We start from the raw sequence: 57671 nt of genomic DNA on the forward strand, positions 1-57671 counted from the left end.
GGGATGGCGGGGCACTGTGGGTTTGCGGGGACGCCGTAAACCCGTCCATGGGGGCTTGGTCGCCGCATCCATGCGGCTCACACCCCGCAAACCCACAGTGCCCCGCCTTCGACAGGTTCACGCGGCTGTTGGCAACGGCGACTGCTGGAACGCGCGGCTTTTGGTAGGTGTCGACCTTGGTCGACACACCTGTCAGATATCGAACGAATTCGTCCGTGTCGACCAAGGTCGGCACCCACCAGAGCAGAATGTCCTTCCGACAGATCGCAGGTAACTGTCGAAGGCGGGGTGGGTCCGGTTGAGGGGGCGTGAGCGCCATGGATGGCGCGACCGAGGCTACAGGGACGTATTCACGCCGTCCCCCTCAACCGGACCCACCCCGCCAACCCACGGAATGCCCGCTTTTGACGTTGACGTTGACGTCAGCGGGTGCAGGGCTGCAAGCCCTGCCAGTACCCCCACACCCGGCCGGGCTGGCAGAATAGGCGTCTCTGCCGTTATCCGAAGCCGCCGATGCGCCTCTCCCAGTTCCACCTGCACACCACCAAGGAAACCCCCAGCGACGCCGAGCTGACCAGCCACCGGCTGATGCTGCGGGCAGGCATGATCCGCAAGCTGGCATCGGGCCTGTACACCTGGTCGCCGCTGGGCCTGCGCGTGCTGCGCAAGGTCGAACGCATCGTGCGTGAGGAAATGGACCGCGCCGGTGCCGTGGAATTCCAGATTCCCACCATCCAGCCGAAGGAACTGTGGGAGCAGACCGGCCGCTGGGAAAAATTCGGCCCGCAGCTGCTGAAGATCAAGGACCGCAAGGAACAGACCTTCTGCTACAGCCCCACCGCCGAAGAAGCCGCCTGCGATTTCGCCCGCAGCGAGCTGTCCAGCTACAAGCAGCTGCCGGTCAACTTCTACCAGATCCAGACCAAGTTCCGCGACGAGATCCGTCCGCGTTTCGGCGTGATGCGCGCACGCGAGTTCCTGATGAAGGACGCCTATTCGTTCCACCTGCACGATGACTGCCTGGTGCGCGAATACGAGAACATGAAGGCCGCCTACAGCCGCATCTTCACCCGCCTGGGCCTGGATTTCCGCATGGTGCAGGCCGATTCGGGCGCCATCGGTGGCGATGCCTCGCAGGAATTCCACGTCATCGCCGATTCGGGCGAAGACGCGCTGGTGTTCTCCACCGGTTCGGATTATGCGGCCAACATGGAAGCGGCCGTGGCCGCTGAACCGGCACCGCGCGCAGCCGCAGCCGAAGCCATGCGCAAGGTGGAAACGCCCACGCAGAAGACCTGCGAGGACGTCGCTGCCCTGCTCGGCATCGACCTGACCCGCACCGTGAAGTCGGTGGCGCTGATGACCGAAGGCGGCTTCGTGCTGGCCCTGGTGCGCGGCGACCACGACGTCAATGAAATCAAGCTGGGCAAGGTCACCGGCCTGGAAGACCAGCGCTTCGCCAGCGAGGCGGAGATTGCCGAGTACCTGGGCAGCGTGCCGGGCTTCCTCGGCCCGGTCGCTCCGGCCAAGGGCATCCGCGTGGTGGCGGACCGCGAAGTGGCCGCCATGGCCGACTTCGTCGTCGGCGCCAACGAAGCCGGTTTCCACCTGGCCGGCGTCAACTGGGGCCGCGACCTGGCCGAGCCGGAAGTGGCCGACCTGCGCAACGTGCAGGCCGGTGACCGGGCGGTGGATGGCGGTGAGCTGAAGATCGCCCGCGGCATCGAAGTCGGCCATGTGTTCCAGCTCGGCCGCAAATACGCTGAAGCCCTGGACGCGACCGTGCTGGATGAGAACGGCAAGGCGGCGGTGATGGCGATGGGCTGCTACGGCATCGGTATTTCCCGTGTGGTCGCTGCCGCGATCGAACAGAACCACGATGACGCCGGCATCATCTGGCCCGACGCGATGGCGCCGTGGCAGGTGGTGGTGTGCGTGATCAACCCGAAGGGTGACGCCGGCGTGGCCGATGCTGCGGCCGGCCTGCTGCAGGAACTGCGCGATGCCGGCCTGGATGCGGCGCTGGACGACCGCGGCCTGCGCCCGGGTGCGATGTTTGCCGACATGGAACTGATCGGCGTCCCGCACCGCGTGGTGGTCAGCGAACGCGGCCTGGCCGCTGGCACGTTCGAATACCGTTCTCGCCGTGCCAGCGAGGCCGAGAGCCTGGACAGGACCACCCTGCTGCAGCGCCTGCAGGGCTGATCGAAAAGACCGGGGTCCTCCCCGGTCTTTTTTTTGTCTGTTTTGTGCGCGCCAGCAAAATGCCGGCAGACATAATCCGGTCAAAATGGGCGCCGTGGCGCCGCCCGGCCGCCATGTCGCGACTGCCGATGTTTGTGCTGGGATTAATTCGTCATTATTCTGTCCCGCGACGCCACGGACCGGCTCGTCCCTGTCCCTTAATTAGTTTCCGGAGTAATCGTAGATGAGCATCGACCTGACCGGCCTGTCGGCACGTGAGCTGGGCGCCCTGATCCGCACCGCCAAGAAGCAGCAGACCATCGTCGCCAAGCGCCGCCCGATCACCAAGGTACGTGCGCAGCTGAGCAAGCTGGCCAAGGCCGAGGGTTACACCATCGAAGAGCTGTTCGGTGATGCCCCGGCCGCCCCGCGCGCGCGCAAGGCGGCCAAGGCCACCAAGGCACCGGCCAAGACCGCCGGCCGCAAGCTCGGCAAGGTTGCCCCGAAGTACCGTAATCCGGCCAACCCGAAGGAAACCTGGACCGGCCGTGGCAAGCAGCCGCGCTGGATGGCCGAACTGACCGCCAAGGGCGGCAAGAAGCCGGAAGATTTCCTGATCAAGAAGGCGTGAGGCCGAAAATCAGGGTGGAATGAAGAACGCCGGCGCAAGCCGGCGTTTTTTTGTCTGGCGTGTCGACCAACGGTCCACACCTGCCGATGGCATCACAGGGTTTTTCGCGCCGGCATCAGCAGGTTGCCGAACAGCAGGCCGGCCACCAGCGCCATCACCACATTGAGCACGGTGAGGAATACGCTCTGCCCCGCGCCCACGTCCTGCTGCTGCACCAGGGTCAGCACCCCGCGCAGGCTGGTGCTGCCGGGCACCATCATGATGATGCCGGGCAGGCGGATGATCGCACCTGGGCGCCCGACCAGGCGACCAAACAGGTTGCCAGCAGCTGTCAGCAGCATCGCGGACAGGAAAATACCCGCCGGTGCGCCCCACGCATGGCCACCGAATTTGGAGATCGCATACCCGGCCACCGACGCCGCCATCACCCATGGATAATCACGGCGGTTGGCCTTGAACAGCATGGCGAAGGCGAATGCCGCGGTCAGCAGCGAACCCCATTCCACCCATGGACCCTGCGGCCGCGCAGCGCGGATCACCGGCTCCAAGCCCAGCACGTCGGCCAGGGTCACCGCGATCATCGCGCCGACGCTGAGTTTCATGATGGTGGTCAGTGCACCAGCGAAGCGCGCGGTGCCCGATACCCAGTGCTGGCTGGCCAGTTCATTGACCGCATTGGTGAGTGACATGCCGGGCAGCAGCACCACCAGCGAGGCAATGATGACGGTGTTGAGGTTGAGCGCACCGACGAAGGCGGCCACCAGGGTGGCGACCAGGCCGGCCAGCAGCGCGGCCAGTGCCTCGGCGGCCTCGCGGGTCGCCGGGCGGCGGTCGGTGACCATGCCGAGCAGGCCGATCATCAGACCGATGACGCCTGCGGTGGCGATGTCCAGCCACGGCAGCTTCCACATGCCAGCCACGCCGGCCGCGCCCAGGCTGAAGGACAGGATGGTGCGCAGCTTGCCGCGCCGGCCGGGATCCTTGTCCAGCTGGCGCAGCGCCGTATGCCCCTGGGCGATGCTCATGCGGCCGTTGGACACTTCCTCGGCGATGCGGTCGGCCACGCTCAGCTTGTGCAGGTCGTTCTCACCCGGCGCCAGCCGGATCACCCGGGTGATGTCGCTGGAACCGATGGCCTGCGCCGGATCGCTGAAGCTGAGAATGATGCCGGTGGGGTTCGACCACGGTTCACAATCGAGGTCGAGCTGGCGCGCCAGTGCCACGACGGCCGTTTCCAGGCGCTGGGCGGTGGTGCCGTAGCTGTGCAGGCGCCCGGCGATCTCGGAAACGAAGGCCACGCGCTGTGCGTAGGTGGCCTGGGGCGTGGGGATCGTGTGAGCGTCTGCAGACATGCGCCGTAGTATTACCTACGCGGGCCCCGGCAGGAGAAATTCATCCCGGTTCGACGCGGTGCGCGGGGCGAAACGGTTATGCTGCGACCCGAATGGCCCCGATGACCCCGAACCATGCCCCCCGGCTTGAACAGGACGCCCACGATCCCGGGCTGATCCACCTGTCCGGACACTGGACCTTGAAGACCGCGCTGGACGCGGCCGACGTCCTGCGTGCCGTTCCCGACACGTTGACCGGCATCGATGCCACCGGCATCGAGCAGCTCGACTCGGCCGGCGTGCTGCAGGTGCTGCGCGTGGCCCATCGCGCCGACCTCGGCGAACAGGCACTGCAGTTCCGCCCGGACCACCAGGCGCTGGTGTGCACGATTGAGGAAGTGGCCGACGACCGCCCCAAGCCCAAGCGCGATTTCGGCGTACTGGCCGCGCTGGAGCGCCTCGGCGTCAGCGTCCATGCCACCGGCCACAACATCAAGGCGCTGTGCAGCTTCCTCGGCGAAAACCTGGTCAAGGCCGCGCGACTGGTGAAGGAGCCGCGGCGCTTCCGCCTGACCGCCACCGTGCACCAGATGGAACAGGTGGGGCTGGACGCGGTGCCGCTGGTGGCGCTGCTGTCCTACCTGGTCGGCGCGGTGATCGCCTTCCTCGGCTCGACCATCCTGCGCGACTTCGGCGCGGAGATCTATGTGGTCGAACTGGTCAACATCGCCTTCCTGCGCGAGTTCGCCGTGCTGCTCACCGCCATCGTGCTGGCCGGCCGCACCGCCAGTGCGTTCACCGCGCAGATTGGCGCGATGAAGGCGCGCGAGGAAATCGATGCGATGCGCACGCTCGGCCTGGACCCGGTCGACCTGCTGGTGCTGCCGCGCCTGCTGGCCCTGCTGGTGACCCTGCCGCTGCTGACCTTCATCGCGATGATCGCTGGCCTGGCCGGCGGCATCACCGTGGGCGCGTTCGACCTGGACATCCCGCCGCAGATGTACATCGCACGCATGCACGAAACCATGGAAGTGCGGCACATGCTGGTGGGCCTGTCCAAGGCGCCGGTGTTCGCGCTGGTGATCGGCCTGATCGGCTGCCTGGAGGGCCTGAAGGTGGAAGGCACGGCGCAGTCGGTGGGTGAGCGCACGACCTCCAGCGTGGTGCAGACCATCTCGCTGGTCATCATCATCGACGCCTTCGCGGCGTTGTGGTTCATGCACATGGACTGGTGACATGAACGCACACGACACCCCCACCGACACCACCATGCAGGACGACCAGGGCCACGACCTGGCCATCCGCGTACGCGGGCTGGTCAACCGCTTCGGCAGCCAGACCGTGCACGAAGGCCTGGACCTGGACGTGCGCCGCGGCGAGATCCTCGGCGTGGTCGGCGGTTCGGGCACCGGCAAATCGGTGCTGATGCGCTCGATCCTCGGCCTGCGCGTGCCCGACGAAGGGCAGATCGAGGTACTCGGCCGCGATGCACGCGCCGACGATGCCGAAAGCCGCCTGCACATCGAGCGCAATACCGGCGTGCTGTTCCAGGATGGCGCGCTGTTCTCCTCGCTGAGCGTGGGCGAGAACGTGCAGGTGCCGCTGAAGGAACACCACCGCGAGCTGCCCGAGCGTTGGCACTACGAACTGGCCCTGCTGAAGGTGAAGCTGGCCGGCCTGCCCGCCGATGCGATCAACAAGCTGCCCTCGCAGCTGTCCGGCGGCATGCGCAAGCGCGCCGGCCTGGCCCGCGCGCTGGCGCTGGACCCGCCGCTGCTGTTCCTGGACGAACCCACCGCCGGCCTGGACCCGATCGGCGCGGCCGCCTTCGACCGCCTCATCAAGACCCTGCAGGAAGCGCTGGGGCTGACCGTGTTCCTGATCACCCATGACCTGGACACGCTGTACGCGATCTGCGACCGGGTGGCGGTGATCGCCGACCGCAGGATCGTTGCCAACGCGCCACTGCCCGAACTTGAGCAACTGGACCATCCGTGGATCCAGGAGTATTTCCACGGACCCCGTGCGCGTGCCGCACGTGGCGAACAGATCAAGAGTGCCTGAGCCATGGAAACCAAAGCCAACTACGTGCTGATCGGCGCGTTCACCCTGATCACCGGCCTGGCCCTGCTGGCCTTCGGCCTGTGGGCGGCCAAGTACTCCTCCGACCGCACCTGGCAGGAATACCGCGTGGTGTTCCGCGAGGCGGTCACCGGCCTGTCGGTGGGCAGCCCGGTGCAGTACAACGGCATCGCGGTGGGCTCGATCACCGAACTGAACCTGGTGCCCGATGACCCGCGCCAGGTGGTGGCACGCATCCGCCTGAACTCCAACACGCCGGTCAAGACCGATACCCGCGCCAAGCTGGCCATCACCAGCCTGACCGGCCCGTCGATCATCCAGCTCAGCGGCGGTACGCCGCAGGCGCCGACGCTGACCACGGTCAACAAGGATCCGGCGCCGATCATCCCGACCACGCCGTCGGCGCTGCAGAACATCACCGACGTGGCCAACCGCATCGTCGAGCGCATGGACCAGATCCTCAGCGACCGCAACGTGGCCTCGATCAACGCCACCCTGGCCAACCTGGAAACCATCAGCGGCGGCCTGGCCGACCGTGACCAGGGCACCCAGGCGCTGCTGCTGAGCGCGCGCGATGCCGCGCGCAGCCTGGACACCACGCTGAAGACCACCAACGGCACCATCGAGCGCCTGGACAAGAACCTGGTGCAGCAGCTGCCCGGCATCATCGACAAGCTCGACGCCACCCTGGGCAAGCTGGATTCGGCCGCCGGCAATGCCGATTCGATCCTCGGCGAGAACCGCGCGGCCATCAACAGCTTCGCCAACGATGGCCTGGGCCAGCTGGGCCCGACGCTGAACGAACTGCGCGGCCTGATCCGCGACCTGCGCCGGGTCAGCGACCGCCTCGAGAACAACCCCGCGCGCTACCTGCTGGGCCGCGACGCACCGAAGGAGTTCGAACCCAAATGAGCCCGATGACCCTTCCGCGCCTGCTGCTGGCCGCCTCGGCCGTCGCCCTCCTGGGTGGCTGCTCGATCCTTGGCAGCGGCGACAAGAGCCCGGTCACCCTGTATTCGCCCGCCGTGCAGGTGAAGGTCGACCCGGCCTGGCCGCAGGCCGACTGGCAGCTGGTCGTCTCCAAGCCCAGCGCCGCGCGCATGGTCGACAGCCCGCGCATCAACGTGCGGCCGACGCCTTCGGAGCTGGAGATCTACAAGGGCGCCAGCTGGGCGCAGCCGGCCACCGACATCATCGAGGACACCCTGCTGCGCGGCTTCGAGGATTCCGGCCGCCTGCGTGGCGTGGCCCGCACCGCCGCCGGCATCCGTGCCGATTACAAGCTGGCCACCGATGTGCGCCGCTTCGAGTCCGACTACCAGGGCCAGGCCACGCCGACCGTGGTGATTGAAGTGAATGCCAAGCTGATCCACACCACCGACCAGCGCGTGGTGGCCGACCGCACCTTCCGCCAGGCGCAGCCGGTGGGCAGCACCGACGTGCCCGCCGTGGCCGCCGCCTTCGAACGCGGCCTGCAGCAGCTGGCGCAGGACGTGGTGGGCTGGACGCTGGTGAACGGGCAGAACGACGCGGCGACGCCGAAGCGTTGAATTGCAGTCGCTGCACTCGCCGGGCATGGCCCGGCGAAACACCGTCAGCGGGATTGAATCCAGCGGAACGTCAGGTTGATGCGCTCGCCCTGCACCGCCGCCATCTTCGGCAGGGCGTGCTGGTAGAAGTGCTGGGTGCTGCCGCCCATCAGCAGCAGATCACCATGGCCGAGCAGGAATTCGGCCTTGCGCGCGTGATCATCACGGCGCCGCAGCAGGAACCGGCGCGCCGTACCCAGACTGAGCGAGGCGATGAGTGGTGACGGCCCCAGCTCCGGTTCGTCATCGCTGTGCCAGCCCATGTAATCGCCGCCGTTGCGGTAGCGGTTGACCAGCACGCTGTTGAACGCGCCGATGCCCTGCGCCTGCAGGCGCTCGCGCAGCGCCTGCAGTTGCGGCGGCCACGACTGCGGCACGAACTCCGCACCGGAATAGCGGTAGCGTGCCTGCGGGTCGCCGATCCAGCAGCTCAACCGCGGCGAATCCACCCAGCGGCCGAACATGCGGATGCGGTGCACCTCCCACGGCAATTCCGCCTGCAGCGCGCGCAGCAGCGCATCGGCAGTATCCGCAGGCAACCAGCCCGGCAGGTGCTGGACATCGGCATCAGGCAGATCGTGGGGGAACAGCATCGTGGTCGTCCTCATGCGCGGGGCGGCACAGGCGCCCCGCGCACGGTCACTCAGGCACGCCGGAACGGTACGCCGGTCTTTTCCTTCAGCTCGTCATCGCCCACGCCGGGCGCCGCTTCCACCAGCACCAGGCCGTCGTCGCTGACATCGAATACGGCCAGGTCGGTGATGATGCGGTCGACCACACCCACGCCGGTCAGCGGCAGCGAGCATTCGCCCAGGATCTTGTGTTCACCGTTCTTTGCGGTGTGCTCCATCAGCACCACCACGCGCTGCACGCCGGCCACCAGGTCCATCGCCCCGCCCATGCCCTTGACCATCTTGCCGGGCACCATCCAGTTGGCCAGATCGCCCTTGTCGGTCACCTGCATCGCGCCGAGGATGGCCAGGTTGACGTGGCCGCCGCGGATCATCGCGAAGCTGTCATGGCTGCCGAAATAGCTGGCACCGGCACGCGCGGTGACGGTCTGCTTGCCGGCGTTGATCAGGTCGGCGTCCACTTCGGCGTCGGTCGGGAACGGGCCGATGCCGAGCAGGCCGTTCTCGGACTGCAGCCACACATCCACGCCTTCGGGAATGTGGTTGGCCACCAGGGTCGGCAGGCCGATGCCGAGGTTCACGTAGGCGCCATCGGTCAGTTCGCGGGCGGCACGTGCCGCCATCTCGTCACGGGTCCACGCCATGTCAGTTGCCCTCCGCGCGGATGGTGCGCTGTTCGATGCGTTTTTCGGGGTGCGCGTTGTGCACGATGCGGTGCACGTAGATGCCCGGCAGGTGCACCTGGTCCGGGTCGATGGCGCCCACCGGCACCACCTCTTCCACTTCCACGATGCAGACCTTGCCGGCCATCGCGCAGGCCGGGTTGAAATTGCGCGCGGTCTTGCGGAACACCAGGTTGCCGGCTTCGTCGGCCTTCCAGGCCTTGACCAGGGCGACGTCGGCGCGCAGCGCCGTTTCCATCACGTAGTGCTTGCCATCGAACTCCCGGGTTTCCTTGCCCTCGGCCACCACCGTGCCGTAGCCGGTGGCGGTGAAGAACGCCGGGATGCCCGCACCACCAGCACGCAGGCGCTCGGCCAGGGTGCCCTGCGGGTTGAACTCCAGTTCCAGCTCACCGGCCAGGAACTGCCGTTCGAATTCCTTGTTCTCGCCCACGTAGGACGAAATCATCTTCTTGATCTGCCGCGTTTCCAGCAGCTGGCCCAGGCCGAAGCCATCGACGCCGGCATTGTTGGAGATCACGGTCAGGCCCTTGGCGCCGCTGTCGCGCAGCGCGGCGATCAGCGCCTCGGGAATGCCGCACAGCCCGAAGCCACCCACGGCCAGGGTCTGGCCATCGGCAACGACGCCCTGCAGGGCCTCCGCCGCCGAAGCGAAGCGCTTGCTGCGCTTGCCGCTGGAAGTTGCGTGTTCCATCTCTACAGCCCTACAGGGGAAGAATCAGCGCATTCTAGCCGGAGGGGCGGCAAGGGCCTGGATGCGCCGCAGCATTGACCGGCCCTTGCGGGTGTTCTGGCTAGAATGGAGGATTGCCTCCTGCATGGCGCTGGTTCTGGTAGTGATGTCCCTGCCCTACGATGACGAACACCTGGCCCGCTGGTTCGATGAGGGCACGCTGGCCCGCAGCGAGCGATGCCTTGGCGGTGTGCGCAATCTGCAGCGCCAGGGTGACCTGCTCGTTGCCGACGTGCAGGGTACGGCCCGTCACCCCTACAGCGTGGAAATCGATCTGGCGGCCAGCACCCGTACGCCGCACAGCCGGTTGCAGGGCCGATGCTCCTGTCCGGTAGGCCAGCAGTGCAAGCATGCCGCGGCCGCGCTGGTGACCTACCTGCTCGATGGCGCTGACCAACGTGGCACGGGGATCCCGCAGAACGAGGACGGGCTCGAGGACGGGCACGGCATCGCACCCGAGCTGGCCGGCCCGCCGCGCCCGGAGCTGCTCGCCGAACTGTCGCGGTGGCAGAACAAGCGCAGCCAGCCGGCCAGGTCACGCAGGAATGGAGTCATCTTCGATCTCTCCACCGCCACCCACCGGCCGTACGTGATCATGCACAAGGTCGAGTACCGTCCCGATGGCAGCGTCAGCGTCGGCAAGTGGATGGAGATCACCGCCGATATGCTGCTCAATCCTCCCGGCTACCTCACCCCGTCCGATATTTCGGTGATCGCCCAGCTGTGGGCAGAACGCCACGCGACGACCCAAGGGTCGCGCATCGACATCAACGCCACCCTGCAGCTCATCGTTGAAAGCGGTCACGGCTGGGTCTCGGGCCAGGGTCATGAACGCGTGCCCGCCCGTACCGGCGCGGCACGTCGCGGCACGCTGTCCTGGCGCACCCGCGAAGTGGACGGTACGCCGTTGTCGTTCCCGTCGCTGCAGGTGGAAGGCGATGCCGAAGGCCTGGTCATGGGCAGCGCCGCCGGTTACCTGGATCCCATCACCGGCGAGGTCGGCCCGCTGCTGCTGGATGTCAGTACGGCCGATGCCGATGTCTTCCTGACCCTGCCCCACCTGCGCCCCAGCGAGGCCCCGGTGGTGGCGCAGATGCTGCAGCAGATGGACCCTGCGCTGCCGCGACCGGACACGCCCGATGGGCTGGCCACGCTGCAGATCAGCGCCATGACCCCGGTGCTGCGCCTGCACAGCTTCGAAGTACGTCCGGCCTGGCTCAATCGCCGCGCGCCCTCGCAATGGGCCGATGTCGCCACCGTCGCCTTCGAGTACGACGAATACGTGCGCTTCCTGGACAATCCCAGCGTGTTCGTCCATGACAGCAACGGCGAGCTGGCCCTGCTCCCGCGCGACCCGGCCGAGGAAGCGCGGCGCGAACGCGAGCTGCACGCTTTCCATCTTCATCGCGACACGACGCCGCAGGCCGCGCTGCTCGACGCGGGGCCACAGTTCATTCTGCGCAGCCGCGACTGGACCCGCCTGCTGCTGCAGGATGTGCCGCAGCTGCAGGCGCTCGGCTGGAAGGTGGAGGTCGATGACGATTTCCGCCACCGCATCACCGTGGTCGAGGACATCGACCTGGACATCCAGCCCAGCACGTCGGAAGAAGGCTGGTTCGATCTGGCCCTGGACATCCAGGTCGATGGCCGCACCGTGCCGCTGGCCCCGCTGCTGCACAAGGTGCTGCAGACCGATCCGCGCTGGCTGCGCGGGCAGATCGATGCCATCGGTGACGATGAGAACGTCATGCTGTCGGCCAGCAACAGTACCCATCTGGCCATCAGGGCTGCGCGCCTGAAGCCGGTCATCACGCTGCTGGCCGATCTGTTCAGCGAGCGCGATGCATCGCTGCGGGTGTCAGCGCGTGACCGCGGCCGCCTGCGCGCACTGCAGGACGATGCGCGCCTGCAGTTCAAGGGCAGGCAGGACACCCGCGCGCTGGTGCAGCGGCTGATCCAGACCCCGGCACTGGCCGAGGTGGCCCCGCCTGCAGGCCTGGATGCGACCCTGCGCCCGTACCAGCGCGAAGGCCTGGCGTGGCTGCAGTATCTGCGGCAGCAGGATCTGGGCGGCGTGCTGGCCGACGACATGGGCCTGGGCAAGACCCTGCAGACCCTGGCGCACATCCTGCTGGAAAAGGAATCCGGTCGGCTGCAGCAGCCGGCACTGGTGGTGGTGCCTACCTCGCTGCTGCACAACTGGCAGAGCGAAGCCGCCCGCTTCACTCCGGGCCTGCGCGTGCTGGTGCTGCATGGCAACCAGCGTGCAACCGACTTCGCGCGGATCGGTGAACACGATCTGGTGCTGACCACCTACCCGCTGGTGTGGCGCGACGAGGAAGCGCTGCAGGCCCACGGCTACCACCTGCTGATCCTTGATGAAGCGCAGCAGGTGAAAAATGCGAAGTCCAAGGCCGCCATCACCCTGCGCACGCTGCGCGCACGGCATCGCCTGTGCCTGACCGGTACGCCCTTGGAAAACCACCTGGGTGAACTGTGGACCCAGTTCGACTTCCTGCTGCCGGGTCTGCTGGGCAGCGAAAAACAGTTCAACCAGCATTGGCGCCAGCCGATCGAACGCGGCAGCGACCCACAGCGCGCGCACCTTCTCGCCCAGCGCCTGCGCCCCTTCATGCTGCGCCGGCGCAAGGACCAGGTGGCCGCTGAGCTGCCGCCCAAGACCGAGATCACCCGTACCGTGGTCCTGGAAGGTGCCCAGCGCGACCTGTACGAAACCGTGCGCGCATCGATGGAAGCAAAGGTGCGCGAGGCGGTCGCCAGCCAGGGGCTGGGGCGCAGCCACATCGTCGTGCTCGATGCCCTGCTGAAGCTGCGCCAGGTCTGCTGCGACCCGCGCCTGCTGCCCGGCGAAACCGCGAAACGTGGCGCCTCTTCGGCCAAGCTGGACCTGCTGCGCGACATGCTGCCGGACATGGTGGAAGAAGGCCGGCGCATCCTGCTGTTCTCGCAGTTCACCAGCATGCTGGCGCTGATCGCGCAGGCGCTGGACGAGCTGGGCCTGGCCTATGTGCAGCTGAGCGGCGACACCCAGGACCGGGCCTCGCCGGTGCAGCGCTTCATGCAGGGCGAAGTGCCGATCTTCCTGATCAGCCTGAAGGCCGGCGGCGTCGGCCTGAACCTGACTGCGGCCGACACGGTCATCCATTTCGATCCGTGGTGGAACCCGGCGGCGGAACGGCAGGCGACCGACCGCGCGCACCGCATCGGCCAGCAGCAGCCGGTGTTCGTGTACCGGCTGATCGCCGCCGGCAGCATCGAAGAGCGCATCAGCGAGCTGCAGCAGCGCAAGGCGGCGCTGGCCGAAACCATTCTGGAAGGGACGGGTGCGAGCGGCCCGCGCTTCAATGACGAGGACCTGGAAGCACTGCTGGCGCCGCTGCCCGGGGTGGCACCGAAAGCCAGGCGCGGGCGACCAGCCAGGTAGATCCATGCGGTGCGTAGATGCGGTTCCGCTCCGGCGAAGATTCATCCACGCATGGCGTGGATCTACTGTCATTCCACGCCGTGCGTGGACGCGTTTCCGTTCCGGAGAGGATTCATCCACGCGTGGCGTGGGTGCGCCATGCCCCAGGTAGATCCATGCGGTGCGTGGATGCGGTTCAATTCCGGCAATGGTTCATCCACGCATGACGTGGATCCACGGTCACCTGGCCAGCTCGGCCATCACCCGTTTCAGGCCGTCCTGCCACGCGGGCAGCGCAATGCCGAAATCCTGCTGCAGCTTGTGGTTGTCCAGCACCGACCACGCCGGGCGTCTGGCCGGAGTGGGATAGTCGGAACTGGCAATGGCGTCCACCACCGGCACCTTGGCCAGGACGCCCATCGCCAGCGCCTCGGCGAAAACAGCCTCGGCAAACCCATGCCAGCTGGTCTGGCCCCTGGCGGTCAGATGCCAGGTGCCCGACAGCTGCCCCGGGTGCTGCAGCGCCTGCGCGGTGACATCGGCGATCAGTGCGGCCGGAGTCGGCGTGCCGATCTGGTCGGCCACCACCCGCAGCTGCTCGCGCTCGGCCCCGACCCGCAGCATCGTGCGCAGGAAGTTGGCGCCATGCGAGGCATACACCCACGCCGTGCGGAAGATCAGGTGGCGGCCACCGGCAGCGCGCACGGCCTCTTCGCCATCGCGCTTGCTGGTGCCGTATACGCCCAGCGGCGCGGTCGCTTCGTCTTCGCGGTAGGGCGTGCTGCCCCGGCCATCGAACACGTAATCGGTGGAGTAATGCACGAACGGCACGCCATGGGCCGCGCACCAGCGCGCGATCACCCCCGGCGCCTGCGCATTGGCAGCGAAAGCGGCCTCCACGTCCTGCTCGGCACGGTCGACAGCGGTGTAGGCGGCCGCATTGACCACCACCGACGGCTGCACGCGGTCCAGCAGCGCCGGCAGGCTGTCGGGCTGGTTGAAATCGGCAACCTCGCAGGCGCTGCCGTCGGGCAGCTGGCCACTGCGCGTGGTCGCCACCACCGGCCCCAGCGGGGCCAGTGCGCGCCGCAGCTCCTGGCCGACCTGGCCATTGCCGCCGAACACCAGCACGGTCACGGCACGTAGACCGGCAGGCGGTCGTCGGCAACGTCCTTCAGGAAAGGTGCCTTCTCATCCTTGGCCGACAGGACCGGCGCGCTCACCGGCCAGTCCACCGCAATGTCGGCATCATTCCAGCGGATACCCGCATCCGCCTCCGCCACGTACACGTCGGTGCACAGATAGTGGAACAGCGCCGTTTCAGAAAGCACGGCAAACCCGTGGGCGAAGCCTTCGGGGATCCAGAACTGCTTCCTGTTTTCCGCGCTCAGTATCACCGCTTCCCACTGCCCGAACGTCGGCGAGCCACGGCGGATATCCACCGCCACGTCATACACCTCCCCTTCCAGCACGCTCACCAGTTTGCCCTGCGGGCGAGGCCACTGGTAATGCAGCCCCCGCAGCACGCCCCGCGAGGAGGAGGACACGTTGCTCTGTACGAACTGGCCGGGTAATCCCTGCTCTGCAAAGCGTCCGGCATTCCACGTCTCGAAGAAGAAGCCACGATCATCACCGAACACACGAGGTTCAATGACCGCACAGCCGGGAAGACGCGTCTGGATCACTTTCACGGAACAACGCCCCTCAGCGAGAGCTTCTGCAGATACTGGCCGTAGGCGTTCTTGATGAGCGGTGCGGCCAGTGCCTGCAGCTGCGCGGCATCGATCCAGCCCTGGCCAAACGCGATTTCTTCCGGGCAGCACACCTGCAGGCCCTGACGGGTCTGGATGGTCTCGATGAAGTTCGACGCTTCCAGCAGCGACTGGTGAGTACCCGTATCGAGCCAGGCGTAGCCACGGCCCAGCGCTTCCAGATGCAGGTTGCCCTCGGCCAGATAGCGCTTGTTGAGATCGGTGATCTCCAGCTCGCCACGCGGCGACGGCTTCAGTTCGGCGGCGTAATCGCTGGCGTTGCCGTCGTAGAAGTACAGGCCGGTGACCGCATAGTTCGAGCGCGGCTTCTCCGGCTTTTCCACCAGGTCGATCACCTTGCCGCTCTTGTCGAATTCGGCGACGCCGTAGCGCTCGGGGTCGTTCACCCAGTAGCCGAACACGGTGGAACCCTCCACGCGGCTGTCGGCACGCTTGAGCACGTCGGTCAGGCCGTGGCCGTGGAAGATGTTGTCACCCAGCACCAGGCAACTGGGCTTGCCGGCCACGAAGTCGCGGCCGATGAGATAGGCCTGCGCCAGCCCGTCCGGGCTGGGCTGCACGGCATACTGGATGTCCATGCCCCACTGCGAGCCATCGCCCAGCAGCTGCTGGAACAGTGTCTGCTCATGCGGGGTGTTGATGATCAGCACTTCACGGATGCCCGCCAGCATCAGCACGCTCAGCGGGTAATAGATCATCGGCTTGTCGTACACCGGCAGCAGCTGCTTGCTGACGCCCTTGGTGATCGGGTACAGGCGCGTGCCGGAGCCGCCAGCCAGGATGATGCCTTTGCGTTGCGTCATGTTCTCTCCGGGGTTCAGGCGGCGGTGCCGATGCGCTGCAGGCGGTAGCTGCCGTCAAGCACGCCGTTGACCCATGCCTGGTTGTCCAGGTACCAGTCGACGGTCAAGGCGATGCCCTGTTCGAAGGTGTAGGCCGGTTCCCAGCCGAGGTCATTCTTCAGCTTGGACGCATCGATCGCATAGCGGCGGTCATGGCCGGGGCGGTCGGTGACATGGGTGATCTGGCTGCTGCGAGGCTGGCCATCGTCGCGCGGGCGGCGTGCGTCGAGCAGCGCGCAGATCGCGTGCACGACTTCAATGTTCTGCTTTTCCGAATTGCCGCCGACGTTGTAGGTCTCGCCGACCTGGCCCTTGGCCAGCACGGTGCGGATCGCTTCGCAGTGGTCGGCCACGAACAGCCAGTCGCGCACCTGCCTGCCATCGCCGTACACCGGCAGCGGCTCACCGGCCAGGGCCTTGGCGATCACCAGCGGAATGAGCTTCTCGGGGAAGTGGTAAGGGCCGTAGTTGTTGGAGCAGTTGGTGGTCAGCACCGGCAGCCCGTAGGTGTGGTGGAACGCACGCACCAGATGGTCCGACGCGGCTTTGGACGCCGAGTACGGCGAATTGGGCGCATACGGGGTGGTTTCGCTGAACTTGCCGGTCTCGCCCAGGGTGCCGTATACCTCATCGGTGGACACGTGCAGGAAGCGGAACGCCGCGCCCTGTTCGGCCGGCAGCGCCTTCCAGTAATCACGTACCGCTTCCAGAAGGCCCAGGGTGCCGACCACGTTGGTCTGGATGAAAGCGCCGGGGCCATCGATGGAACGGTCCACATGGCTTTCGGCGGCGAAGTTGAGCACCGCATCGGGCTGGTGTTCGGCCAGCAGGCGTGCCACCAGGGCGCGATCGCCGATGTCGCCCTGGACGAACACATGGTCCGGGTTGCCTTCCAGGCTGGACAGGGTCTTCTGGTTGCCGGCGTAGGTCAGCGCGTCGAGATTGACGACCTTGATGCCGCGGGCGACCGCTTCGAGAACGAAGTTACCGCCAATGAATCCGGCGCCGCCGGTGACAAGCCATGTGGCCACTACCTGTTCTCCTGTTGTCAGATCATGCGTGCCACGCCCCTGCCGGGTCTCGACACAGCGCGACAGCATACAACCCCGCTGCCTTCACCACTGCCTGCGCAGGGTGAACGAGCACACCCCGGCAGGGTTTTTCTGCGGCAACGCAGCATAACCATACGCATTCGCATGGTCACCCCAAGCCAGCTAGAATCAGGGTCCCACCCCCGAACCGGTTGCTGTGCCAGGACCGGATGATCTCCAGCCAATGTGAGCCGGCCGGCGGCCGGCACTACAAGGATCGAGTACCAGATGAAAATCCTCGTCGCGTACAAGCGCGTGGTGGACTACAACGTCCGCATTCAGGTCAAGCCGGACGGTTCCGGCGTGGTCACCGACGGCGTCAAGCTGTCGCCCAATCCCTTCGATGAAATCGCCCTGGAAGAAGCCCTGCGCCTGCGCGACAAGGGCATCGCCACCGAAGTCGTGGTCGCCACCATTGCCCCGGCCGACGCCCAGGCGCACCTGCGCAATGGCCTGGCCATGGGTGCAAACCGTGCCATTCATGTCGTCACCGACCAGGCCATCCAGCCGCTGACCGCTGCCCGCACCCTGCTCAAGCTGGTCGAGAAGGAACAGCCGGACCTGGTGATCCTCGGCAAGCAGGCCATCGACGATGACGCCAACCAGACCGGCCAGATGCTGGCCACGCTGTGGGGCCGCCCGCAGGCGACCTTCGCCAGCAAGCTGGACATTGCCGACGGCAAGGCCACGGTCACCCGCGAAGTCGACGCCGGCCTGGAAACGCTGGAAGTGGACCTGCCGGCCGTGGTCACCACCGACCTGCGCCTGAACGAACCGCGCTTCATCAAGCTGCCGGACATCATGAAGGCCAAGGCCAAGCCGCTGGAAACCCTGCAGCTGGCCGACCTCGGCGTTGAAGCCGCCGATACCTTCAAGACCACCCAGTACGCCGCGCCGTCCAAGCGCAGCAAGGGTGTGATGGTCAAGGACGCGGCCGAACTGGTTGCCGCACTCAAGCAGAAGGGGCTGCTGTAATGAGCAAGATTCTCGTCATCGCCGAGCACCACGACGGCAAGCTCAATGCCGCCACCGCCAAGACCGTCAGCGCCGCCGCCGCCATCAGCGGTGCCAGCATCGACGTGCTGGTGCTGGCCGCCGACCCGGCCGCCGTCGCGGCTGAAGCCGCGAAGATCGCCGGCGTCGCCAAGGTCCTGACCGTGGCCAACGCGGCCAACGCGCAGGCCATCGCCCAGGTGCTGGCCCCGCAGATCGCGCAGTTGGCCAAGGGCTACAGCCACGTCTTCGGCCCGTCCACCACGTTCGGCAAGGACCTCATGCCCTGCGTGGCCGCCCTGCTGGGCGTCAACCAGGTGTCCGACCTGATGGCCGTGGAAGGCAGCCATACCTTCAAGCGCCCGATCTACGCGGGCAACGCGATCATCACCGTGGAAGCACCGGCCGACCAGGTCGTGGTCGCCACCGTGCGTGCCGCATCGTGGCCGGAAGCCGCCCAGGGTGGCAGCGCCACCGTTGAAGCGGCCAGCGTCGATGCCGCCCTGCCTGCGCACACCCGCTTCGTCGGCCTGGCCGCCGGTGCCAGCGACCGCCCGGACCTGCAGAGCGCCAAGCGCGTGGTCTCCGGTGGCCGTGGCGTCGGCTCGGAAGAGAACTTCAAGGTCATCTTCCAGCTGGCCGACAAGCTCGGTGCCGCCGTCGGTGCCTCGCGTGCCGCGGTCGACGCCGGCTATGTGCCCAGCGACCTGCAGGTCGGCCAGACCGGCAAGATCATCGCGCCGGAACTGTACGTGGCCGTCGGCATCAGCGGTGCCATCCAGCACCTGACCGGTATCAAGGATGCCGGCACGATTGTCGCGATCAACAAGGATGGCGATGCGCCGATCTTCGAGATCGCCGACATCGGCCTGGTCGGGGATCTGTTCACGATCCTGCCGGAGCTGGAACAGGCGCTTTGATTCCTGCCTTCTGCCGCCCCATTCCTCCCTGCAGGCTGACGCCGTGATCATCCGCGATGAGACGAGCATGAACGAGACGAACACAGCAGGACCCGAAGTGTCCGTGGTCGTTCCCGTCTACGGTTGCGCGGGCTGTCTGGAGGACCTCTCTGACCGGGTAGGCGCAAGCCTGGCCGGTCAGGGGCTCAGCTACGAGTTGATCCTGGTTGACGACAACAGCCCGGACAATGCCTGGGCGCGTATCCGCGAATTGAGTGCGGTCTCACCGTTCATTCGCGGACTACGCCTTTCCCGCAATTTTGGCCAGCATGCAGCGATCAGCGCGGGGCTGTCCCGCGCACGGGGTGCCCGGATCGTGGTGATGGACTGTGATCTGCAGGACGTCCCCGAGGAGATTCCCGCGCTGCTGGACGGCCTCAAGGGTGATTGCGAAATCGTCCTGGGACAACGCGTGGAGCGCCAGGACAGCTGGCTCAAGCGTACTGGCTCTTTGCTGTTCTACCGGACGTTGGGCTGGCTGACCGAGACACGGTATGACGCTTCTACCGCCAACTTCGGTGCCTACAGCCGGAAAGTGGTCGATGCGATGAACGCAATGCCGGAAATGGATAGATTCCTGCCACTGATGGCACGCTGGACCGGATTCCGCACCATCGCCATACCCGTATCGCACGGGCGACGAACCGAAGGACGCAGCGGCTACAGCCTTCGAAAGCTGATCCAGATGGCCACCCGGATCGTTCTTTCATTCTCGGACAAGCCGCTGCGGCTGGTCATGTCCACCGCCCTGGCGCTTGCGGCTGTCGGCCTCGGCGTGGCGCTGTACGCCATCCTCCGTTATGTGGCCGGCGACATCCAGGTTGCTGGATTCACCAGCATCCTTGCATCCGTATGGCTGGTCGGAAGCTTCATCATGGCCAGCCTTGGCGTAGTCGGTCTCTATCTGGGCCGCATTCATTACGAAACCAAGCAGCGACCGGCCTACATCGTCTGGCAGGACACCTGGAAGGACGCACCTTGAGCATGGAACCGCTCCTTCAACCGGCGCCACTGGACTCTGCTCGATTCGGCATCCAGGTCGCACGGGCACGCCATGCGGCGGACGGCGACGCAGATGCCCTGATCCAGCAGATCCGCCAATCTTCGGCCGATCTCATCATCCTGCGTACCGATGCAGGCGACTCGCGGCTGGTGACCGCCCTGCAGCAACAGGGCGAGTTCGTGATCCATGCCGACACGCTTGTCTATCATGGCATGTCGCTGCATGAGGGAGCCGGGTGTGCATCACCCGATGTCCGCTGTGCCACGGCAACCGACAGCGCCGTCATTGCAGCCATCGCCGCTGCGAGTTTCCAGGGCTATCGGTCGCACTACTCCGCAAATCCCCTGCTGTCACAGGATCTGGTGCACAAGGGCTACATAGAATGGTCTCAAAGCAGGCTGGATGAATCGAATGATCTCTCGTCCACCTGGGTCGTATGCGACGGTGAGAGAGTGGCAGGCTTCGCGACGTGCGACCAGTTGGGAAGCACCGTCGATATCGTGCTCAACGCTGTTGATCCCACCTTCGAGCGCCGCGGCCATTACGGCCGCCTGCTGAATCATCTGATCCACCATTATTCCGCCCGCTCGTTTGACCGGCTGATCGTGTCCACCCAGATCTGGAACTATGGCGTTCAACGGCAGTGGGCCAAAGCGGGATTGCGACTCCATGCTGCGATGGACACCTACCACCTGGACCGCAGGCTGAAGCGCCAGGCCGGCCCCGCCGCAAGCTGACCCCACACGACATCTTCGAACCATTGCAATGGCCTACGTCTTCATCGCATTCACCATCCTTCTGACTGCCTATGGTCAGCTGGTCCTCAAGTGGCAGGTCGGGCTGCACAGCCACCTGCTGGCGAGCCCGATCCAGCCCATCAATCTCATACACCTGCTGCTCAAGCCGTGGGTGATCTCCGCGTTCGTCGCCGCGTTCGGCGCATCGCTCTGCTGGATGGCCGCACTCAGCCGCCTGCCGCTGAGCCGTGCCTATCCCTTCATGGCCATCAATTTCTTCATCGTCGCGCTGTTTGCGACTGTACTGTTCCGCGAGCAGCTGGACGCGTACAAGATTGCCGGCACGCTCATCATCATGGCTGGCGTGGTTGTACTATCGCGCTCGGTTGCCTGATCCCTACCTAACGACTGCCTGCGAGCCCACCCATGATCCCATTCAACAAACCCTTCATGACGGGCAGCGAGCTTGAGTACATCGCGCGTGCACACGCCAATGGTCATCTCAGCGGCGATGGTCCGTTCACCAAGCAGTGCCATGCGTGGCTCAATCAGCGTACCGGCGCCAGTGCGTCGCTCCTGACGCATTCGTGCACGTCTGCCCTGGAAATGGCAGCGCTGCTGCTGGACCTGGAACAGGGCGACGAAGTGATCATGCCTTCGTACACCTTCGTATCCACCGCAAATGCCTTCGTGCTGCGCGGCGCGGTTCCGGTTTTTGTCGATGTTCGTGCCGATACCCTCAACATCGACGAACGCCTGCTCGAGGCCGCCATCACGCCTCGCACCAAGGCCATCTGCGTCGTGCATTACGCGGGGGTCTCCTGCGAAATGGACGAGATACTGGCCATCGCCAATCGCCATGGCCTGGCCGTTGTCGAAGACGCGGCGCAGGGGATCATGTCGACCTACAAGGGCCGTCCGCTCGGTACCATCGGTGACCTCGGCGCGCTGAGCTTCCACGAAACCAAGAACATCATTTCTGGAGAGGGCGGAGCGCTGCTCTGCCGCGACAGGGAGCATGCCGAACGCGCCGAGATCATCCGCGAGAAGGGCACCAACCGCAGCCGCTTCTTCCGCGGCCAGGTCGACAAGTACACCTGGGTGGATGTGGGCTCTTCATTCCTCCCGGGTGAGATCACCGCGGCGTTCCTTTCGGCACAGATGGACGCTGCCGAAGCCATCACTGCACGCCGTCTTGCCATCTGGGATCGTTACCACGCCTGGGCCGAGGCACACGAGCGTGCTGGCAAGGTGCAGCGGCCGACCATCCCGGCGCACTGCACCCACAACGCGCACATGTACTACCTGCTGCTCCCGTCGCTGGATGTCCGTACCCGCTTCATTGCGGAGATGAAGCAGCGCGGTGTCCAGACCGTGTTCCATTACATCCCCCTGCACTCCTCGCCGGCGGGCCTGGAACATGGACGCACCGGCTCGGACATGACGGTCACCGACGATATCAGTGCCCGCCTGGTCCGCCTGCCCCTGTGGGTGGGCGTGGAAGAACAGATGGACGCGCTGCTGTCGCATGCGGACGCCGCGCTGGACGCAGCCCTGGCCTGAACCGAGGCCTGCCGCGGCAGCAGCGGCGGGCCGGGACGCCCCATAGCTGAATGGCCCAGGTACCCCGGGATTGGCGTGCTGACGTGGCCTTGCGGGGCGTATCGCTATAATCGGAAGTCAACCCGTGTAAGGACTGCATTGATGACGCTTCCGTGTTTCAAGGCCTATGACATCCGCGGCCGCGTTCCGGATGAACTGGATGAACGCCTTGCCCGCCGCATCGGCGCTGGCACTGCGTCGCTGCTGGGTCCGGGACCGGTGGTGGTGGGACACGACATCCGCCTGAGCAGCCCCGCCCTGCTGCAGGCGGCCATCGAGGGCCTGACCGCGAGTGGCCGCGATGTGATCGACATCGGCATGTGCGGCACCGAAGAAGTGTATTTCCAGACGTTCCACCGCAAGGCGGCCGGCGGCATCATGGTCACCGCCAGCCACAACCCGATGGACTACAACGGGATGAAGCTGGTGCGCGAGGAATCCAAGCCGATCAGCGGTGATACCGGCCTGTTCGACATCCGCGATTTCGCCGCCTCCGATGCGCCCCTGGGCGACGGCCAGGGCACGGTCAGCCAGGATGCCGACAAGTCGGCCTACATCCAGCACCTGCTGGGCTATGTGGACGTGGCCAACCTGAAGCCGGTGAAGATCGTCACCAACCCGGGCAACGGCGGCGCAGGCCTGGTCATCGACGCACTGGCCCCGCATCTGCCGTTTGAATTCATCCGCATCCAGCATGAACCGGACGGCAGTTTCCCCAACGGCATTCCCAACCCGCTGCTGCCGGAAAACCGTGCGGCAACGCGTGATGCCGTGCGCACCCATGGCGCCGATTTCGGCATCGCCTGGGACGGTGACTTCGACCGCTGCTTCTTCTTCGATGCCGAAGGCAATTTCATCGAAGGCTATTACCTGGTCGGCCTGCTGGCCACGGCACTGCTGGCCCGCCAGCCGGGCGGCAAGATCATCCACGACCCGCGCCTGACCTGGAACACCGTGGAAATGGTCGAACAGGCCGGCGGCGTGCCGATCATGAGCAAGACCGGCCATGCCTTCATCAAGGAACGTATGCGCGCCGAAGACGCGATCTACGGCGGTGAGATGAGCGCGCATCACTACTTCCGCGAATTCGCCTACTGCGATTCCGGCATGATTCCGTGGCTGCTGATCGCGCAGCTGGTGTCCAGCACCGGCAAGTCCCTGGGTGACCTGGTGGCCGACCGCATGAAGGCTTTCCCGTGCAGCGGTGAAATCAACTTCCGCGTGGATGACGCCAAGGCCACCGTCGCGCGGGTGCTGGCGCACTTCGATGCGCAGCAGCCGACCCTGGACCACACCGATGGCGTCAGTGCCGACTTTGCCGACTGGCGCTTCAACCTGCGCAGCTCCAATACCGAACCGCTGCTGCGGCTCAACATCGAAACCCGCGGCAATGAAGCACTGCTGCAGGACCGCATCCGCGAGCTGACCGCCCTGATTGGCGGCACGCCAGCCAATCACTGACAAGGACCCTTTCGTATGACCCCCATCGTTCCCGTCATTCTGTCCGGCGGCTCGGGCACCCGGTTGTGGCCGCTGTCGCGTGAGGCCTACCCGAAGCAGTTCCTGCCGCTGGTCGGCGATGACACGATGCTGCAGGCGACCTGGAAGCGCGTCGCCTCCATTGCCGGCGCCGCGCCCATCGTGGTCGCCAACCAGGAGCATCGCTTCATGGCCGCCGAGCAGCTGCGCGAGTGCAAGGTGCTGCCGCAGGCGCTGATCCTCGAGCCGGTGGGCCGCAACACCGCCCCGGCCATCGCCATCGCCGCACTGCAGGCCCTGGCCAGCGGCGATGATGCCCTGCTGCTGGTGCTGCCTTCCGACCATGTGGTGCGCAATGAAGCGGCCTTCCATGCAGCGGTCAAGCAGGCGGCCATCGCCGCCGAGGGCGGCAAGCTGGTCACCTTCGGCATCGTGCCCACCGCACCGGAAACCGGCTACGGCTACATCAAGGCCGCTGCCGGCGAAGGCGTGCGCGCCGTCGATCGCTTCGTCGAGAAGCCCGACCTGGCCACCGCCGAGCAGTACGTGGCGTCGGGCGAATACTTCTGGAACAGCGGCATGTTCCTGTTCAAGGCCTCGCGTTACCTGAAGGAACTGGAGACGCTGCAGCCGGCGATCCTCGCCGCATGCCGCCAGGCCCTGGACAAGGCAGCGCGCGACAACGACTTCATCCGTCTGGATGCCGAGGCGTTCGCCGCCAGCCCGAACGATTCGATCGACTATGCGGTGATGGAAAAGACCGCAGACGCCGCCGTCGTGCCGCTCGATGCGGAATGGAACGATGTGGGTTCCTGGTCCGCGCTGTGGGAAGTGTCCGACAAGGATGCCGATGGCAACGCCTGCCACGGCGACGTGATCGCATTGGACTGCAAGGACAGCTACGCCTACGGCAACCGCCTGATCGCGATGGTCGGCCTGCAGGACGTGGTGGTCGTGGAAACCGATGACGCGGTGTTCGTGGGCCACAAGGACCGCGTGCAGGACGTGAAGGAAATCGTCGGCCAGATCAAGCGTGACGGCCGCAGCGAAGCCGCCGCCCATCGCAAGGTCTACCGCCCGTGGGGCGCGTATGACTCCATCGACAATGGTGCCCGTTTCCAGGTCAAGCGCATCACCGTCAAGCCGGGCGCGACCCTCAGCCTGCAGATGCACCACCACCGCGCCGAGCACTGGATCGTGGTGAGCGGTACGGCGGAAGTGACCCGCGGCGACGAGGTGATCCTGCTGTCGGAAAACCAGAGCACCTACATCCCGCTGGGCGTGACCCATCGCCTGAAGAACCCGGGCAAGCTGCCGCTGGAACTGATCGAAGTGCAGTCGGGCAGCTACCTGGGCGAGGACGATATCGTGCGGTTCGAGGACAGCTACGGCCGGGCCTGACGGCTCCCCGACGCCGGCTGCCGTCCCTGACAGACCCCGCTTCGGCGGGGTTTGTCGTCTCTGCAGCCCGGCCGATGCCCGCATGCTGCGGCCACACTTGCATCGGCGAAGGCATCTACAGGATCATCGGCGTTCAGGATGATTTTCCGGCCCTCCGTCCCCCTGTTCAGCCAGAGGCTTGCCATGGCCCAAAAGACCACCGGACTTCATGCAATTCTCTCGGCCCCGTGGGCCTATGACCTGCTGCAGAACATCCTGGGGGCACAGAAGGCACGCAAGCGCCTGCTCAATGACCATGCCCGGCCCAGCCCGACCGCGACAATCCTGGACATCGGCTGCGGCACAGGGGAGATCGTCCCCCATCTACCCAAGGGCGCCGGCTATCACGGCTTCGACCTTTCCCCGTTGTACATCGAATCTGCCACCCGGCGCTTCGGTGACCGCGCCACCTTCCACTGCATGGACATTGCCGACTACCAACCCCAGGAGGGTGAGCCGCTGGCCGACGTCGTGCTGGCCGTCGGCATCCTGCATCACCTGGACGACGATATCGTAGTCAAGCTGATGCAATCGGCGCGCAGCAAGCTCAAGCCCGGAGGTCATCTCGTCACCATGGACGGCACCCTGGTGGAAGGGCAATCCGCGCTGGCGCGCAATCTGATCCTGCGTGATCGCGGGCAGAACATACGCACCCCGGATGGGTACCTTGGCCTGGCGCAGCAGGCTTTTCAGGACGTCAAAGTTACCATCCGCCACGACATGATCCATGTTCCCTATACGCATTGCGTCATGGAGTGTCGCGCCTGAGGGCGCTGGCCGGACAGTCGCGCAAGCAAAGCGGTAGATGAATCCGGATGCCGGGGAGCGCGGCAACGGAGCAGGCAAGGCGCTCACCTTTCGTTCCAGATGATGCCCGGGTCCAATGGGATCCGGTACAGAACCCACGTGGATCCTCCGTCGGCTTCGACCTGTGAGCAGAGCACCGATGAACGGAACTTCGGTAACGTCTGTGCGTGTACCTGGCCGCTGGCTGCGGCCCTTGATCGATCTGCCGGGCCATGAACGCACCCGCATCGCACTTGCGCTGGTACTGCTGGGTATCAACGTGGCGCTGCTGCTTGCCTACCTGTTCATCAGCTACAAGGGGTGCTTCCACTCCGACTCGGCGGTCAAGAATCTGCTCGCCCAGGAGATGCGCGATTCGGCCAGCTTCTTCCCGCCTGACTGGAACTATGTCAACAAGGATCTGATGGTGCTGTTCGGCCAGCTGGGCATCGTTCCCCTGCTGCCCTTCTTCGACAACGGCTACACGCTCTACGCCGTGGCCAGCAGCGTCACTGCGCTCCTGATCCTGGCCAGTACGTTCTGGTTCACCGGGCTGCTCGAGGCCCCGCCGTGGCAACGGATCCTGGCCGTTGCGTTGCTGGCCGGCGGCATCTCCGGAGGTATCGCCGAAGATGTGTTCGGCCAGGCCGCCTACGGTGCGGTGTTGATGTTCACCTGCCTGCTCACCGTCCTTGCCTGGAAGGTCCTCAGCACGCAGGGACCCCGACGGCTGCTGTGGTGCACCCTGCTGCTGGCGCTTGCAATCCTTGTCACCTGGAGCAACCCGCAGCGCGCGGCAGCCTCCTATCTGCTGCCACTGTTCTGCGGGCTGACCGGCTATGCCTGCGGGCAGGAATGGAAGCAGCGACTGCGCGGCGCTGCTGCCGTCCTGGCACCTGTGCTGGGTGGCTTTGCGCTGGGCATGGTGCTGAGTGCACGGACCCTGTCGCAGGTGAACAACACGGTGGGGGCCGGTGCCGCACGTTGGCTCAGCTTCGATGGCATGGCGGCCAACGTAGTGCATACCGGCCACGCCATGATCGGCCTGCTGGGAGGTCTTCCCGCCCATGGGGGCAGCGTCATCAGCATCGCAGGCCTGTACGCTGCGGTCCGTCTGCTGGCGGCACTGCTGCTGCTGTTGATGGTCGGGCAGAGGATCGTGGCCATGTGCGTCGGCCCCAGCCTGCGCACGCGCTTTGTCGGGGCGGGGTTGGCCGGGCTTTCGCTGTGCTTCCTGTTCCTGCAGGCCACGACAACCATTCCCGACATCAATGACCCGGTCAGCGCAGCCCGCTACCTCACTCCGATGCTCGTGCTCGGGGTGCTGGCCCTGGCCTGCACGCCGTTGGACCCATCCACGCCGCTGCGTTCGTTGCTGGTGCTGGGCCTCAGCCTGCTGCTCGCCACCAGCAGCCTGGTCATCTTCAATCCGGGCTCGCTGATCAACCCCGGCTGGCGCAATCCCCAGCGCGATGCAGTGGTTGCCAAGCTGAATGCCCAGGGACTGGCCTACGGTTACGCCAATTACTGGAATGCCGGGTCGCTGACCGTGCTCAGTGGCGGCAAGACCAGAATTCGTCCCATCATGATCGCCGGTGGCCTGCCCTTGCCGATGCGCCACCTCTCCTCCGACCGTTGGTATGAGCCGGAGGCCTGGCAGGGCGAGACCTTCCTGCTGCTCAACGCCACCGACAGCGCCGCAATCGACTGGGGTGCCCTGGGCAGGCATGTCGGCGCGCCGGTCCGCGAGGCGCAGTTTGGCGACCTGCATCTGTATGTGTTCAAGGAAAATCTGTCACACGCGCTCCCCAACTGGAGCAACGCGCTGACATCACCGATGCGCCTGTCCGCAGGGCCGGACAGCGCGAAGACCATCGGACGCTGGGTCCCTGCCGATGGCGCATTGCACAGCGGCGTTGGCGAATCCGGCTACCTGCAGTACGGCCCCTACCGGCCGTTGCGCCGCGGCAACTACCAGGTGACCTACGATATTCACGGCAGCGCCGCATCGCCCGGCCAGGTGGTTGCGGTGGTGGATGTGGCGGTGGCCGGTGGCACCGGCATTCTCGCCTCGGCAGACGTGCACGCGGGTGCGCCGGGGAACCCGACGCTTCAGTTCAGCCTGGACCACCCGGTCACGGATCTGGAACTGAGAGTGCTGGCCACGGGCAACGGCGAGCTGGCGTACAAGGGCCTTACGCTCTCAGCCCAGCGCGGGTGCGTGCACTGCGGAAGCGCCGCCCCCCGGAACGATCCACGGGGGGCTGGCGAAGCGGGCGTCAATGAGCCGCCGACAGCGTCACGCCCTGATAGGTGACCTCACCGGCACCGGTTGCGGCCACACGCATTTCCAGCGTGGCCACAGGCTTGTCCAGGCGGAACTCGATGATGTGCTGGGCACTGCCATCGCCGCGCACCTCCTTCGAGCCCAGGACCTGCGTGCCACCGGCGGCGACGACATCCACCAGGGCCACCACCTGCTGCGGCGCATCGGCCCGGCCGACGACATCGAAGGTGACACGGTACGTGCCACGGCCCAGCAACGTGTAAGGCCCGAACTGAAGGTAGCCGGTCTCGCCAGGGAAGGTTTTCAGCGACTGTGTCGAACCGACCCAGCGCCCGACGGTTTTCGATCCATCGGGGGCGGCATCGATCCGCAGCGGCTTGCGCAGCACCGCGCTCCACCCCGGAACATCCAGGGCGAGATTCTGCTTGAACACGATCACCCGCTTGTCACCGATGCGTGCCTCCCGGACCGGTTGCCCGGCGTAACGCGTGAGCGAGCCCCAGTTGAGCGAAGCCGCTTCCTGGTCGGTGAGCAGCAGGAAGGTTTCACCCTGCCAGGCCTCCGGCTCGTACCAGTGATCGGAGGAGAGGTGACGCATCGGCACCGGCAGGCCATCAAAGACCTCGACCTGGCGGATCTTGACGTCGCCGCCGCTCAGCACGGTGAGTGCGCCGGCGTTCCAGTAGGTGGCATACCCGTACTTCAGCCCCATCGCCTTCAATTCGGCGACCAGCGCATCACGCTGCGGATTCTGCCAGCCAGGATGGATCATCGATCCTGGATTGAAGCGCACCACGCTGTTGCTGGCCAGCAGCAGACTCAGGCCCACCATCAGCACGGCCCCCAGACGGGAGGCGTGCTGGAGCGGGGCACAGATCACCAGAAGCAGCGCCAGCGTGGTCGCCGGTGCCAGATACCGCGCAACGCTCACCGGATCGTTCATGTCCGCCACGGTGGTTGTGACGTGCAGGAACAGGAAGCAGGCCGCAAGGCCCGCCACCATGCCGCCCACGAAGCGCGCCTGTGCGCTGGCACTGCGGCAGAACGCGAGGACCGTGCGGCCCATCAACACCAGCAGGATGAGGGCAGCCAGCAGGCGCATCGCCGCGTAGATTCCCTGCGCGCTGATGACAGTGCCGCCTGCGGCCGGCAGACCGCCGAGCAGAGCGACAAGGCCATGGGCGGTGTGCACCAGGTTGCCGGCCATCGCATTGAAATCCAGCCAGTGTGCAGCACCTACCCCTGCATTGTTGTTGACCTGGGTCAACGTCCACACGCTCAAGCCGGCACCGATCACGAACCCAAGCACGGTAGCCACCACGACCGGCACGGATGCATGCGCGCGCGACCTCCACTCGCCTCCCCACCAGTACGCGGCAAGACCACAATAGAGGGGCAGCAGGTAGGTAGCCGCCGCACGCTGCGGATTGCTCCACGTGCACAGCAGGACCAGCACGAACAACAGCGCCCACCACACCGGACGTCGCCGCGGGACGGCCGCCATCGACTTCCACGTCAGCACCGCAAGCAGGCAGCTGAGGGTCAGCAGGATGCCGTAGGCCGCCTGGCCGAAGATGTCTTCCTCGATGCTCGCCGAAACTCCGCCGGCCAGCACGGCAAGTGCCAGCACGCGCTGCCAGGTGCTCCCACCCAGCAGACCACTGAACCACCACACACTGCCAAGTATCACGGCCGCCACGGCTACGCCGGCCAGCGCATAGAGCGTGTAACTGCCTTCCTGGAAGAACTGCAGCGGCCATACACCGAGCTGGGCGAACAGGATCATCAGATCCTTGTTGACGTAGTTCCAACCCGCCGGGAAGAACCGCCCCGTTTCGTGCATTTCCTGTGCAAGCAGCACCCGGACAGCCGAATCGGAGTGGAAAAAGCCCTTGTAGCTGACGAACAGGAACATGGCCAGCAGGACCAGATTCACGGCCAGCAGCGCCGCCGCGAGCAGGGTGCGGCGGCGCTCGTCGGCAAACAGCTGACCTGCCCGGACGAGCGCATCCAGCCACCCGGCCGGCCCCCCTGCGGTCAGCTTCAAGGCAGATCGGCTCACGGGGTGCTTCCGTACATCCAGGAGAGGGTGGTGGCGAAGTCGAAGGCCGGCATTCCGCCCACCCGGGCCAACACCTTGTCATTGGCCCCACGCAGCGATTTGACCTCGTTGCCACGCACGAAGGCCGGATTCACCCGGACCTCGATCGCATGGCCGGAAAGATCGGCGAGCTTGGCAATCACCTGCTGCAGTGACCACTCGACGCCGGAACAGATGTTGTACACCTCTCCGGCCGCGGGGGCGGCAAGCAGCCTTGCGTACAGCTCGGCGACAAGCCGCACATCGTAGAAATCACGCGAGACATCGATGTTGCCCAGTTCGATCACCGCATCACGGCGCTTGAAATGCGCGACGATCTTGGGGATCAGGAACCGTTCGGACTGACCGACCCCGGTGTAGTTGAACGGCCGGACCACGGTGATCGGCAACTGCTCTTTCCACAGGGATGCCATCGCCTCCATGGCCATCTTGCTGACGGCATAGTCGTTCTGCGGCGACAACGGCGCGTCCTCGCCGATGATCCCGCCCACGTTGCCATACACGTTGGCACTGCTGGCCAGCAGGACATGCGCCGGTCGTGTCGGCAACGCAGCCAGTGCCTCAAGCAGGTTGCGCGTACCGAGGATGTTGACGCGGTAGATCTCGTCGGCATCACCGTGGGCGACAAACGAGATCGCCGCCAGGTGGATGACGTACTCCGGCTGCAGCCTCTGAACGGCAGTACCCAGCCCTGCGCGATCGAGCAGGTCGACTGCGGCGTTGCCCGCAGCGCCGGTGCCTGCCGCCAGGGTCACCACCTCGCACCCGGCAGCCTGCAGGCGCTCGATCACATAGCGCCCGGTGAATCCGGACGCCCCCGTGACCAGGACCCGCTTGCCGGCGATCTCAGAAGGAGAAACCACGTTCGTTCCTCTTCAGATCGGCCTCGACCATCATCTGGCAAAGCTGTTCCAGCGAGGTCTGCGGCTTCCAGCCCAGCACGCGCGCGGCCTTTTCCGGGTTGCCGATCAGCAGATCGACTTCGGCCGGGCGGTGGAACTTGGCATTGATGCGCATCACGGTCTTGCCGGTCGCGGTATCGATGGCAACCTCATCGATATCCTTGCCCTTGAACTCCACGTCGATGCCGGCACCCTTGAATGCCATGCTGACGAAATCGCGCACGGTTTCGGTGCGGTTGGTGGCGAGCACGAAGGTATCGGGTTCGTCGGCCTGCAGCATGCGCCACATGCCTTCCACGTATTCCTTGGCGAAGCCCCAGTCACGCTTGGCGTCGAGATTGCCCAGTTCCAGCACATCCAGCTGGCCCAGCTTGATCTTGGCCACCGAGTCGGTGATCTTGCGGGTCACGAACTCACGGCCGCGCAGCGGGCTTTCGTGGTTGAACAGGATGCCGCTGGAACCAAAGATGTCGTAGCTCTCACGGTAGTTCACCGTGATCCAGTGTGCGTAAAGCTTGGCCACGCCGTACGGGCTGCGCGGGTAGAACGGGGTGTCTTCCACCTGCGGGACGGCCTGCACCTTGCCGAACATTTCCGAGGTCGACGCCTGATAGAAGCGGATCTTCGGGTTGACCAGGCGGATCGCCTCCAGCAGATTCAGCGCCCCCACGCCGGTGATCTGCGCGGTGGTGGTCGGCTGGTCGAAGCTGACGCCGACGAAGCTCTGCGCGGCCAAGTTGTAGATCTCATCCGGCTGGATCTTCTGCACCATCGCCAGCGAGGTGCCCAGATCGGTCAGGTCGTACTCGACCAGATGGAGGCGGGGGTGGTTGAGCACGCCCACTTCTTCCAGGCGCCAGAAATTGACCGAGCTGGTGCGACGGTAGGTGCCGTAGACCTCATAGCCCTTCTCAAGGAGCAGTTCGGTCAGATAAGCGCCGTCCTGCCCCGTGATACCCGTGATGATTGCCTTCTTCATGATCTGTCTTCTTCTTCAATGATTGATTCGGTTACGGCAGGTCTGTGCGTGCTGCACGCACTGCCCTGAACGGGAGCGAAGGTGTGTGCACGCACGGGGCGTTGATGACGCATGCCACCTGCTCAGAGTCGAGCGATCCAAGCAAGGTGCTTCAGCCAGGTATTGTGCCATGTGTCTTCACATTGCCACTCGACACCGCCATCACAGCATGCGGCTCTGCAGTACTGTCTCGCCGGCGGTGTGGCTGCCGCCCTCCTTCCTGGCCCAGTCATCCCAGAGCATCTCACGCACCCCTCGCCAGTGCAGCCGCTGGCGGGCCAGGGCATCGACTTCCCGGGCACCCGGCAGGGTCAGCATCAGGTCGCCGGGTGCAGCATCCACAGGCTCATCTGCCAGTAGATCCTCGGGACAGTCCAGCAACGCCAGCGTCGCCTTGCGGGCGTAACGATACACGCCATCCCCCGCGCAGCTCACAGGCTCGATCCTCCATCCCTGCGGAGGCGCAAGCAACAGCGCGCGCAGCTGCTGCAGCGCGGCTTCGTTGCCGGCTGCCCCAAGCGCATCCAGGTCCACCAGCGCCTGCGGCGCTGACTGCCCGGTCGGGAAGCTCCATGCCATGGCCTGGCCAAGCGCGGCTTCGTCAACCATCGCCCCCCCCTGCGCCAGATAGCGCCCCAGGGCCGGAACCAGTGCCTGCGACGACACCTCGGCGCGCGCCTGGAAGGCTTCAATGGCCTGGTAGTACGCTTCCGCGCAGCGACGTGGCAGATGCGTTTCCAATACGAATGCCCTGCCATCGGCCGCCAGCCGCTGTCGCAGCGACGCATCGCGGTAGAGCGCTGCCAGGGCTTCCTGCAGTGCGGCATCGTCGAACGCATCTGGCAGCTTGAGCACGGCATGGTCGGGCAGATCCGCCATGGAGCCGTTGGCGTTGACCACCGTGGCCAGCCCATGGTTCATCGCGTCCAGCACCGCTGCGGAAGTCTCTCCCCGCGAGAACGTCCGCAACTGCACCGCCACATCGCCCGCCAGCAGATAGCTCCGGAAATCCTCGCGCTCGGCGAAACCGGTGATGCGGATACGCTTACCCGCCGGACTGGCGTTGATGCGGCGCTGAAGATCCTGACCGTAGTCATTGGGATCTGCCTGGCCGACAAACACCAGATGGCAGCGTTCGTCCTTGGCCAAGGGCGAGGCCAACCACGCATCGACCAGGCGCGCGTTCTGCTTGGACGGGGCCATGAATCCAAAACTACAGACCACAAAGGCATCATCGGGCAGGCCCAGGGCCTGGCGTGCGATGCGTCGCTCGCCCGCACCGGGCACCGCCGGCGCGCGCATGAGCGGAACCTCACGCCAGCTGCTTGTATCCATGCCCGGGTAGTACTGCCGGGCCATCCGCCGGGACACCGCCGAATGCACGATCACGCCCTGGGCGGCCGACAGGACCGTGTAGTTGCACGGATGATCCTGCATGAGCTGCTCGTGCTGCCTCTGCACCTTGGCCGGCAGGGCGGCATAGCCATGCGAGCGGTACAACGCATCGGTCCAGGTGCCGGCCATCCCCAGCGCCAGTTCGCGGTAGGCGAACAGGCCGCTGAGGAAGAAATCGTGCAGCACGACCACACCGGGGATGCGATCGATCAGCTCGACCATGTGGGCGTGGTACATCGAATTGCCGAGGTGGTAGATGACCCGGTCATAGCCCGCACCGTGGGCCTGGAACCATGCCAGATCGCGGACCCGCGCCGTTCCCTCCACCGCAAGGTCGTCGATGCCGGGCTGGGCGAGGATGACATCGACCTCGTAGAAGCGCGCCAGCTCAGGCACCAGCTCCGCGCTGTAGTCAGCGATGCCGCTGCGTTCGGGCGGCATCGGCGAAACATACGCCAGGCGCGGCCGCACGGCGGCAGGCGGGCGATCGCAGCATGCCTCCATGGCCTGGATCGCCGTGATGGCGCTGGCATCCCAGGAGAACTTCAGTGCCTGCACCGGCGCATGCGCCAGCAGACGCTGGCGGAACGCCTCGTCGGTCAGACCCTGCGCCATTTTTTCCATGATGGCCCGGTCGTCATAAGGATCGAACAGGGCCTCCTCCAGGCCAATGACCTCCGGCAGGCTGGAGGTCGCCGCCCCGATCACGGGCGCACCACACTGCATCGCCTCCAGGGCGGGCAGGCCGAAGCCTTCATGCCAGGAAGGGAACACGAACAGGCGCGCCATGTTGTAGAGCGCCACCAGGTCTTCTTCCGGCACAAAGCCGGTGAGCACCACCTCATCCTCGCGCAGCCCACAGTCACGCATGAGCGTCGTCAACAGGCGTCGCGGCTCGTCATGCACTGAACAGACCACGGCCAGCTGATGGGCCGAGCGCACGCTCTTTGGCAGCAGCGCATACGCGCGGATCAAGCCTTCAATGTTCTTGCGATGGTCGATGCCGCCGGTATACATCACGAACGGGCGGGACAGCGAATACCTGTCGCGGATGGCGGCTGCATCGAAAGCGTCCGGGCTCAGGCGCTGGAAACCGTCATCGATGGCCGAGGAGATGTTGACCACACGCTCGCCATCAAATCCAAGGTGGTCCACGGCCTCCTGTGCAGCCGAGGCAGAAATGCCCAGCAGCAGATCGGCTCGCCGCATGTGCGCGATCTTGCCGTGGTACCAGCGCGCCATCACCGGATTGTCCAGGTAGCGCTTGCGGTAGATGAGCGGGATCAGATCGAACAGTGTCACCGCCGTCCGCATGGGGACCGTGCCCACGCCGATGCTGGTGATCGCAGGCTCTCCCAACCCTTCAAACAGGCTGGACACGTGCACGATGTCCGGCTTCAACGTCTGCAGGAAGGCTTCGCGCAGACGATCATCAATCCCATCGTCGCCGGTCAGTCCGCCTGTGCGCACCGGCCACCAGACATGGATGTGATCGGCCGGAAGCGTGTCACCGAACGCCTGGATGATCGGCGCGATGCTGTCCTCGAAACGGCCGTTCAGCACGACGTGTACGTCATGACGCCCCGCGTTGCGCACCATCGCCAGCGCCAGTGCCAGCGAATAGCGGCCGATGCCGCGGAAGCGGCTGCCCGACTGAGCCCCTTGAAGGTCGATTACGATACGCACTTAGGTTCTCGCTCCTGCCATTGCGTGGCGTACTCTCAGCAGCCCTTGTTTCGCCTGTGCCGAAGCATCGGCCGGCAGCGGTTCATCGAGCCGTTGCCGGAGCGCTGTGGAATCCACCGCGACGAAGGCCTGCGGAGCGGCCATGACCGCGACCGGCCTGCCCAGGGCCGCACCGTGCCAGGCACGCACGCGTGCGTCCAGCGCCGGCATCGAAGCCAGGACATTGCCTGCCGTGCGCCGCAGCCGGGGCGATCTGGATGCCCGGCGCAGCACGCCAAACACCACCCGCTTCACGGCCGGCTTCAGTGCATGCACACCGCGGCGCGCCAGCTTGACCGGCGCCCTGACGATGAGCCGCAGCACCCGCGACATCACCCGCATCGGTGCCGTAACAACCCAGGAAGTGCTGTTGTGGATGATCGTGAGTTCGCTGTGCAGCTTGGTCACCTGGGACAGCGCCAGGTCCCGCTCCTCGGCGATCTCCGAAATCGCTGCCGCCACGACCTCGTTTTCCCGGGCCTTGGCCTGCATGAGTTCTTCCTGCAGCCGGGTAGCATGGGCAACCGCCCAGGCCTGGTCGGCCAGCAGCGCCTTGTGTCGCTCGCTGGCTTCCAAACGCTGATGCAGCATCCGCAACTCAAACCCGGTGTTGAGCTGATGGGCCGCAGACAGCTCCTCCCTGATCCGGGACAGCTCGGCGGAGACCTGCGACAGGTCCTCCCCCACGCGCGCGGTCTGCGCGTGAGCGACCGCCGCTTCGTGCTTCAGCCTGGCCGCAAAGGTCGAGGTCGCCGTACCGGACAGCTCGAAACGGTCAAATACATTGGGCCCGACCTGGAACGCATCAGCCAGTTCCGGGTGCGCATGGCTGATGTAGAAGCGGTTGAGGCCATCGAAGTAGACGAAGCGGTAACCCTTCTCGACAACCAGGGCGTCCCACTCCTCGTAGTTCTGCTCCTGGCTCATCGGACGGGTGCTTTCGATCACCAGCACCCACGGCCGCAACGCGCCGTGCCAGCCCTGCAGCACCTGCTTCTCGGCGCCTTCGACATCGATCTTCAACCAATGCACGTCGCCTTCGACGATGGTCAGCACCTGGTCCAACGTGACCACCGGCACCACCACACGGGTGACCTCGCGACCGTCGCGCTCGTAACCCTCGGCCAGATCCTCACGTGAGGTACTGAGGCCCGTGCCGGACATGGCATACAGCGCGCCAATGCCCTCCTCCTGCCCCACCATCACCTGCATCACCACGTCGCCGGGACGTTCCTGGCGCAGTTGGTCGGCGTAGAACGGCATCGGTTCAACGTGTACGCCCTTCCAGCCCTGTTCGTGGAATGCACGGCTGACCGAGTCCTCGTAGGCGCTCTGCGCCCCCACATCGACATAGTTGCCGCGGCCCACATGGCCCAGCGCGCGCCACAGGATCACATCCTCGAAATTCTGGGCATAGGAAACGATACCGTCCTTCATGCGACACCTCCCTTGGCAGGTTCGACCGGGCTGGAACGGCGATCGATCTCGAAGCGGCCATCCAGCCAGGTCGTGCCGATGAACACGTCGCGGTCGACATTGATCACGTCGAACACCAGCAGGTTGTCGACCCACTCGTAGTTGTTTTCCAGGTGGTTGTCGCCGCTCACCAGCGCCGGCGAAACCGAGTAGGAACCCGGGCCCAGGGTGCAGGTGAACGGCAGCGAGAATACGACTTCCTCGCCCGCGGCCAGGCCCGACAGGATCTGCTGGGTGTGCCAGGTGTTCGTCCCCCAGACCACATGACCGAATTTGTCCCGGACCATGTAGCCCAGTACCAGCCGGTCCACGGGCACATGCACGCCGGCCACGAGCCGCAGCTCGACCTTCTGGCCGACAGTGGCGACCTTCAGTGGGTTGCCATCGGTATCCAGCAGCGCCAGCGAATTGCAGGTCACCTCGCGGGTGCCACTGCGCGTCTGCATCCAGCCATCGGTTTCCCGGTGCTGTTCGATGCTCAGCTCCTGGTTTTCCTTTTTCGCAACCAGGGCGTTGTAGTAGTCCACCACTTCATCGGGCGAGCCATCTTTCAGCACACGGCCGGCATCGAGCAGGATGACGCGATCGCACAAGGTCTTCACTTCGGACATGCCGTGGGACACGAACAGGATCGACGTGCCCTGCTCGCGGAATGCACGAATGCGGTCGAAGCTCTTGTGCTGGAAGTAGGAGTCACCCACCGACAACGCCTCATCGACAATGAGGATGTCCGGCTTGAACGCGGTTGCCACGCTGAATGCCACGCGCATCTGCATGCCGCTGGAATAGGTGCGCACAGGCTGGTCGAAGTAGTCGCCGATTTCAGCGAACGCTTCGATATCCGGCAAGGCCTCCATGATCTGGCTGGCCTCGAACCCCATCAGCCCCGCCGCGTGAATCGCGTTCTGGCGACCGGTCAGGTCAGGATTGAAGCCCATTCCCAGCTCGAGAATTGCAGCAATACGCCCACGACGCCCCACCTGGCCGACCGTGGGCCGCACCGTGCCCGTGACGATCTTCAGCAGGGTGCTCTTGCCAGCACCATTCTGCCCGATCAGACCCACGGCTTCGCCGGCGCCCACGTGCAGATCGATGTCCTGCAGCACCCAGGTTTCTTCTCTGGGGGTGGCAGGAACGCCGAACCAGGACGCCACGCGCTTCCACTCACTGCCCCAGTTCCGGTAGGACTTGCCAACACCGGAAAGTGTCAATTCACCACTCATAGTGCATCCACCATTTCAGGCGAGGCCCGACGGAAAACGACCATGGCCACCACCGCGGCCAGCAGAGTGAACACCGTCAGTACCGCCAGTTCACGCAGCATCGGGGGCTTGCCGAACACAAGCACGTTCTGGTAGCTGGCCACCAGCGGATAGAGGGGGTTGAGCTTGAAATAGTGCTGGACGCGCTCGGGCAGGATGTTGATGCTGTAGACCACCGGCGTCAGCCAGAACAGCGCCTGCAGGATCACCGGGACCACCTGGCCGATATCGCGCATGAACACATTGAGCGAACCCAGCAGCACACCCACCGACATGGACAGCAGCAGGGTGAGCACCATCAGGACAGGCAGCCACAACGCCTGTGCGTCCGGAAGATGTCCCAGCGCGGCAAAGACGCCGAAGATCGCCACCATGAGCAGTACGTTGGTCACCAGCATCTGCCCGGCCGCGATGAGTGGCAGGCACAGCCGTGGGAACGCCATCTTCTTCAGCAGATTGCCGTTGTCGATGAACAGGCCCGTGCATTTCTGCAGTGTTTCGGAGAACAGCGTCCAGCACAGCTGGCCGGCCATCAGGAAAATCGCATACGCATACTTGTTGTCGATGCCGGGAAGCTTGGCCGCCAGCACCTCGGACAGGATCAAGGCAAAGATCAGCACCTGCGCGAGCGGGTGGATGATCATCCACAATCCACCCAGCTTGCTTCGGATGAAGCGGGCCCGGAGATCGTTCTTGATGGAAGAGAGGATGAAGTGGCGGTATGCCCACACCGCGCGTAGTAATTCTTTCATGACACCCTTGATTGCGAGTACCGGTCGCCCGGCAGGGAATTGCGTTCGATCATGCTGGAGATCGCCTTGTTCATGCCCGCCGCACAGGCCTCCGGCGACAGGGTTCCAAGCACCTGCTCGCGCGCCCGTGCGCCAAGCGCCTGGGCCAATGCCGGCTGATCACGCAGCAGGCGCATGGCGCGAGCCGCCTGTGCAATGTCCGGCTCGGCCCAGCGTGCATCGAGATCGCCCACGTAGTCGCCCGGCTGGACCGGGATCAGATGCGAATCAATCAGCACGCTGTTGTCGGCCGACATGAAGTCCAGGTTTCCTGACCATGCCGTGGCGATGACGGGCTTGCCGATGGCCATGCATTCAGCCATGCCGAGCCCCAGGCCCTCGCTTCGATGCAGGGACACGAACGCATCGCAGCACCGCTGCAACGCAGCGACATGCGCCGGTGCGATCAGGTCATCGCGCACCAGTATCCGTGCATCTTCACCTGCGGCCCGCAGAAGCATCTGCAGCTGTTCGGGATGGCGGTGGCCATGACTGGTCTTGATCAGCAGCTGGACGGACGGGTCTTCAGCGGGAAACGCGGCACGGAACGCCTCGATGATCGCCAGCGGATGCTTGCGCTGCATCCATGAGTTGAAATCAAAACTGTAGAGGAACAGGAACCGGGAGGGATCGAGCCCGAAATCCTCACGCTGCAGGCCACTGGCCAACGGCAGACGCATGGGCACCGGCACGTGGAAAAGGGGCTTGTCGGTCGCGCGCGCGAATGCCTGCTGGATGAAGGCCGTTGCCACGACGATACCGTCGACCTTGGCGATCTGCGCCTGCCATTGCCCGGGGATGGTTTCCAGTTCCCAGAACCAGCTGGCCAGCAACGGCCTGCCCATCAGCCTGTCCGGCCCGATCGCGGCGAGGACCTGATCGAAGTCATCCGGATTCGTGCACAGCAGGTTGACCGCATGCGGTGCGCTGTCGTCATGGAAAGGAGCCAGCATGGGATCGGCACCATTGCCTGCCTGCCCCACATCCACCAGCGCCACCGGTATGCCCGAAACCAGCAGTGCCCGCGCGTACGCGCGGGCAACCTCGGCCAGGCCGAATTCTCCGGACAGATGGCCGAAGAGATTGATTCCGTTTCCGTCCGCAGGGGGAATCGGCAAGGCAGCGCCGGCCGTCGTCGGCACACCCGGGTCCGCCCATGCGGCGGTCCGTGGGAAGCGCAATGCGCCCACCACGCCGCCAGCCATCGCCGAGGACGCCTTTTCACGCCAGGCGCGCGGCAGCGGTCGATACAGCGCGCGGGCCAGTCGATGATTGCGCAGCCACGCCGACAACCTCAGCCAGCGATCACCCGGACGGATGTGCCCGGTCATCACGGGTATCGGCGCCCAGGCTGGCCTGCATGCAGGCTCACGACAGCGCCCGCTCCAGATCCACCTGCAGGTCACCCAGGTCTTCCACGCCCACGCTCAGGCGCACCAGCGCATCGCTGATGCCCAGCTGTTCGCGGCGTGCCACCGGAATCGAGGCGTGGGTCATCACCGCCGGGTGGTTGACCAGGCTTTCCACCCCGCCCAGCGACTCGGCCAGGGTGAACAGCTCGGTCTTCTCGCAGAAACGCTTGGCCGCCTCGAAACCGCCCTTCAGCACGATCGAGACGATGCCGCCGTAGCCGGCCATCTGCCGCCCGGCCAGTTCATGCTGCGGGTGCGAAGGCAGGCCCGGGTAGATCACCTTGTCCACCGCCGGGTGCTTTTCCAGCCACTGGGCCAGGGCCAGCGCATTGGCGCAATGCGCCTTCATGCGCAGCGGCAGGGTCTTCAGGCCACGCAGGGCCAGGAAGCTGTCGAACGGCCCCTGCACGCCCCCCACCGAGTTCTGCAGGAAGGCCATCTGCTCGGCCAGCTCGGCGCTGTCGCCGGCCACGACCATGCCGCCGACCATGTCCGAGTGGCCATTGAGGTACTTGGTGGCCGAATGCAGCACCAGGTCGGCGCCCAGCGCCAGCGGACGCTGCAGCATCGGCGAGGCGAAGGTGTTGTCGACCACCACGATCAGGCCATGGCGCTTGGCGATGGCGGCCACCGCAGCGATGTCCACGATCTTCAGCATCGGGTTGGTCGGGGTCTCGATCCAGACCATGCGGGTCTTCGGCGTGATGGCCGCTTCGAAGGCCGACAGGTCGGTCAGGTCGACGAAGCTGAAATCCAGCCCGGCGGTGCGGCGGCGCACGCGCTCGAACAGGCGGAAGCTGCCGCCGTAGATGTCGTCCATCGCCACCACGTGGCTGCCGGCGTCCAGCAGCTCGATCACGGTGGAGGTCGCCGCCATGCCCGAGGCGAAGGCAAACCCGCGCGTGCCACCTTCCAGCGAGGCCACGCAGCGCTCGTAGGCGAAGCGGGTCGGGTTGTGCGTACGCGAATACTCGAAGCCCTGGTGCTCGCCCGGGCTGGACTGCGCATAGGTCGAGGTGGCGTAGATCGGCGGCATCACCGCGCCGGTGCTCGGGTCGGGCGACTGGCCGCCATGGATGGCCAGCGTGGCCAGGGCCAGCGCGCGGTCGGGCGAAGAGGGGTTGGACATGTCGTTTCCTGAATGGCGCCGATGCACGGCGCCGTCAAAGGATCGGGAGTCTATCAGCGCAGCCTTAACGAGCTTTGACGCAAATAAACCGGAATTCAGCAGGGATCGGCAGCGATCTGCGGTTTACTGCACGCGACGGCGCAGATAGTTCAGCAGATCGATGCGGGTGATCAGGCCGAGGAACGTGCCGCCATCCATCACGATGGCCACCTGGCCACGGTCGAACACCGGCAGCAGGGCCTCGATCGGCGACTTCACGTCCAGCCGGTCCAGCTTGCTGACCATGGCGGTGGCCACCGGGTCGCGGAAGCGGGCTTCGTCACCATAGACATGCAGCAGCACGTCGCTTTCATCGACGATGCCGACCAGCTGGTCGCCGTCCATCACCGGCAGCTGCGACACGTCATACAGCTTCATGCGCTGGTAGGCGGTGGTCAGCAGGTCGTTCGGGCCGATCACGACGGTGTCGCGCTGGCCATACGGGCGCAGGATCAGGTCGCGCAGGTCGCCGTGCTGCGGGCGCTCCAGGAAGCCGTTGTCCAGCATCCAGTAGTCGTTGTACATCTTGGACAGGTACTTGTTGCCGGTGTCGCACACCAGCACCAGCACCTTCTTGGGCGTGGTCTGTTCCTTGCAGTACTTCAGCGCAGCAGCCAGCAGGGTACCGGTGGACGAACCGCCGAGGATGCCCTCCTTGCCCAGCAGCTCGCGGGCGGTATGGAAGCTCTCCGCATCGGTGATGGCATACGCCTTCTTGACGCGGCTGAAGTCGGAGATCGACGGCAGGAAGTCCTCGCCGATGCCTTCCACCAGCCAGCTGCCCGACTTGTCGTTCAGAATGCCGTCGTTGATGTACTCGGCCAGGATGGAGCCGACCGGATCGGCCAGCACCAGTTCGGTCTTGGGCGACAGCGTAGCGAAGGCACGCGACAGGCCGGTCATGGTGCCCGAGCTGCCACAGCCGAACACGATGGCGTCGAGGTCACCGCCCATCTGCTCGAGGATTTCCGGGCCGGTGCCGAACTCGTGCGCGGCCGGGTTGTCAGGGTTGCCGAACTGGTTGATGAAGTACGCGCCCGGGGTCTGGTCGGCGATGGTCTTGGCCAGGTCCTGGTAGTACTCCGGGTGGCCCTTGGCCACGTCCGAACGGGTCAGGCGCACTTCGGCGCCCATTGCCTTCAGATTGAAGATCTTCTCGCGGCTCATCTTGTCAGGAACGACAAGGATCAGCTTGTAACCCTTCTGCTGCGCCACCAGTGCCAGGCCCAGGCCGGTATTGCCGGCGGTACCTTCAACCAGGGTGGCGCCGGGCTTCAGGTCGCCGCGCTGTTCCGCTGCTTCGATCATCGACAGACCGATGCGGTCCTTGATCGATCCGCCCGGGTTGGCGCTTTCGAGCTTCAGGTACAGCTCGCAGACACCGGTGTCCAGGCGCTGCGCCTTGACGATGGGGGTCTGGCCGATGAGTTCGAGGACGGAGGAATGGATGGGCATTCGGAGAACTTTCGCTTCGCGCCGCAGAGGGCCGGACAGTGGATTATCCGTCGGATGGCCGCGAAAGTCAGGAGCCGCGAGGCGTGGCGACCAACGGTCGGCACCCACCAGGGCAATGAGCGCCCGATGGCCTTTGTAGAGCCGAGCCCACGCTCGGCTGGCGTCCCAAGGGGATGCGGACGGCCCCGGATCGACGAGGAGACCAGTACCGCCCGCATCGGTGGACGGAAGGCGTATGGATGCAAGCAGGCCGTTGCCTGCAGGGCCAAGGCACCACCGCCTGTGGTGCCTTGGCGCGGTTGCCGTTGCCGGTCATACCGCGGGGCCATCGTTGGCCGGGTCACGCCGTTCCCGGCGCGACCGGAGCGTCAGTGCGTGGGGGACGTCGTTGCGAGCGGTGTTTCGTACATACGCAGAAGGCGTTGCTTGGCCAGCAGCTTCTCGCGCTTCATGCGACCCAGGGTGACATCATCGATCGGGAGTACACCCAGCTCCGCGTCCATGCACTTCTTGTTCAACTTCCGGTGCTGGTCATGGAGTGCCCGGAACTCCGGATCACGCGCGCGACGGGCGTCGATCTCGCTCTGGGGCTGATCTTCAAACATGATGGACCTCCTTCGACAGATACACGAACGCCCCGGCCGCAAGGCACGGGGCGTTGTTCATGGAGGAGCGCCGGTCGATTGCCACATGGGTGCCCACAACGACCTGCGGCACTGGCCTGCGCACGTCGGTCTGCTGCGGTTCGCGCCCTGCTTTCATCGGCCCGGCCCTCCCATCGTCCGGTCCGCGGCATTGCGTCCCGGACGATTGACCCTACGCCTGCTCCGGGCCGGGTACAAGACCCCCGCGACAAAAAGACCGAACCCCGCCGGGGCGGGGTTCAGGCTGAATGCTCAATGCAACGAAAAGCAAACAAATTCAAGCAATTACGGCGCGACGATGACCTCGGCCGAACGGGCCTTGGTGGAGGCCGCCTTCTTGCCGCTGACCTGGATGCGGCTGCTGGCGACACCGGCTGAGACCAGCGCGTCACGCAGGGCTTCGGCACGCTTCTGGCCGACGCCATTGGCACTGTCATAGGCCTCGATGCGGACCCGGCCCTTCCTGCCGATGTTCAGGTACTCGGCCAGGGCCTTGGCCTGGTTCTTCGCGCCCCCGGACAGGCTGGCCGCGCCGGCGCTGAAGGCATCGCCGCCGAGGGTGAAGACCTCGCCACGGCTATCGAACTTCGAGCCCGGCAGCTTCTGCCCGGACACCAGCTCGGCTTCCTCGCGGGCCAGCTTGGCCGCGTTCTGCTGGGCCGAGCTGAGACGCTGCTGCTGCTTGCCGGCCACGCTGGTCAGGGCGTTCTCGGCGTCCTGGCGGGCCAGGGTCTCGGCCTCGGCGGCCTGGCGCAGGCGCTCGGCCTCCTCGGCCTGCATCTGCGCCTGCATGCGCAGCTGTTCGGCTTCCTGGCGGGCACGGGCGGCGTCGCGGCGGCTGGCTTCGATCAGCAGGTCGCTGCGGGTGCGGTCCAGGCGGTCGACCTCGCGGGCGGCCAGGGCGGCGCGCACGCTCGTTTCGGCAATCTCGACCCGGCGCTCGGCCAGGTAGGTGGCCAGTTCCTGGTCGCGGCGCTTGGCCTTGTCCAGGGTGGCGATGGCCTGCTGGGCCTGCATGCGCTCGAAGGCGGCCAGCTCGGCAGTATCGGGGTTGGCCTGGATGTTCATCAGGCGCTGGGTCAGCTGGCCGACCATCGGGTTGTCGGCGGCGCTGGCCAGGGACGGCAGGGCCAGCGCGGTGGCCAGGGCCAGGGCGGAGATCGACTTCATCGGCGGTCCTCCCCGGTCGACAGCTGGCGCTGCAGCTGGTTGACCTCGTTGCGGCGCAGCTGCAGCTGGGCGGTGGCGGTGGCTTCCTCGCTGCGGGCGCGGGCCAGATCGGCATCGGCAGCGGCGCGCAGGGCCAGTGCCGGGGCGTTCTTGCGCTCGCGGCGGTCGCCGGCGGCGCGCTGGGCCTGCTCCAGGCCCTGGCGGGCCAGACCGATCAGATCGGGAGCGTACTGGTCGGCGTCGGCCTGGGTGGCCTTGTCCACCGCCTGCCGGGCCTGGGCCAGTTCCATCGCGCCATCCTGCGCCCAGACGGGGGCAGAGAGTGCGAATGCAAACGCCATCACATACAGGCCGTGGCGCATTCGTGCGAAGCTAAGTCGTTTCATTGGGGAGGCCGTACCGGTTGTCGGTTCACGGCCATTGTCGTCAAGCCGACACCGTGCTTGCAACGGGCGCCGGCAGTTTCGTTGGGGAAAATTCGCAATGGATATCGGCTACTTCCTGAAGCTGATGACCGAAAAGAACGCTTCGGACATGTTCTTGACCACCGGCGCGCCGGTCTACATCAAGATCGAGGGCAAGCTGTACCCGCTGGGCAATACCGGCCTGCCGCCGGGCATGGTCAAGAAAATCGCCTATTCGCTGATGGACGAGGGCCAGGTGCCCCAGTTCGAACGCGAGCTGGAACTCAACATGGCCATCGCCCTGGCCGATGCCGGGCGCTTCCGTGTCAATGTGTTCAAGCAGCGGGGCGAGGTCGGCATGGTCATCCGTGCCATCCGCAGCCGGATTCCGAGCATCGAGGAACTCAACCTGCCGCAGGTGCTGAAGGACGTCATCATGACCCCGCGTGGGCTGGTGCTGGTGGTGGGGTCCACCGGCTCGGGCAAGTCCACCTCGCTGGCATCGATGATCGACCACCGCAACAGCACCACCACCGGCCACATCCTCACCATCGAGGACCCGATCGAGTACCTGCACAAGCACAAGATGTCCATCGTCAACCAGCGTGAGGTCGGCCTGGACACCCATGCCTTCCACAACGCGCTGAAGAACGCGATGCGTGAAGCGCCGGACGTGATCCTGATCGGCGAGATCCTGGATGCCGAGACGATGGAGGCGGCCATCGCCTTCGCCGAGACCGGCCACCTGTGCCTGGCTACCCTGCATTCCAACAACGCCGACCAGACCATCGAGCGCATCCTCAACTTCTTCCCGGAAAGCGCGCACAAGAACGTGCTGATGAACCTGGCGCTGAACCTGCGTGCGGTGATCAGCCAGCGCCTGGTGAAGAACAAGGAAGGCCGTCGCCTGCCGGCCACCGAGGTGCTGATCAATACGCCGATGATCCGCGACCTGCTGCGCCGTGGGCAGGTGCATGAGATCAAGGCGGCGATGGAGGCGTCGCTGGAAGAGGGCATGGAAAGCTTCGACCAGTGCCTGTTCCGGCTGGCCAAGGCCGGGGTGATCGAGCAGGAGGAAGCGCTGCGCGCGGCCGACTCGCGCGATGGCCTGGCGCTGAAGTTCCGCCTGTCCGAAGGCGGCAGCGGCGAGCACGACCCGTACGCGGATTTCTCCTCGCCCACCCAGCCCAGCATCACCCACGGCTTCTGAAGCAAATAGGGGACGGCCCTACCGGTAGCGCCGGGCCATGCCCGGCGGAATCCTGAAGGGTTAAGGGCCCGTCTCATCCAATGAGAACGCCTGTCCGTAGGTTTCCTCAATGGAAACCATCCGCAAGCTGGCCATCCTCGCCGACGCCGCCAAGTACGACGCCTCCTGCGCCTCCAGCGGCGCGGGCAAGCGCGACTCGCGCACCAGCGGCGGCATCGGCAGCACCGAAGGCATGGGTATCTGCCACAGCTATACGCCCGATGGCCGCTGCGTGTCACTGCTGAAGATCCTGTTGACCAACTTCTGCGTCTACGACTGCGCCTACTGCGTGAACCGCGTGTCCAGCAACGTGCCGCGTGCGCGTTTCAGCGTGGACGAAGTGGTCGCGCTGACCCTGGACTTCTACAAGCGCAACTACATCGAGGGCCTGTTCCTTTCCAGCGGCATCATCCGCAATGCCGACTACACCATGGAACAGATGGTGGAAGTGGCGCGGCAGCTGCGCGAGGAACATCGCTACGCCGGCTACATCCACCTCAAGACCATTCCCGAGGCCTCGCCCGAACTGCTGGCCAGCGCCGGGCGCTACGCCGACCGCCTTTCGATCAACGTGGAACTGCCGACCGAGGCCGGCCTGAGTGCGCTGGCGCCGGAAAAGACCGTGCACTCGATCCGCGGCGCGATGGGCGAACTGCGCTGGCGCATCGAGGAAGCCAAGGAGGCGCGCAAGGCGCCGGCCGTGGTCGCGCCAACCGCCAACCGCAGCGCGCGGCCTCGTCCGCCGCGCTTCGCCCCGGCCGGGCAGAGCACGCAGATGATCGTCGGCGCCGACGGGGCCAACGACCAGCAGATCCTGGCCAGTGCCGACGCGCTGTACGGCAACTACCGCATGCGCCGGGTGTATTACTCGGCCTTCAGCCCCATTCCCGATGCCAGCCGCCAGCTGCCGCTGCAGCCGCCCCCGCTGCAGCGCGAGCATCGCCTGTACCAGGCCGACTGGCTGCTGCGCTTCTACGGTTACGGCGTCGAGGAAATCACCGATACCACCCAGGACGGCATGCTGGACCTGGACATCGACCCGAAGATGGCCTGGGCGATCCGCCACCCCGAGCGGTTCCCGGTGGATCTGAACCGCGCGCCGAAGGAACTGCTGCTGCGCGTACCCGGCCTGGGCGTGCGCAATGTGAAGCGGGTGCTGATGGCGCGCCGGCATGGCCGCCTGCGGGTGGCCGACGTGGCCCGGCTGAAGGCCCCGATGAGCAAGCTGCTGCCGTTCGTGCTGCTGGCCGACCACCACCCGCGCAAGGCACTGGATGATCCGGCGGCATTGCGCGCGCAGCTGGCCCCGCCGCCACGCCAGGGCTCGCTGTTCGATGCACCGCCCGCCACCTGACGTGCAGCGCTGGTCGCTGCGGGTGGACCCGCCGTGGTCGCTGGACGCCTGGCGCGATGCCGCGCGCGAGGCGCTGCTGCGTGGCGTGGCACCGGCGCAGCTGGACTGGCTGGAAGGCCGCGATGCCTCTCTGCTGGATGCGCCGGCCGTGCAGAGTACTCCCCTGCCCGCCGACGCCAGCGCGCCCAGCGTGCCGCGCGATTTCATGGAGCTGGCCGCGACCTGCCTGTGCCATCGCGAGCCGCAGCGGCTGGCCCTGCTGTACCGGCTGCTGTGGCGCATCGCCCACGGCGAGCGCAACGTGCTGTCCAACCCGGCCGATGCCGACGTGCTGCGGGCGATGGGGCTGGCCCAGGCGGTGCGCCGCGATACCCACAAGATGAAGGCGTTCGTGCGCTTCCGCGAAGTGCCCGGCCAGACCGATGCCTTCATCGCGTGGTTCGAGCCCGACCACCACATCGTCGAGCGGGTCGCACCGTTCTTCGCGCGCCGATTCGCCGGCATGCGCTGGGCCATCCTCACCCCTGGCCGCAGCGTGCAGTGGGATGGCGAAGCGCTGGCCTTCGGGCCGGGCGGTCGTCGCGAGGATGCGCCGGCCGAAGATGCGCGCGAATCGCTGTGGCAGACCTACTACGCCAGCATCTTCAATCCCGCCCGCCTGAACACCCGGATGATGCTGCAGGAGATGCCGGCGCGGTACTGGCGCCACCTGCCCGAAGCGCAGCTGCTGCCGGGGCTGGTGCGCGACGCTGCCGACCGCGTGCAGGAAATGCATGACCGGCCGGCGCAGGCACCGCAGCGGAAGATTCCACAGCGGCCTGCCGCCGAGGTTGCCGGGCGTGCGCCGGGCAGCCTGGACGCGCTGCGCCAGCAGGCCGCCGGCTGCCGCCAGTGCCCGCTGTGGGAACCGGCCACCCAGGTGGTGTTCGGTCAAGGCCCGGCCGACGCGCGGGTGATGGTGATCGGCGAGCAGCCCGGTGACACCGAGGATCTGTGTGGCCGTCCGTTCGCAGGCCCGGCCGGCCAGCTGCTGGACCGTGCACTGGCCGAGCTGGGCATCGACCGCGCCACGCTGTACCTGACCAATGCAGTCAAGCACTTCCACCACGAACGGCGCGGCAAACTGCGCCTGCACAAGCGCCCGGAAAGCCGCCACGTGCGGGCCTGCCAGCCGTGGCTGCTGGGCGAGATCGCGCGGGTGCGGCCACAAGTGATCGTCTGCCTGGGCGCGACCGCTGCGTCCTCGGTGTTCGGCGCGGGCTTCCAGCTGTCACGCGACCGCGGGCGCTGGCACACGCTGGACGATGGCACCCGCGGCTACGCCACCGTGCATCCCGCATGGGTGCTGCGTCAGGCCGACGATGCAAGGCGCGAGGAGGCCTATCGGCTGTTCCGCGATGACCTGGCCCAGCTGCAACAAAAAGGGGGCGGAGGGGATTAAGTCGTTTGTGCACAAACGACTTAATCCCCTCCGTCCCCTTTTTCGGTCAGGCGGCGTCGGGCTGGTTTTCCGGGCGGGCGCGATCGAAGGCCTCCAGTGCCTGGCACGCTGCTTCGATGCGGCGCAGGGTCGGGTAAGGCGTCAGATCCAGTCCAAAACGGTGTGCGTTGTAGAGCTGCGGCAGCAGGCAGATGTCGGCCAGGCCCGGGCGGTCGCCATGGCAGAAACTGCCGGTATCAGCGCTGCCGACAAGCATGGCCTCCATGGCCGCGAAGCCTTCCGCCATCCAGTGCAGGGTCCACTGCGTGCGCGCGTCGGCCGGCACCTGCAGGCTGCGTTCGAGGTACTGCATCACCCGCAGGTTGTTGATCGGATGGATGTCGCAGGCCACCAGCTGGGCCAGCGCCCGCACCCGCGCGCGACCGGCCGCGTCGGCCGGCAGCAGCGGCACCTGCGGGAAGCGCTCATCGAGATATTCCAGGACCGCCAGCGACTGGGTGAGCGTATGCCCTTCATGCAGCAGCGCAGGCACCAGCTGCTGCGGGTTGATCGCGACATAGCTATCGGCATGCTGCTCGCCACCGTCGCGCACCAGATGCACCGGCCGGGCCTCCCAGGCCAGGCCCTTCAATTCCAGACCGATGCGCACGCGGTAGGCGGCGCTGGATCGCCAGTAGGTGTACAGCACGAGGCCGTCGTCAACCAGGATATCCATCGCCGCCTCCATGCTCAGGGCTGGGCCGCCTGCTCGATGCGCTGCTCGATCGCACCGAAGATGCTGTTGCCGGCGGCGTCGAGCATCTCGATGCGCACCACGTCGCCGAAGGACATGAACGGTGTGCTCGGCTTGCCATCGCGCAGGGTTTCCACCGTGCGCTGTTCGGCGAAGCAGGAGGCACCCTTGCTGGTGTCCTCGTTGGCGATGGTGCCCGAGCCGACGATGGTGCCGGCGCCCAGCGGACGGGTCCTGGCCGCATGCGCGACCAGCTGGGCGAAGTTGAACTGCATGTCCACGCCGGCTTCCGGCGCGCCGAACCACTGCCCGTTGATGTGGGTCAGCAGCGGCAGGTGCACCTTGCTGTCCTGCCAGGCAGTGCCCAGCTCATCGGGGGTGACGAACACCGGCGACAGCGCCGAGCGCGGCTTGGACTGCAGGAAGCCGAAGCCCTTGGCCAGTTCGCCGGGGATCAGGTTGCGCAGCGAAACGTCGTTGACCAGGCCGACCAGCTGGATGTGGCCGGCGGCCTGTTCCGGGGTGGCCGCCATCGGCACATCGTCGGTGATGACCACGATCTCGGCTTCCAGGTCGATGCCGTACGCCTCGCTGACCACCTTCACCGCATCGCGCGGGCCGTAAAAGCCGGCGCTGGTGGCCTGGTACATCAGCGGGTCGGTGTAGAAGCTTTCCGGCACCTCGGCGCCACGGGCGCGGCGGACGCGCTCGACGTGCGGCAGGTAGGCGCTGCCATCGACGAATTCATAGGCCCGCGGCATCGGCGCGGCCAAGGCCTGTGGGTCGAGGTCGAACACGCCATCGGCGTCGCCGGCGTTCAGCGATTCGTACAGGGCGTTCAGGCGCGGGGCGATGTGGCTCCAGTCTTCCAGGGCCTGCTGCAGGGTGGCGGCAATGCCGGTGGCGCGGACGCCGAGGCGCAGGTCACGCGAGACGACGATCAGGGTGCCGTCGCGGCCGCCTTCCTTCAAAGAACCAAGCTTCATGGGTGGGTGTCCGGAGTCGTGGGCAAATAAGTTTCAAGTGTAATCAAATGCACGAGTTAGCCAAGCTGCAGCGCGGCATCGGGCCACCCTACCGCAGGAGGGGGTTCGGCAGGGCTTGCAGCCCTGCACCTGCTTAGAGCCAGGGCAACATCAAATGCCAGAGCGGCTCTGGTTTTCTGCTGGTTGGGCGGGGCGGTGTGGGCTTGCAGGACACGCCGTAAACCCGTCCCTGGGGGCTCGTAGGCGCCATCCATGGCGCCTGCGGTCCTGCAAGCCCACACCGCCCCACCCCCGACAGTTTCCTGATGACGGTTGGAACATCACTCCATTCGTCGATGAAATCTGTCAGACGTCGAAATTGAAGGTTTGAAGCTCGACAGATCGCGGAGAACTGTCGAAGGCGGGGTGGGTCCGGTTGAGGGGGCGTGAGCGCCATGGATGGCGCGACCGAGGCTACATGGACGTATTCACGCCGTCCCCCCTCAACCGGACCCACCCCGCCAACCCACGGAATGCCCACTTTTGACGTTGACGTTGCCCTGGCTTCAAGCAGGTGCAGGGCTGCAAGCCCTGCAGGACACACCCCCTACCTGAACAGGGCTTTTTGCGTGAAGTCTTCAAGATCGTTTAGACTTGCGGGGTCTGCAGCGGCCGTCCGTTTCCCTCCGGGATCGCCGGCGACCTGGGTCCGCCCTCTTCGCCCGCCCCCACTCCGACGCCGTTCGTCACGCATTCCAGCCTGCGCTCCGTGCCGGCTGCACCCAATTCTCGCAGCGCGGTTCACGGGAACGCTCCGAGTCAGCCGATCAGTTTGATCTGCCCCCGTCTGTCCGTTCGGACAGGCGTTTCTTGTACTTGGAGCATTCTCAATGTCGTTTGAATCCCTGGGCCTTGCGCCTTTCCTGCTGCGCGCGCTCGCCGAGCAGGGCTACGAAAACCCGACCCCGATCCAGCAGCAGGCGATCCCGCTGGCGCTGGCCGGTCGCGACCTGCTGGCCGGTGCACAGACCGGTACCGGCAAGACCGCCGCCTTCGGCCTGCCGCTGCTGCAGCACCTGGGCACCTCCTCGCAGGAAGTACGCAGCGGCCCGCGCAAGCCGCGTGCGCTGATCCTGGCCCCGACCCGCGAGCTGGCCACCCAGGTGCATGACAGCCTGCGCGGCTACAGCAAGTACCTGCGCATTCCCAGCGCCTGCATCTACGGCGGCGTCGGCATGGGCAACCAGCTGGACATCCTGCGTCGTGGCGTCGACCTGCTGGTCGCCTGCCCGGGCCGCCTGATCGACCATCTGGAGCGTCGCAGCGTCGACCTGTCCGGCATCGAAGTGCTGATCCTGGACGAAGCCGACCGCATGCTCGACATGGGCTTCCTGCCGTCGATCAAGCGCATCCTGGCCAAGCTGCCCAAGCAGAACCGGCAGACGCTGCTGTTCTCGGCCACCTTCGAGGACAACATCCGCCAGCTGGCGCTGGAGTTCATGCGCAACCCTGAGCAGATCCAGGTGACGCCGAAGAACACCGTGGCCGAGACCATCACCCACCGCGTGCACCCGGTCGATGCCGGCCGCAAGCGTGACCTGCTGCTGCACCTGTTGGCGCAGGACAGCCGCGAGCAGACCCTGGTCTTCGCGCGTACCAAGCATGGCAGCGACAAGCTGGCCACGTTCCTGGAAAAGTCCGGCATCAAGACCGCGGCCATCCACGGCAACAAGAGCCAGGGCCAGCGCCTGCGTGCCCTGGGTGATTTCAAGGCCGGCCGGGTGACCGTGCTGGTGGCCACCGACATCGCCGCGCGCGGCATCGACATCAGCGAGCTGCCGAAGGTGATCAACTTCGACCTGCCGATGGTGGCCGAGGATTACGTGCACCGCATCGGCCGTACCGGCCGCAACGGTTCAACCGGCCAGGCGATTTCGCTGGTGGCGCAGGATGAAGTGAAGCTGCTGCGTGCGATCGTGCGCCTGCTGGGCCGCGACATGGACATCCGCGACGTGCCGGGCTTCGAGCTGCAGACGCCGATCCGCTGGGGCAACAGTGCACCGGGCAAGGCCGAGCACGACACCGGCGAACGCGCACCGCGTAAGAGCCACGCGCGCCGTCCGCACGGTGATGCGCCGCGCCACGCGCACGCGGGCCCGAAGAAGGCCGGCGGCGGCCGTCGCGAGGGCGGTGGCAATGGCCAGCAGCGTGCCGGTGCGGGCGCGGGTCAGGGCCAGCGTCGTGGCGGTGGCGGCAATGGTGGTGGCGGCCGTGGCCGCGGCCAGGGCGGCAACGGCGGCGGTCGCGCTGGCTGATCGCAGCTGACGGTTGTTGCGCTTCCCGCTGCGCGGGGGGCTATCGAGGGACGGCGCTGAGGCGCCGTCCTTTTTTTTGTGCTGGCTACCTGGGGTTAGAAGCTGGCGGCTGGTTCTGCGTGGGGCGGATCGGGGCGGGGGAGCGCGAAACACGCCGTGAACCCATCCATGGGGGCTCGTAGGCGCCATCCATGGCGCCTGCGGTTTCGCGCTCCCCCCGCCCCGATCCGCTTCAGGCATTTCCAGCGCCTTCCTTCTCCCGCGGAGTAGCCGGAGGAAGAAGGATCAAATTCAAGTTCAAGAGCAAAAGCCGAAGCCGCTGCTTCCGCTTTTGCTTTTTGCTTTTTGCTTTTGCCCTTGCTCCCGCCTTGGATTTGATGCGTCCGCGCCTGCGGGAAACTGTCTGGGGAGGACGGATGGGTTGCGCAGGACCGCAGGCGCCATGGATGGCGCCTACGAGCCTACAGGGACGTACTTGCGGCGTGTCCTGCGCGGCCCATCCGTCCTCCCACCCCCAGCATCAACAAGGCGCCAAACGCCTCAACCCCGCGCCTTAGCCGGATTCACCAGATTCCCGAAGAAAATCGCATTGATCAGCAGGCGATCAGTACCGTGGCAGTACTTGCGATGCGCCGGATCATCGGCAAACAACACCACGTTGCCCTGCCCCTGCGGCGATACCAGCAGCCACGCACTGCCCGCCACCCGCGCACGATTGCGCTCGGACAGGTAACCATTCACCCGCGGCGTCGCGTCGATGCGTACCACCGTCGAGAACGGATTCGCACTCGGCTGCAGCGTCACCGCGTTTTCCTTGTTGACCGCCAGCTGCCGGCGCGGCACGCCGAAGGCCAGCGGATGGGTGGTATCGACGTCGGCGCTGAGGATGTTGCCGCTCACCCGCTCGATCGCGGCGATGTCACGCTGGTCGCCAAACGCGCGGCGCTCGGCTTCAGATGCTTCCTCGTCCTTGCCCAGCGATTCGCCGTCGGCCAGCTTCTGTTCCACCGCCCACTTCGACGCGTTGCCATAGGTCACCAGCGAGCCGCCGGCCTGCACCCAGCGCTTCAGCGCGGCCACGGCGGTGGCGTCGATGCCGGTGTAGGTGCCGCCGGACAGCACGATGGTGGTGTAGCGGTCCAGCGCCACCTTGCCCAGCTGCTGCGGATCCAGCTTGCTGGCCGGCAGGTGCAGCTGCTGGTCGAGCAGGAACCAGGCCGAACCGATCTCGGTGGCGGTCACGCCCTCGCCCATCACCAGCGCCACGGCCGGCTTGCGCAGTGCCTTGACGCCGTCGCTGCCGAGATCGATGCCCTCACTGCTGCGGCCGCTGGACAGGGCATGCACCTGCACGCCCGCGTCGCGTGCTGCGGCGGTCACGGCCTCGAGCAGGGCCGCGCCCTGCAGCGGCTGGCCGGCCACCGGAATGACCAGGCTGCCCGCGGCGAAGTCGACCTGGCCCTGCGCGGTGGCGCTGCTGAACGGCTTGAACGCAGCGCGTGCGCTGAGCCCCTTGGCCTGCAGCGCGGCCAGCGCGCGGCCGGCGTTGTAGTCGCGCCAGTCGATGGCGTAGGCGAAGCCGGCCTGGCCGCCGTTCACCGCCCCCTGTACCGGCGGCAGTTCCGCCACGCGGGTACCGCCGTCGATGCGGCTGCGGCTGCCGGCGAAGGCCACGCCGTAGGCCGGTGCGATGGCATAGCTGGTGCTGCCGTAGAACACGTCGCCCTTGATCGACGGCGTCTCGGCGAAGATCGAATGGACCAAGCGGAACTGCGCCTGCTGCACCGGCACGACGTACGCGCTGCCGGCATCGAAGCGCTGTCCATCGACGGTGACGCTGCGATCCAGCGCATGCACGTCGATGCGATGCAGCAGCAACAGCTCCAGCAGGCGCCGGGTCAGTGCCGGGTCGTGCGCATCGCCGAACACGAAGCTCTTCACCGGCTGCTGTGCCGCCTGCTTCAGCGCACTCTGGAAGAAATCCTTCTGCAGGTCGAACAGGCCACTGCGCTCGGTCACCGCACCGCGCACCGTGCCCAGGCCGGTGGCGACCTGGTTGCGGATGGTGAAGGGGAAGGTCAGCAGGCCGTTCACCGATTCCTGCACGCGCCCACGCGAGCTGGCCTGCTCGACGGTGACACCGACCGCGCCGTGGAAATCCGGATAGGTCGAACCATACACCGGCGAGAAGTTGTCGTAGTTCTCGCCGGTGTAGTACAGCGAGCCCAGCGCATCCAGCGACTGCGCGTGGTACTTGGCCAGGGTCTTGTTGAACTCGTAGGACGCCGCCGGAATCAGCGGGCTGTGCATGCTCTTCGGCGAGGGCTCGAAGTAGTACGTGCTGTCCTTGCCCATCTCGTGGAAGTCGATCTGCACGTTCGGGTACCACTGGTGGAACACGGCCAGCTTGGGCCGCGAATCCTGCTGGGTCAGGGCCAGCCAGTCGCGGTTGAGATCGGTGAAGTAGTGGTTGGTGCGGCCCTGCGGGAACGGTTCGACATGTTCCTTGTCGGCCGGGTCGGACGAGGCCGGGTCCGATGCCCAGGCGTTGTGCCAGTTCGCGGCACGGTCGCGGCCGTCGGGATTCTGCGCAGGATCGAACAGCACCACCGACTGCTGCAGCCACTGCTGGGTTTCGGCGCTGCGGTTGGCCACCAGGTAGTAGGCGGTCAGCATCGCCGCTTCGCCGCTGGAGGTTTCATTGCCATGCACGCTGTAGCCCAGCCAGACCACGACGGGGCTGTCACCGGCGGCGCTGCGCGGTTGCGCCGGGTCGACCAGGGTGGCGTGCTGCTGGCGGATCCGGTCGATGCGCGCCTGGTTGTCGGCGGCGGTGACGGTGGCGATCAGCAGCGGGCGGCCTTCGTAGCTGCGGCCGATCTCCTGCACGCGGATCTTGTCCGAATGCTTCGCCAGTTCCTGGAAATAGGCCACCAGCTGGTCATGCCGGGTGTAGCGGCTGCCGATCGGGTAGCCGAGGAACTGCTCGGGGCTGGGAATGGCGGCATCGAACGCGGCAGCGTCGGTGGCCTGGGGGAAGAAGTACGCACTCTGCGCCTGCGCCGGCAGCGGCGAGGACAGGACGGTGGCGGCGGCAAGCAGCAACGGAAGAACGGCACGGCGGTGGAAGGACACGGTGACTCCCCAAGGAAACAGGACAGCGGCAACGCAGCCGGCCACGGCGTGTGGCCGGCTGCGGCGATGGCATCAGAAGCGGTAATCGAAGCCGAGAGTGAAGTAGCGGCCACGCAGGTCGTACTGGCTGAAGTCGTACGGCGCGCGGATACCCGGGAACGAGGCATCGTACGGCGGCGTCCTGTCGGCCAGGTTCTGCACCTTGGCGTACACGGTCAGCTTGTCGATGCCGGCATAGGCCAGGTACAGATCAAACTGGTTGTACGCATCGATGCGGTCCTGCACGGCCGCGGCGGCGGTGCTGGCCTTCTGGTCGTAGCCGCTGGTGTAGTACCAGGTGACGGCGGCGGTGAAATCGCGGAAGGTCCAGTCCAGCGTGGTGGTCGCCTTGTTCTTCGGCAGGGTGGCGCCGAGGTTGCTCCCGGCGTAGTCCACCAGCGGACCACCGACCACGGTCGGGCGACGGTAGTCACGCACGTGGGTGTAGGCCGAGGACAGGGTGAAATCGCCCAGCGCGGCGGTCGGGATGCGCTGGCGCAGTTCGACGTCGATGCCCGAGGTCTTCAGCTCGCTCAGGTTCTGGTAGCGGTTGAACACGGCCAGCAGCTTGCCGCGCTCGTCGCGCTGCACGGCACCGGCCACGTTGTCGTTGACCAGGGTCTGGGTGTTGTTGGTGCCGACCAGGTTGTCCAGCTGGATGCGGTAGTAATCCACGCTCAGGTTGGTGTTGGCCCACGGCGAGAGCACCACGCCGAAGTTCACGCTCTTGGTGCGCTCGGGCTTCAGCTCGCTGTTGCCGACGGTGAAGAAGGTCGGGTTCTGCCGCGAGCCCGGCACGTCCGGATCACGCGGGTCGACCACGCTGCCGTAGGCGATGCTGGTGCTGTTGGAATTCTCCGACAGCGACGGCGCACGGAAGCCCTTCGACGCCGAGGCGCGCACCAGCAGGAAATCCAGCGGCTGCCAGCGCAGGCCGAGCTTGGGCGAGAACGCGTCGCCGAAATCGTCGTAGTGGTCGGCACGCGCGGCGGCGGACAGTTCCAGGCCCGTGGCCAGCGGCACGTTCACCTCGGCATAGGCGGCGCTGACCTTGCGCTCGCCGTGCACTTCGGCGATGGCCGGGCGTACCTGCAGGCCGGCATCGATCTGCCAGGGGTTGTTGGAATCGAGCTTCTCGCGGCGCCATTCGGCACCGGCGGCAAAGCCGATGTCACCGGCCCAGGTGCGGCCCAGGGTGCCGGAGATCTTGGCGTCCACACCCTGCAGCACCGATTCG

The 57671-nt window shown here is 66.0% G+C and carries 46 protein-coding genes (1 of these 46 running past the window's edge); 21 read left to right on the forward strand and 25 right to left on the reverse strand.

Annotated elements, in window-relative coordinates; translation table 11 throughout:
• The first annotated feature begins 513 nt into the window (after window positions 1-513).
• Together VER16_RS09355 and VER16_RS09360 are read left to right on the forward strand one after the other, a co-directional pair.
• A complete protein-coding gene (locus VER16_RS09355; protein WP_324807466.1) occupies window positions 514-2205 on the forward strand; it encodes a proline--tRNA ligase in 1692 nt (563 codons plus the stop codon).
• Between the two features lie 223 nt (window positions 2206-2428).
• Window positions 2429-2815 carry an H-NS histone family protein gene (locus tag VER16_RS09360; protein WP_324807468.1) on the forward strand — a complete coding sequence of 129 codons (387 nt, stop codon included), beginning with the start codon at window positions 2429-2431 and terminating at the stop codon, window positions 2813-2815.
• A 92-nt stretch (window positions 2816-2907) separates the two neighbouring features.
• On the opposite strand, the gene VER16_RS09365 is transcribed toward VER16_RS09360, so the two are convergent.
• Window positions 2908-4167 (reverse strand): threonine/serine ThrE exporter family protein, encoded by a 1260-nt coding sequence (locus VER16_RS09365; RefSeq protein WP_324807470.1) that lies wholly within the window; start codon window positions 4165-4167, stop codon window positions 2908-2910.
• 92 nt (window positions 4168-4259) lie between these two features.
• On the opposite strand from VER16_RS09365, the gene VER16_RS09370 reads away from it, so the two are divergent.
• Genes VER16_RS09370 through VER16_RS09385 form a run of 4 tightly spaced genes read left to right on the forward strand, consistent with a single transcriptional unit; the run spans window position 4260 to window position 7778 of the window.
• Window positions 4260-5381 carry an ABC transporter permease gene (locus tag VER16_RS09370; protein ID WP_324807472.1) on the forward strand — a complete coding sequence of 374 codons (1122 nt, stop codon included), beginning with the start codon at window positions 4260-4262 and terminating at the stop codon, window positions 5379-5381.
• 1 nt (window position 5382) lies between these two features.
• Entirely contained in the window at window positions 5383-6210 is an 828-nt protein-coding gene (locus VER16_RS09375) for an ABC transporter ATP-binding protein (protein ID WP_324807474.1), read from the forward strand.
• 3 nt (window positions 6211-6213) lie between these two features.
• Window positions 6214-7140, forward strand: coding sequence for an MlaD family protein (locus VER16_RS09380; protein WP_079220561.1), 927 nt, complete (start codon window positions 6214-6216; stop codon window positions 7138-7140).
• Window positions 7137-7778, forward strand: coding sequence for an ABC-type transport auxiliary lipoprotein family protein (locus tag VER16_RS09385; protein ID WP_324807477.1), 642 nt, complete (start codon window positions 7137-7139; stop codon window positions 7776-7778). Before VER16_RS09380 ends, VER16_RS09385 begins: the two co-directional genes overlap by 4 nt.
• Window positions 7779-7822: 44 nt before the next feature.
• On the opposite strand, the gene VER16_RS09390 is transcribed toward VER16_RS09385, so the two are convergent.
• The 3 genes from VER16_RS09390 to VER16_RS09400 are packed head-to-tail and all read right to left on the reverse strand — an operon-like array spanning window position 7823 to window position 9826.
• On the reverse strand, window positions 7823-8410 hold the full coding sequence (locus VER16_RS09390; protein WP_324807479.1) for an alpha-ketoglutarate-dependent dioxygenase AlkB: 588 nt from the start codon (window positions 8408-8410) through the stop codon (window positions 7823-7825).
• Window positions 8411-8460: 50 nt separating this feature from the next.
• Window positions 8461-9093 carry a CoA transferase subunit B gene (locus VER16_RS09395; protein WP_324807481.1) on the reverse strand — a complete coding sequence of 211 codons (633 nt, stop codon included), beginning with the start codon at window positions 9091-9093 and terminating at the stop codon, window positions 8461-8463.
• Window position 9094: 1 nt separating this feature from the next.
• Window positions 9095-9826 carry a CoA transferase subunit A gene (locus VER16_RS09400; protein ID WP_324807483.1) on the reverse strand — a complete coding sequence of 244 codons (732 nt, stop codon included), beginning with the start codon at window positions 9824-9826 and terminating at the stop codon, window positions 9095-9097.
• Window positions 9827-9971: 145 nt separating this feature from the next.
• Between VER16_RS09400 and VER16_RS09405 the strand changes: the two genes are divergently transcribed.
• On the forward strand, window positions 9972-13310 hold the full coding sequence (locus tag VER16_RS09405) for a DEAD/DEAH box helicase (protein WP_324807484.1): 3339 nt from the start codon (window positions 9972-9974) through the stop codon (window positions 13308-13310).
• A 219-nt stretch (window positions 13311-13529) separates the two neighbouring features.
• Here the strand turns inward: VER16_RS09405 and rfbD are convergent, their stop codons facing one another.
• The 4 genes from rfbD to rfbB are packed head-to-tail and all read right to left on the reverse strand — an operon-like array spanning window position 13530 to window position 16934.
• Window positions 13530-14426 (reverse strand): dTDP-4-dehydrorhamnose reductase, encoded by an 897-nt coding sequence (gene rfbD / locus VER16_RS09410; protein ID WP_324807486.1) that lies wholly within the window; start codon window positions 14424-14426, stop codon window positions 13530-13532.
• Entirely contained in the window at window positions 14423-14980 is a 558-nt protein-coding gene (gene rfbC, locus VER16_RS09415) for a dTDP-4-dehydrorhamnose 3,5-epimerase (protein WP_324807488.1), read from the reverse strand. Before rfbC ends, rfbD begins: the two co-directional genes overlap by 4 nt.
• Window positions 14977-15864, reverse strand: a complete 888-nt coding sequence (gene rfbA, locus VER16_RS09420) for a glucose-1-phosphate thymidylyltransferase RfbA (RefSeq protein WP_324807490.1) — start codon at window positions 15862-15864, stop codon at window positions 14977-14979. The genes rfbC and rfbA overlap by 4 nt, the downstream gene beginning before the upstream one ends.
• A gap of 14 nt (window positions 15865-15878) precedes the next feature.
• A complete protein-coding gene (gene rfbB, locus VER16_RS09425) occupies window positions 15879-16934 on the reverse strand; it encodes a dTDP-glucose 4,6-dehydratase (RefSeq protein ID WP_324807492.1) in 1056 nt (351 codons plus the stop codon).
• Window positions 16935-17222: 288 nt separating this feature from the next.
• Between rfbB and VER16_RS09430 the strand changes: the two genes are divergently transcribed.
• The 10 genes from VER16_RS09430 (at window position 17223) to VER16_RS09475 (ending at window position 28310) form a co-directional block, all read left to right on the forward strand.
• Entirely contained in the window at window positions 17223-17969 is a 747-nt protein-coding gene (locus tag VER16_RS09430) for an electron transfer flavoprotein subunit beta/FixA family protein (protein WP_032976362.1), read from the forward strand.
• Window positions 17969-18907 carry an electron transfer flavoprotein subunit alpha/FixB family protein gene (locus VER16_RS09435; protein WP_324807495.1) on the forward strand — a complete coding sequence of 313 codons (939 nt, stop codon included), beginning with the start codon at window positions 17969-17971 and terminating at the stop codon, window positions 18905-18907. The genes VER16_RS09430 and VER16_RS09435 overlap by 1 nt, the downstream gene beginning before the upstream one ends.
• Window positions 18908-18974: 67 nt before the next feature.
• Window positions 18975-19928: a glycosyltransferase family 2 protein gene (locus VER16_RS09440; RefSeq protein ID WP_324807496.1), complete on the forward strand. Its 954-nt coding sequence runs from the start codon at window positions 18975-18977 to the stop codon at window positions 19926-19928.
• A gap of 2 nt (window positions 19929-19930) precedes the next feature.
• Window positions 19931-20686: a GNAT family N-acetyltransferase gene (locus tag VER16_RS09445; RefSeq protein WP_324807497.1), complete on the forward strand. Its 756-nt coding sequence runs from the start codon at window positions 19931-19933 to the stop codon at window positions 20684-20686.
• Window positions 20687-20714: 28 nt separating this feature from the next.
• A complete protein-coding gene (locus VER16_RS09450; protein WP_324807499.1) occupies window positions 20715-21080 on the forward strand; it encodes an EamA family transporter in 366 nt (121 codons plus the stop codon).
• Between the two features lie 32 nt (window positions 21081-21112).
• Window positions 21113-22249, forward strand: coding sequence for a dTDP-4-amino-4,6-dideoxygalactose transaminase (rffA, locus tag VER16_RS09455; RefSeq protein ID WP_324807501.1), 1137 nt, complete (start codon window positions 21113-21115; stop codon window positions 22247-22249).
• Between the two features lie 141 nt (window positions 22250-22390).
• The gene (locus VER16_RS09460) at window positions 22391-23749 is read left to right on the forward strand and encodes a phosphomannomutase (protein ID WP_324807502.1); all 1359 of its coding nucleotides are present in this window, start codon (window positions 22391-22393) and stop codon (window positions 23747-23749) included.
• Window positions 23750-23764: 15 nt separating this feature from the next.
• On the forward strand, window positions 23765-25168 hold the full coding sequence (locus tag VER16_RS09465; RefSeq protein WP_324807504.1) for a mannose-1-phosphate guanylyltransferase/mannose-6-phosphate isomerase: 1404 nt from the start codon (window positions 23765-23767) through the stop codon (window positions 25166-25168).
• Window positions 25169-25351: 183 nt separating this feature from the next.
• Window positions 25352-25975 carry a class I SAM-dependent methyltransferase gene (locus tag VER16_RS09470; protein ID WP_324807506.1) on the forward strand — a complete coding sequence of 208 codons (624 nt, stop codon included), beginning with the start codon at window positions 25352-25354 and terminating at the stop codon, window positions 25973-25975.
• Window positions 25976-26207: 232 nt separating this feature from the next.
• Window positions 26208-28310 (forward strand): hypothetical protein, encoded by a 2103-nt coding sequence (locus VER16_RS09475; RefSeq protein WP_324807507.1) that lies wholly within the window; start codon window positions 26208-26210, stop codon window positions 28308-28310.
• Here VER16_RS09475 and VER16_RS09480 read toward each other — a convergent pair.
• The 13 genes from VER16_RS09480 to VER16_RS09540 form a co-directional block, all read right to left on the reverse strand.
• Window positions 28273-30342 (reverse strand): hypothetical protein, encoded by a 2070-nt coding sequence (locus tag VER16_RS09480; protein WP_324807510.1) that lies wholly within the window; start codon window positions 30340-30342, stop codon window positions 28273-28275. The genes VER16_RS09475 and VER16_RS09480 overlap by 38 nt on opposite strands.
• Entirely contained in the window at window positions 30339-31244 is a 906-nt protein-coding gene (locus tag VER16_RS09485; RefSeq protein WP_324807512.1) for an NAD-dependent epimerase/dehydratase family protein, read from the reverse strand. Before VER16_RS09485 ends, VER16_RS09480 begins: the two co-directional genes overlap by 4 nt.
• Window positions 31228-32262 (reverse strand): GDP-mannose 4,6-dehydratase, encoded by a 1035-nt coding sequence (gene gmd / locus VER16_RS09490; protein ID WP_324807515.1) that lies wholly within the window; start codon window positions 32260-32262, stop codon window positions 31228-31230. Before gmd ends, VER16_RS09485 begins: the two co-directional genes overlap by 17 nt.
• A gap of 201 nt (window positions 32263-32463) precedes the next feature.
• Window positions 32464-35382: a glycosyltransferase gene (locus tag VER16_RS09495; protein WP_324807517.1), complete on the reverse strand. Its 2919-nt coding sequence runs from the start codon at window positions 35380-35382 to the stop codon at window positions 32464-32466.
• Window positions 35383-36858, reverse strand: a complete 1476-nt coding sequence (locus tag VER16_RS09500) for an FkbM family methyltransferase (protein WP_324807519.1) — start codon at window positions 36856-36858, stop codon at window positions 35383-35385. It lies immediately after the preceding gene.
• A complete protein-coding gene (locus VER16_RS09505) occupies window positions 36855-38120 on the reverse strand; it encodes an ABC transporter ATP-binding protein (RefSeq protein WP_324807522.1) in 1266 nt (421 codons plus the stop codon). The genes VER16_RS09500 and VER16_RS09505 overlap by 4 nt, the downstream gene beginning before the upstream one ends.
• Window positions 38117-38911, reverse strand: a complete 795-nt coding sequence (locus tag VER16_RS09510) for an ABC transporter permease (RefSeq protein ID WP_324807524.1) — start codon at window positions 38909-38911, stop codon at window positions 38117-38119. Before VER16_RS09510 ends, VER16_RS09505 begins: the two co-directional genes overlap by 4 nt.
• Window positions 38908-40281, reverse strand: a complete 1374-nt coding sequence (locus VER16_RS09515; protein ID WP_324807526.1) for a glycosyltransferase family 4 protein — start codon at window positions 40279-40281, stop codon at window positions 38908-38910. The genes VER16_RS09510 and VER16_RS09515 overlap by 4 nt, the downstream gene beginning before the upstream one ends.
• A 37-nt stretch (window positions 40282-40318) precedes the next feature.
• Window positions 40319-41491, reverse strand: coding sequence for a cystathionine gamma-synthase (locus VER16_RS09520; protein WP_324807528.1), 1173 nt, complete (start codon window positions 41489-41491; stop codon window positions 40319-40321).
• Window positions 41492-41614: 123 nt separating this feature from the next.
• On the reverse strand, window positions 41615-42985 hold the full coding sequence (locus VER16_RS09525; RefSeq protein ID WP_324807530.1) for a pyridoxal-phosphate dependent enzyme: 1371 nt from the start codon (window positions 42983-42985) through the stop codon (window positions 41615-41617).
• A gap of 368 nt (window positions 42986-43353) precedes the next feature.
• The gene (locus tag VER16_RS09530) at window positions 43354-43590 is read right to left on the reverse strand and encodes a YdcH family protein (protein ID WP_079220527.1); all 237 of its coding nucleotides are present in this window, start codon (window positions 43588-43590) and stop codon (window positions 43354-43356) included.
• 324 nt (window positions 43591-43914) lie between these two features.
• Window positions 43915-44799 carry a hypothetical protein gene (locus tag VER16_RS09535; protein WP_324807533.1) on the reverse strand — a complete coding sequence of 295 codons (885 nt, stop codon included), beginning with the start codon at window positions 44797-44799 and terminating at the stop codon, window positions 43915-43917.
• Window positions 44796-45161 (reverse strand): DUF4398 domain-containing protein, encoded by a 366-nt coding sequence (locus tag VER16_RS09540; protein ID WP_324807535.1) that lies wholly within the window; start codon window positions 45159-45161, stop codon window positions 44796-44798. The genes VER16_RS09535 and VER16_RS09540 overlap by 4 nt, the downstream gene beginning before the upstream one ends.
• Before the next feature lie 121 nt (window positions 45162-45282).
• Here VER16_RS09540 and VER16_RS09545 point away from each other — a divergent pair, with 121 nt between their 5' ends.
• The 3 genes from VER16_RS09545 (at window position 45283) to VER16_RS09555 (ending at window position 49247) form a co-directional block, all read left to right on the forward strand.
• A complete protein-coding gene (locus VER16_RS09545; protein ID WP_324807537.1) occupies window positions 45283-46413 on the forward strand; it encodes a PilT/PilU family type 4a pilus ATPase in 1131 nt (376 codons plus the stop codon).
• 109 nt (window positions 46414-46522) lie between these two features.
• Window positions 46523-47806, forward strand: a complete 1284-nt coding sequence (locus tag VER16_RS09550; protein WP_324807538.1) for a putative DNA modification/repair radical SAM protein — start codon at window positions 46523-46525, stop codon at window positions 47804-47806.
• Window positions 47787-49247 (forward strand): UdgX family uracil-DNA binding protein, encoded by a 1461-nt coding sequence (locus tag VER16_RS09555; RefSeq protein ID WP_324807540.1) that lies wholly within the window; start codon window positions 47787-47789, stop codon window positions 49245-49247. The genes VER16_RS09550 and VER16_RS09555 overlap by 20 nt, the downstream gene beginning before the upstream one ends.
• A 46-nt stretch (window positions 49248-49293) precedes the next feature.
• Here the strand turns inward: VER16_RS09555 and maiA are convergent, their stop codons facing one another.
• Together maiA and VER16_RS09565 are read right to left on the reverse strand one after the other, a co-directional pair.
• Window positions 49294-49962 carry a maleylacetoacetate isomerase gene (maiA, locus tag VER16_RS09560; protein WP_324807542.1) on the reverse strand — a complete coding sequence of 223 codons (669 nt, stop codon included), beginning with the start codon at window positions 49960-49962 and terminating at the stop codon, window positions 49294-49296.
• A 14-nt stretch (window positions 49963-49976) separates the two neighbouring features.
• Entirely contained in the window at window positions 49977-50966 is a 990-nt protein-coding gene (locus tag VER16_RS09565) for a fumarylacetoacetate hydrolase family protein (protein ID WP_324807543.1), read from the reverse strand.
• A gap of 869 nt (window positions 50967-51835) precedes the next feature.
• Between VER16_RS09565 and VER16_RS09570 the strand changes: the two genes are divergently transcribed.
• On the forward strand, window positions 51836-53260 hold the full coding sequence (locus VER16_RS09570; protein WP_324807545.1) for a DEAD/DEAH box helicase: 1425 nt from the start codon (window positions 51836-51838) through the stop codon (window positions 53258-53260).
• A gap of 540 nt (window positions 53261-53800) precedes the next feature.
• Here the strand turns inward: VER16_RS09570 and VER16_RS09575 are convergent.
• Together VER16_RS09575 and VER16_RS09580 are read right to left on the reverse strand one after the other, a co-directional pair.
• On the reverse strand, window positions 53801-56395 hold the full coding sequence (locus VER16_RS09575) for a M14 family zinc carboxypeptidase (protein WP_324807547.1): 2595 nt from the start codon (window positions 56393-56395) through the stop codon (window positions 53801-53803).
• A gap of 72 nt (window positions 56396-56467) precedes the next feature.
• Window positions 56468-57671 carry the final stretch of a TonB-dependent receptor gene (locus VER16_RS09580; RefSeq protein ID WP_324807549.1) on the reverse strand. The gene runs 1436 nt beyond the window's last position, so only the last 1204 of its 2640 coding nucleotides appear in the window; the start codon falls outside the window, past its right edge; it ends in the stop codon at window positions 56468-56470.

This window comes from Stenotrophomonas sp. (assembly GCF_035634915.1).
Classification (GTDB): domain Bacteria; phylum Pseudomonadota; class Gammaproteobacteria; order Xanthomonadales; family Xanthomonadaceae; genus Stenotrophomonas.

Coding starts and splice junctions, on each gene's coding strand:
- VER16_RS09355 (WP_324807466.1), top strand. CDS start 514: ATGCGCCTCTCCCAGTTCCACCTGCACACCACCAAGGAAACCCCCAGC.
- VER16_RS09360 (WP_324807468.1), top strand. CDS start 2,429: ATGAGCATCGACCTGACCGGCCTGTCGGCACGTGAGCTGGGCGCCCTG.
- VER16_RS09365 (WP_324807470.1), bottom strand. CDS start 4,167: ATGTCTGCAGACGCTCACACGATCCCCACGCCCCAGGCCACCTACGCA.
- VER16_RS09370 (WP_324807472.1), top strand. CDS start 4,260: ATGGCCCCGATGACCCCGAACCATGCCCCCCGGCTTGAACAGGACGCC.
- VER16_RS09375 (WP_324807474.1), top strand. CDS start 5,383: ATGAACGCACACGACACCCCCACCGACACCACCATGCAGGACGACCAG.
- VER16_RS09380 (WP_079220561.1), top strand. CDS start 6,214: ATGGAAACCAAAGCCAACTACGTGCTGATCGGCGCGTTCACCCTGATC.
- VER16_RS09385 (WP_324807477.1), top strand. CDS start 7,137: ATGAGCCCGATGACCCTTCCGCGCCTGCTGCTGGCCGCCTCGGCCGTC.
- VER16_RS09390 (WP_324807479.1), bottom strand. CDS start 8,410: ATGCTGTTCCCCCACGATCTGCCTGATGCCGATGTCCAGCACCTGCCG.
- VER16_RS09395 (WP_324807481.1), bottom strand. CDS start 9,093: ATGGCGTGGACCCGTGACGAGATGGCGGCACGTGCCGCCCGCGAACTG.
- VER16_RS09400 (WP_324807483.1), bottom strand. CDS start 9,826: ATGGAACACGCAACTTCCAGCGGCAAGCGCAGCAAGCGCTTCGCTTCG.
- VER16_RS09405 (WP_324807484.1), top strand. CDS start 9,972: ATGTCCCTGCCCTACGATGACGAACACCTGGCCCGCTGGTTCGATGAG.
- rfbA (WP_324807490.1), bottom strand. CDS start 15,864: ATGACGCAACGCAAAGGCATCATCCTGGCTGGCGGCTCCGGCACGCGC.
- VER16_RS09430 (WP_032976362.1), top strand. CDS start 17,223: ATGAAAATCCTCGTCGCGTACAAGCGCGTGGTGGACTACAACGTCCGC.
- VER16_RS09435 (WP_324807495.1), top strand. CDS start 17,969: ATGAGCAAGATTCTCGTCATCGCCGAGCACCACGACGGCAAGCTCAAT.
- VER16_RS09440 (WP_324807496.1), top strand. CDS start 18,975: ATGAACGAGACGAACACAGCAGGACCCGAAGTGTCCGTGGTCGTTCCC.
- VER16_RS09445 (WP_324807497.1), top strand. CDS start 19,931: ATGGAACCGCTCCTTCAACCGGCGCCACTGGACTCTGCTCGATTCGGC.
- VER16_RS09450 (WP_324807499.1), top strand. CDS start 20,715: ATGGCCTACGTCTTCATCGCATTCACCATCCTTCTGACTGCCTATGGT.
- rffA (WP_324807501.1), top strand. CDS start 21,113: ATGATCCCATTCAACAAACCCTTCATGACGGGCAGCGAGCTTGAGTAC.
- VER16_RS09460 (WP_324807502.1), top strand. CDS start 22,391: ATGACGCTTCCGTGTTTCAAGGCCTATGACATCCGCGGCCGCGTTCCG.
- VER16_RS09465 (WP_324807504.1), top strand. CDS start 23,765: ATGACCCCCATCGTTCCCGTCATTCTGTCCGGCGGCTCGGGCACCCGG.
- VER16_RS09470 (WP_324807506.1), top strand. CDS start 25,352: ATGGCCCAAAAGACCACCGGACTTCATGCAATTCTCTCGGCCCCGTGG.
- gmd (WP_324807515.1), bottom strand. CDS start 32,262: ATGAAGAAGGCAATCATCACGGGTATCACGGGGCAGGACGGCGCTTAT.
- VER16_RS09500 (WP_324807519.1), bottom strand. CDS start 36,858: ATGAAGGACGGTATCGTTTCCTATGCCCAGAATTTCGAGGATGTGATC.
- VER16_RS09505 (WP_324807522.1), bottom strand. CDS start 38,120: ATGAGTGGTGAATTGACACTTTCCGGTGTTGGCAAGTCCTACCGGAAC.
- VER16_RS09510 (WP_324807524.1), bottom strand. CDS start 38,911: ATGAAAGAATTACTACGCGCGGTGTGGGCATACCGCCACTTCATCCTC.
- VER16_RS09515 (WP_324807526.1), bottom strand. CDS start 40,281: ATGACCGGGCACATCCGTCCGGGTGATCGCTGGCTGAGGTTGTCGGCG.
- VER16_RS09520 (WP_324807528.1), bottom strand. CDS start 41,491: ATGTCCAACCCCTCTTCGCCCGACCGCGCGCTGGCCCTGGCCACGCTG.
- VER16_RS09525 (WP_324807530.1), bottom strand. CDS start 42,985: ATGCCCATCCATTCCTCCGTCCTCGAACTCATCGGCCAGACCCCCATC.
- VER16_RS09530 (WP_079220527.1), bottom strand. CDS start 43,590: ATGTTTGAAGATCAGCCCCAGAGCGAGATCGACGCCCGTCGCGCGCGT.
- VER16_RS09535 (WP_324807533.1), bottom strand. CDS start 44,799: ATGAAGTCGATCTCCGCCCTGGCCCTGGCCACCGCGCTGGCCCTGCCG.
- VER16_RS09540 (WP_324807535.1), bottom strand. CDS start 45,161: ATGCGCCACGGCCTGTATGTGATGGCGTTTGCATTCGCACTCTCTGCC.
- VER16_RS09545 (WP_324807537.1), top strand. CDS start 45,283: ATGGATATCGGCTACTTCCTGAAGCTGATGACCGAAAAGAACGCTTCG.
- VER16_RS09550 (WP_324807538.1), top strand. CDS start 46,523: ATGGAAACCATCCGCAAGCTGGCCATCCTCGCCGACGCCGCCAAGTAC.
- VER16_RS09555 (WP_324807540.1), top strand. CDS start 47,787: ATGCACCGCCCGCCACCTGACGTGCAGCGCTGGTCGCTGCGGGTGGAC.
- maiA (WP_324807542.1), bottom strand. CDS start 49,962: ATGGATATCCTGGTTGACGACGGCCTCGTGCTGTACACCTACTGGCGA.
- VER16_RS09565 (WP_324807543.1), bottom strand. CDS start 50,966: ATGAAGCTTGGTTCTTTGAAGGAAGGCGGCCGCGACGGCACCCTGATC.
- VER16_RS09570 (WP_324807545.1), top strand. CDS start 51,836: ATGTCGTTTGAATCCCTGGGCCTTGCGCCTTTCCTGCTGCGCGCGCTC.